The sequence below is a fragment of the Panacagrimonas sp. genome (genome assembly GCF_965216805.1).
Taxonomy (GTDB): Bacteria; Pseudomonadota; Gammaproteobacteria; order Nevskiales; family Nevskiaceae; genus Panacagrimonas.
The window spans coordinates 689071-746741 of sequence record NZ_CBDCGN010000003.1 but is presented as its reverse complement, the minus strand read 5'-3'; the positions used below and the strand labels follow the sequence as shown (position 1 = coordinate 746741).

At 65.3% G+C, this 57671-nt stretch carries 48 protein-coding genes (2 of these 48 only partly in view); 28 read left to right on the top strand and 20 right to left on the bottom strand.

Annotated features, from left to right (window positions below; all coding sequences use genetic code 11):
- The 5 genes in view from ACOOHP_RS16480 to ACOOHP_RS16460 are tightly spaced (at most 30 nt apart) and all read right to left on the bottom strand, a layout consistent with a single transcriptional unit that may run on beyond the window.
- Positions 1-2476, bottom strand: the 5' portion of a protein-coding gene (locus ACOOHP_RS16480; RefSeq protein WP_420467574.1) for a pilus assembly protein. Its footprint begins 857 nt before the window's first position; 2476 of the gene's 3333 nt are visible here — the first part of the coding sequence; it begins with the start codon at positions 2474-2476; the stop codon falls past the left edge of the window.
- A 30-nt stretch (positions 2477-2506) separates the two neighbouring features.
- Positions 2507-3025: a pilus assembly PilX family protein gene (locus ACOOHP_RS16475; protein WP_420467573.1), complete on the bottom strand. Its 519-nt coding sequence runs from the start codon at positions 3023-3025 to the stop codon at positions 2507-2509.
- Entirely contained in the window at positions 3025-4167 is a 1143-nt protein-coding gene (locus tag ACOOHP_RS16470) for a PilW family protein (protein WP_420467572.1), read from the bottom strand. Before ACOOHP_RS16470 ends, ACOOHP_RS16475 begins: the two co-directional genes overlap by 1 nt.
- A 5-nt stretch (positions 4168-4172) precedes the next feature.
- Positions 4173-4781: a type IV pilus modification protein PilV gene (gene pilV, locus ACOOHP_RS16465; protein WP_420467571.1), complete on the bottom strand. Its 609-nt coding sequence runs from the start codon at positions 4779-4781 to the stop codon at positions 4173-4175.
- A 10-nt stretch (positions 4782-4791) separates the two neighbouring features.
- Complete coding sequence (locus tag ACOOHP_RS16460) at positions 4792-5319, bottom strand: GspH/FimT family pseudopilin (protein WP_420467570.1); 528 nt, start codon at positions 5317-5319, stop codon at positions 4792-4794.
- A 324-nt stretch (positions 5320-5643) separates the two neighbouring features.
- Between ACOOHP_RS16460 and ACOOHP_RS16455 the strand changes: the two genes are divergently transcribed.
- Positions 5644-6354, top strand: a complete 711-nt coding sequence (locus ACOOHP_RS16455; RefSeq protein WP_420467569.1) for a glycerophosphodiester phosphodiesterase — start codon at positions 5644-5646, stop codon at positions 6352-6354.
- Positions 6355-6380: 26 nt separating this feature from the next.
- On the opposite strand, the gene ACOOHP_RS16450 is transcribed toward ACOOHP_RS16455, so the two are convergent.
- Entirely contained in the window at positions 6381-6995 is a 615-nt protein-coding gene (locus ACOOHP_RS16450) for a hypothetical protein (protein ID WP_420467568.1), read from the bottom strand.
- Positions 6996-7135: 140 nt separating this feature from the next.
- On the opposite strand from ACOOHP_RS16450, the gene ppk1 reads away from it, so the two are divergent.
- Positions 7136-9202, top strand: coding sequence for a polyphosphate kinase 1 (gene ppk1, locus ACOOHP_RS16445; RefSeq protein ID WP_420467567.1), 2067 nt, complete (start codon positions 7136-7138; stop codon positions 9200-9202).
- Positions 9203-9232: 30 nt separating this feature from the next.
- Here ppk1 and argH read toward each other — a convergent pair whose 3' ends face one another.
- Positions 9233-10624, bottom strand: coding sequence for an argininosuccinate lyase (gene argH, locus ACOOHP_RS16440; RefSeq protein WP_420467566.1), 1392 nt, complete (start codon positions 10622-10624; stop codon positions 9233-9235).
- A gap of 77 nt (positions 10625-10701) precedes the next feature.
- Between argH and ACOOHP_RS16435 the strand changes: the two genes are divergently transcribed.
- The 6 genes from ACOOHP_RS16435 to ACOOHP_RS16410 all read left to right on the top strand — a co-directional run bounded on the left by ACOOHP_RS16435 (position 10702) and on the right by ACOOHP_RS16410 (position 16881).
- Complete coding sequence (locus ACOOHP_RS16435; RefSeq protein WP_420467565.1) at positions 10702-11778, top strand: sensor histidine kinase; 1077 nt, start codon at positions 10702-10704, stop codon at positions 11776-11778.
- Positions 11779-11788: 10 nt separating this feature from the next.
- On the top strand, positions 11789-12535 hold the full coding sequence (locus ACOOHP_RS16430) for a LytR/AlgR family response regulator transcription factor (RefSeq protein WP_420467564.1): 747 nt from the start codon (positions 11789-11791) through the stop codon (positions 12533-12535).
- 161 nt (positions 12536-12696) lie between these two features.
- Complete coding sequence (gene hemC, locus ACOOHP_RS16425; RefSeq protein ID WP_420467563.1) at positions 12697-13632, top strand: hydroxymethylbilane synthase; 936 nt, start codon at positions 12697-12699, stop codon at positions 13630-13632.
- Positions 13625-14413: a uroporphyrinogen-III synthase gene (locus ACOOHP_RS16420; protein ID WP_420467562.1), complete on the top strand. Its 789-nt coding sequence runs from the start codon at positions 13625-13627 to the stop codon at positions 14411-14413. Before hemC ends, ACOOHP_RS16420 begins: the two co-directional genes overlap by 8 nt.
- Positions 14410-15618 carry a uroporphyrinogen-III C-methyltransferase gene (locus ACOOHP_RS16415; protein WP_420467561.1) on the top strand — a complete coding sequence of 403 codons (1209 nt, stop codon included), beginning with the start codon at positions 14410-14412 and terminating at the stop codon, positions 15616-15618. The genes ACOOHP_RS16420 and ACOOHP_RS16415 overlap by 4 nt, the downstream gene beginning before the upstream one ends.
- Before the next feature lie 3 nt (positions 15619-15621).
- Complete coding sequence (locus ACOOHP_RS16410; protein ID WP_420467560.1) at positions 15622-16881, top strand: heme biosynthesis HemY N-terminal domain-containing protein; 1260 nt, start codon at positions 15622-15624, stop codon at positions 16879-16881.
- A gap of 130 nt (positions 16882-17011) precedes the next feature.
- On the opposite strand, the gene ACOOHP_RS16405 is transcribed toward ACOOHP_RS16410, so the two are convergent.
- Positions 17012-17734 (bottom strand): FKBP-type peptidyl-prolyl cis-trans isomerase, encoded by a 723-nt coding sequence (locus tag ACOOHP_RS16405; protein ID WP_420467559.1) that lies wholly within the window; start codon positions 17732-17734, stop codon positions 17012-17014.
- A gap of 54 nt (positions 17735-17788) precedes the next feature.
- Positions 17789-20287, bottom strand: coding sequence for a glycerol-3-phosphate 1-O-acyltransferase PlsB (plsB, locus tag ACOOHP_RS16400; RefSeq protein WP_420467558.1), 2499 nt, complete (start codon positions 20285-20287; stop codon positions 17789-17791).
- 90 nt (positions 20288-20377) lie between these two features.
- Between plsB and ACOOHP_RS16395 the strand changes: the two genes are divergently transcribed.
- Complete coding sequence (locus tag ACOOHP_RS16395) at positions 20378-20857, top strand: DUF4112 domain-containing protein (RefSeq protein ID WP_420467557.1); 480 nt, start codon at positions 20378-20380, stop codon at positions 20855-20857.
- A 257-nt stretch (positions 20858-21114) separates the two neighbouring features.
- Positions 21115-22236 (top strand): DNA methyltransferase, encoded by a 1122-nt coding sequence (locus ACOOHP_RS16390; RefSeq protein ID WP_420467556.1) that lies wholly within the window; start codon positions 21115-21117, stop codon positions 22234-22236.
- Positions 22237-22239: 3 nt separating this feature from the next.
- On the opposite strand, the gene ACOOHP_RS16385 is transcribed toward ACOOHP_RS16390, so the two are convergent.
- From ACOOHP_RS16385 to ACOOHP_RS16375, 3 genes are all read right to left on the bottom strand, one after another.
- Complete coding sequence (locus ACOOHP_RS16385) at positions 22240-22842, bottom strand: hypothetical protein (protein WP_420467555.1); 603 nt, start codon at positions 22840-22842, stop codon at positions 22240-22242.
- A gap of 628 nt (positions 22843-23470) precedes the next feature.
- Positions 23471-23635 (bottom strand): rubredoxin, encoded by a 165-nt coding sequence (locus ACOOHP_RS16380; RefSeq protein WP_420467554.1) that lies wholly within the window; start codon positions 23633-23635, stop codon positions 23471-23473.
- A gap of 21 nt (positions 23636-23656) precedes the next feature.
- Positions 23657-24565 (bottom strand): fatty acid desaturase, encoded by a 909-nt coding sequence (locus ACOOHP_RS16375; RefSeq protein ID WP_420467553.1) that lies wholly within the window; start codon positions 24563-24565, stop codon positions 23657-23659.
- A gap of 436 nt (positions 24566-25001) precedes the next feature.
- Between ACOOHP_RS16375 and ACOOHP_RS16370 the strand changes: the two genes are divergently transcribed.
- A complete protein-coding gene (locus ACOOHP_RS16370) occupies positions 25002-26495 on the top strand; it encodes a peptide MFS transporter (protein ID WP_420467552.1) in 1494 nt (497 codons plus the stop codon).
- Positions 26492-28468: a M2 family metallopeptidase gene (locus tag ACOOHP_RS16365; protein ID WP_420467551.1), complete on the top strand. Its 1977-nt coding sequence runs from the start codon at positions 26492-26494 to the stop codon at positions 28466-28468. Before ACOOHP_RS16370 ends, ACOOHP_RS16365 begins: the two co-directional genes overlap by 4 nt.
- Positions 28469-28482: 14 nt before the next feature.
- Here ACOOHP_RS16365 and ACOOHP_RS16360 read toward each other — a convergent pair whose 3' ends face one another.
- Entirely contained in the window at positions 28483-29400 is a 918-nt protein-coding gene (locus tag ACOOHP_RS16360; protein WP_420467550.1) for a response regulator, read from the bottom strand.
- Positions 29381-32818, bottom strand: a complete 3438-nt coding sequence (locus ACOOHP_RS16355) for an ATP-binding protein (RefSeq protein ID WP_420467549.1) — start codon at positions 32816-32818, stop codon at positions 29381-29383. The genes ACOOHP_RS16360 and ACOOHP_RS16355 overlap by 20 nt, the downstream gene beginning before the upstream one ends.
- Positions 32819-33166: 348 nt before the next feature.
- Between ACOOHP_RS16355 and urtA the strand changes: the two genes are divergently transcribed.
- From urtA to ACOOHP_RS16305, 10 genes are all read left to right on the top strand, one after another.
- Entirely contained in the window at positions 33167-34378 is a 1212-nt protein-coding gene (gene urtA / locus ACOOHP_RS16350; RefSeq protein ID WP_420468732.1) for an urea ABC transporter substrate-binding protein, read from the top strand.
- A gap of 26 nt (positions 34379-34404) precedes the next feature.
- Positions 34405-35328 (top strand): urea ABC transporter permease subunit UrtB, encoded by a 924-nt coding sequence (gene urtB, locus ACOOHP_RS16345; RefSeq protein ID WP_420467548.1) that lies wholly within the window; start codon positions 34405-34407, stop codon positions 35326-35328.
- A 1-nt stretch (position 35329) separates the two neighbouring features.
- Positions 35330-36451 (top strand): urea ABC transporter permease subunit UrtC, encoded by a 1122-nt coding sequence (urtC, locus tag ACOOHP_RS16340; RefSeq protein WP_420467547.1) that lies wholly within the window; start codon positions 35330-35332, stop codon positions 36449-36451.
- 8 nt (positions 36452-36459) lie between these two features.
- A complete protein-coding gene (urtD, locus tag ACOOHP_RS16335; RefSeq protein WP_420467546.1) occupies positions 36460-37206 on the top strand; it encodes an urea ABC transporter ATP-binding protein UrtD in 747 nt (248 codons plus the stop codon).
- A gap of 10 nt (positions 37207-37216) precedes the next feature.
- A complete protein-coding gene (gene urtE / locus ACOOHP_RS16330) occupies positions 37217-37906 on the top strand; it encodes an urea ABC transporter ATP-binding subunit UrtE (protein WP_420468731.1) in 690 nt (229 codons plus the stop codon).
- Positions 37907-37995: 89 nt separating this feature from the next.
- Positions 37996-39228 (top strand): formamidase, encoded by a 1233-nt coding sequence (fmdA, locus tag ACOOHP_RS16325; RefSeq protein ID WP_420467545.1) that lies wholly within the window; start codon positions 37996-37998, stop codon positions 39226-39228.
- An 11-nt stretch (positions 39229-39239) separates the two neighbouring features.
- Positions 39240-39575 carry an FmdB family zinc ribbon protein gene (locus ACOOHP_RS16320; protein WP_420467544.1) on the top strand — a complete coding sequence of 112 codons (336 nt, stop codon included), beginning with the start codon at positions 39240-39242 and terminating at the stop codon, positions 39573-39575.
- A gap of 101 nt (positions 39576-39676) precedes the next feature.
- Positions 39677-40240: a cytochrome b gene (locus ACOOHP_RS16315; protein ID WP_420467543.1), complete on the top strand. Its 564-nt coding sequence runs from the start codon at positions 39677-39679 to the stop codon at positions 40238-40240.
- The gene (locus ACOOHP_RS16310; protein WP_420467542.1) at positions 40237-40782 is read left to right on the top strand and encodes a YceI family protein; all 546 of its coding nucleotides are present in this window, start codon (positions 40237-40239) and stop codon (positions 40780-40782) included. The genes ACOOHP_RS16315 and ACOOHP_RS16310 overlap by 4 nt, the downstream gene beginning before the upstream one ends.
- 80 nt (positions 40783-40862) lie before the next feature.
- Positions 40863-41438, top strand: a complete 576-nt coding sequence (locus ACOOHP_RS16305) for a YceI family protein (protein WP_420467541.1) — start codon at positions 40863-40865, stop codon at positions 41436-41438.
- 188 nt (positions 41439-41626) lie between these two features.
- On the opposite strand, the gene ntrC is transcribed toward ACOOHP_RS16305, so the two are convergent.
- The 4 genes from ntrC to ACOOHP_RS16285 all read right to left on the bottom strand — a co-directional run bounded on the left by ntrC (position 41627) and on the right by ACOOHP_RS16285 (position 46474).
- On the bottom strand, positions 41627-43153 hold the full coding sequence (gene ntrC, locus ACOOHP_RS16300; RefSeq protein WP_420467540.1) for a nitrogen regulation protein NR(I): 1527 nt from the start codon (positions 43151-43153) through the stop codon (positions 41627-41629).
- 20 nt (positions 43154-43173) lie between these two features.
- Complete coding sequence (gene glnL / locus ACOOHP_RS16295; protein WP_420467539.1) at positions 43174-44256, bottom strand: nitrogen regulation protein NR(II); 1083 nt, start codon at positions 44254-44256, stop codon at positions 43174-43176.
- 226 nt (positions 44257-44482) lie between these two features.
- The gene (locus tag ACOOHP_RS16290) at positions 44483-45034 is read right to left on the bottom strand and encodes a DUF4124 domain-containing protein (protein WP_420467538.1); all 552 of its coding nucleotides are present in this window, start codon (positions 45032-45034) and stop codon (positions 44483-44485) included.
- Positions 45035-45121: 87 nt separating this feature from the next.
- Complete coding sequence (locus ACOOHP_RS16285; protein ID WP_420467537.1) at positions 45122-46474, bottom strand: WS/DGAT/MGAT family O-acyltransferase; 1353 nt, start codon at positions 46472-46474, stop codon at positions 45122-45124.
- 137 nt (positions 46475-46611) lie between these two features.
- On the opposite strand from ACOOHP_RS16285, the gene ACOOHP_RS16280 reads away from it, so the two are divergent.
- Positions 46612-47406, top strand: coding sequence for a tyrosine-protein phosphatase (locus tag ACOOHP_RS16280; RefSeq protein ID WP_420467536.1), 795 nt, complete (start codon positions 46612-46614; stop codon positions 47404-47406).
- Positions 47407-47423: 17 nt separating this feature from the next.
- Positions 47424-48113 carry a TetR/AcrR family transcriptional regulator gene (locus ACOOHP_RS16275; protein ID WP_420467535.1) on the top strand — a complete coding sequence of 230 codons (690 nt, stop codon included), beginning with the start codon at positions 47424-47426 and terminating at the stop codon, positions 48111-48113.
- On the opposite strand, the gene ACOOHP_RS16270 is transcribed toward ACOOHP_RS16275, so the two are convergent.
- Positions 48052-49149: an NAD(P)-dependent alcohol dehydrogenase gene (locus tag ACOOHP_RS16270; RefSeq protein WP_420467534.1), complete on the bottom strand. Its 1098-nt coding sequence runs from the start codon at positions 49147-49149 to the stop codon at positions 48052-48054. The two genes, ACOOHP_RS16275 and ACOOHP_RS16270, sit on opposite strands and share 62 nt — an antisense overlap.
- Positions 49150-49303: 154 nt before the next feature.
- Here ACOOHP_RS16270 and ACOOHP_RS16265 point away from each other — a divergent pair, with 154 nt between their 5' ends.
- Genes ACOOHP_RS16265 through ACOOHP_RS16250 form a run of 4 tightly spaced genes read left to right on the top strand, consistent with a single transcriptional unit; the run spans position 49304 to position 54328 of the window.
- A complete protein-coding gene (locus tag ACOOHP_RS16265) occupies positions 49304-50554 on the top strand; it encodes a cytochrome P450 (RefSeq protein ID WP_420467533.1) in 1251 nt (416 codons plus the stop codon).
- 60 nt (positions 50555-50614) lie between these two features.
- A complete protein-coding gene (locus ACOOHP_RS16260; RefSeq protein ID WP_420467532.1) occupies positions 50615-51397 on the top strand; it encodes an SDR family NAD(P)-dependent oxidoreductase in 783 nt (260 codons plus the stop codon).
- Between the two features lie 29 nt (positions 51398-51426).
- On the top strand, positions 51427-52956 hold the full coding sequence (locus ACOOHP_RS16255) for an acyl-CoA synthetase (protein ID WP_420467531.1): 1530 nt from the start codon (positions 51427-51429) through the stop codon (positions 52954-52956).
- 46 nt (positions 52957-53002) lie between these two features.
- Positions 53003-54328: a multiheme c-type cytochrome gene (locus ACOOHP_RS16250; RefSeq protein WP_420467530.1), complete on the top strand. Its 1326-nt coding sequence runs from the start codon at positions 53003-53005 to the stop codon at positions 54326-54328.
- 101 nt (positions 54329-54429) lie between these two features.
- Here ACOOHP_RS16250 and ACOOHP_RS16245 read toward each other — a convergent pair whose 3' ends face one another.
- Positions 54430-57671, bottom strand: partial view of a hypothetical protein gene (locus ACOOHP_RS16245; protein ID WP_420467529.1) — the 3' portion only. The gene runs 505 nt beyond the window's last position; the window shows 3242 of its 3747 coding nt (coding positions 506-3747); its start codon lies beyond the right edge, outside the window — the gene reads right to left on this strand; it ends in the stop codon at positions 54430-54432.

The following is a 57671-nucleotide window of genomic DNA, read 5'->3' as shown; positions in this document are numbered from 1 at the left end:
GAAAAACGCGCGCGTCGCCGCTGGGGCCCGTGCTGCCACCGCCGACCGCCTTCCAGATCAACGCCCCGGTATCGGCGTTGACCACATAGATAGCACGGCCCTCATTGTCGTCGGTACCCACACCGTCACGCCGATCCTTGTTGTCGTCATACCCTCCTGCAAATACAAGGGCCGGCACCCGGTTACCCGACGCAAATACATACCCAGTCTTCGGAGTAGAGAAGCTCAGCCCCAGTTCGGTGAAGTCGGCGTCGGTGTTGTCGATTTTCCATTTGAAAGCGGGACTGTGCGGATTGGTCACGTCCAGCGCGTAGTACGAGAGCCCTCCACGGCGCAGGCCGAAGTAAAGCCAGACCCTGTCCGCGCCAGCGATGGTTCCGTCCACGTTGTTGTCGATCACGAACGACACCGGCGCGCCATCGACCGTATAGGGGTGGCGCGGCGTGCTGCCCGCATTGTTACCGAACAAGAGCTTCTGGTTTGCGAAGTCATTGGGCGCGGCGCGGCGCGAGGCCATGCCTTCCGGCGGCATGAAGGCCCACACCTCGCGACCGCTCTCGGCGCCGCCGGCAGTAGTGTTCTGGATCAGGCGCATATATCCGTCGTTGCTGCCGACCGCGATGTAGATCGCCGGATTGGTGATCGAAAAACTGCCGACGCCGGAGAACGAAGCGGCGCCGTAGTTGATCGGCAGAGGACGTGAGTGCAGGGCGTCGCCCATGATCCAGTTGCGTACGCTGCCGCTCGCCGGGTCGAGTCCGCGCAAAAATTCAAGCAAGTCGAGAGCCTCCGCGCTATCGGCCGCTTTCAGAGCCGTTTGCAAGGCCGTGGCATTCGCCGCGGTGGCGTTCAGCGGGGACAGGGTGCTACCGCTGAGATAGAACAGTTGACGCGCACCGGTATCGGCATTGCTCAATCCCGGGCTGCCCGAGATATAGCCTGGAATCTTGTGCCCGGCACCGCCGCGCGGGACACGTCGGCCGTCCTTGTTGGCCGGCGTGTCGTCGCTGGCATCTTCCGGGGTGTCGTTGTCGTCCGCGGTTGCAAGGCGAGGGTCAGCGGTATCAGTCCAGAATGTCAGCGCATTCGCACGAATACGTCCATCGCTGTCCTGCACGGCACTCGCCCCCGTGGCATCGATGAGGATCGGATTATTGGCGTCGCCTCCGATCTTGAGCTTCTTAACGTTGCCCGGCCAAAAAGGTCGGCCCTCTTCGTCGGCCTGGAACAGAGCTATGTAGACGTTGTCGACCACACCCGCTCGATTGAACACGTTGGCGGGAATTGAGGCGGCCACAAAGGTGGTGCTGACACTGAGGATTTCGTCAAATAGATTGGTAAGGTCCAGTACCAGCGCGCCGGGGTCATCGCTCGCCAGTCTCGGTGTCGTTCCGCCCGCATCCGCTAGCGCGGTCACGCTGTTGGTGCCCTGACCATTGAAGAAGAAATACGAGGTCACGTTCTGATCGCCGGAGACCTCGGCTGCCGTGCCGAACGCGCCATTGCCGAGATCATTTCCGCGCAGGAATTCCACAGTCCGTAGGTAAGCGTCATTGGAGCCGGCGGTTCCCGGTCCCATCCCGCCCGCGCTGCGAGCTGCATTGATCGCAGTGTTGGAGTCCGAATCCTGGTTGGAATTGCCAAAGAAGAAATTCACCGCGAAAACTTGTGTGCACTCCTCTTCCGCCGTCAGCGGAGACACATAGGCGGTCTGCGCCGCATTCTCGATGCGCCCGTCGGGCCAAGTGTGCGGGCTGATCGAAAGCGACGCTGGCTTGTAGGCATTCATGTTGCTGCTGGTATCGACCGAATTGCCCGACTCGAAATCGCGCCAGCCGTTATGTCCGTTGTAGACCCCTTGCCCGGTCAGGTAACGAAAGAGTTCGAAATACATCTCCGCGCCTTGGTAGGCGTGATCAGGTGCGTTGCCACCGTCCTTGAGTTGGCGCAGCCGGGCAAGCGTGGTGTTGAACTCTTCCAACGCATCCTCCTCAGCGAGGATATCGCGGAAGCCGCGCAGGATCGCTCCGCCATTACTGCAGTCCGCGCAGTTCGGGATGTCAGCCGCGCGATTGGGTACGCCGACGTTGTTGTGGCTCATCATCAGGCCGACTCGCAGCCCCGCATCGGGATTTCCAGATTCAAGGAGCTTTTCCCGGGTTTTCTGCAGTGCCAGCTTGAGGGCGAGTCGCAAGGTATCGAAGAAATAGAACTTGCCGCTGCCGATCAGATTGACATCGTCGGCCAGGCCGTTGGCGCGAAAATACTGAGCCTGCACACAGCTTGCGGCGCTGGCATTGGAGCACTGGGTGGAGGTCAGGTTTGATCTGTAGTCCAGGCTGAACATCACCATCGGCGGACTGCTGCCACCAGCGCCCCCGTTGATATAGATGTCGGTATCGTCGGCTTGCAGTGCACAAGGCAAAGCCATTGCGCCCGCACATGCAAAGGTCAGCCATCTGCGTCTTGTCTTCATTGTTTTTTTCTCAATAGTCTAGCGGCAGACCTAGATCACCGGCACCAGGATCAATACACCCTGGTCTACCTCATCACGACCCAAGCCGAGGTCTGCGCCGTCGTAAATGCCTTCCACCTTGAAACGGGCTGCCTTGAACTTGCTCAGACTGGACCCGGTCGCCCGTGGTGGCAGGCCCAGGTCAGGGGCCAGGCGCTCGACCTCGACCTTGACCCGCTCGGCGGCGATTTCGCCAGCGAACAGGTTATCGGCAAGCGAAAGCGTGTAGGAGGTGTTGCAATCGGCGATGCCTGCCGTACAGAAGCGCTCCCCGGCGCCGCCGACCACTCGTATGTTGTTGGGGTTGGCCAGCGTGGCGTCCACCACCGACTGCGCGTTCTGGAACGCTTCCACCGCGAGCTCCTCGTTGGCGCTCATCTTGACCCCTAGCGAGGAAAATCGGACGGCGGTGAGCGTCGCGACAGACATCATCAACAGCACCAGCATGGCGATGAGCAGCGCGGCGCCGCGTTGCCGCGACGCCTTGCCTTTTGAAGAGGGAGACTTCATCAGTAGGTCCGGAGAGCGGCAGGGTTGCGCAGCAGTACGGTGGTGGTCAGCGTGCGGCGATAAAAACGATCATTCGGGGTCACCGTTTTTTCCGACGTCAGTGCATACGTTTTTCGGTTGGTGTAGCCCTCGCCGCGGCGTTCAGACCGAGCGAGCAAGGTGACCCGCACCGCGACAGCTAGACGCAGGTCATCGGGCGTCGGGTCGGGATCGTAGAATTCGGGTGCCGCATCACCGTTACGGTCAATACCAAACTCGAGTTGCAGGTCCTCAATGCCGGTGGCCAGACATTGGGTGCTGCCTGCCCCGACGAGCGCCGGTACCTCGCCTCCCCCTTCTCCCTCCTCGCTCTCGGACTCCTCACCGGTGGGCGCAGCACCGAGCGAGAGAATCTTCCGGCAGAGCGAAGGAACCCCGTCCCCGGCCTGATCGGTGAAACTGCGGATGTAATAGATCGTCGGCCGGTAACGCCAATATTCATAGGGCGGAACCGGCGACCCCGATGGAATCCCGCCACCAAGAGCGAACATAAGGCCTTTGGAGTTGTTGCTTTGAACGTACACCTGCCCCGGCATCATTTCGTCAGGCGCGGAGTTGTTCGACAGGCCATCTATTTCGCTTTCTGCAACCTGGTAACTCAGCTCCGAAGCCAGGCGCTTGACGGCGATCACGTCCGGATTGCCAGCGCCGACCTCCCCTTCATCAAGACAGGGGAATACACTTGCCGACTCGGACGGCGAGGCATCGTTGACAAAGGCGATGGCTTCGAGGTTGCCGTAAATCCAGGTTCTACGCGGGCTGTCCGCTGGCTCGCTTTCTTCCAAAGCCGGCAGAAGCGGAGTTTCGGGCCCACAGTCGCTGGCGACGCTCAAGTCCGCGTCTAGTGTGACCTCGGCCGGGTCCAGCAAGCTCGCCCAAAACCCCGCCATCTCCAGATCACGTGTGATCTGCGCCATCGCAAATCGCAGTTCGTCCTGCATCTTGGCGACCTGATCGTCTTCTCGATAACTACGATTTCCATAGATGAAGATGGCCAGTATCCCGATCACAAGCAGCGAGCCGATCACCAGCGCCACCATCAGCTCGATTAAGGTAAAGCCCGCCTCTCGGTGCTGGCGCGTAATTTCGCTGTTGGCGCGCATGACGCTCACCGGATCGCGATGAAAGCGGGTATGGAAATCGTGCGTCGGTATTCGCCGCTGTCGCCATACAAAGCCTGGCCGCCCGCATCCACCGCGTCGGCACCGCATTCCACACCATCGTCCTCGGGCAGGGCGGCACCACCACGCCAGGCAATGCTGACGGTGTAGGTGCCGCTGCCACCTGCCGGCCCGTCAACACAGGCAGTTGGATTGAGCAGACCACCGGTGTTGTCGCCACCCAGTTTCTCGTCGGCGCCGGCCAAGGATCGCTCCCAGACCGCGAGGTCGTAGACGGCCAACTCCAGGGGGTCACAGACACCGCCAGCGGTGCCGCAGTCCGGCTCCGGCGCTGGAGGGTTAGCGCGAATCTCGACTGGCGCGTTGGTCACGTACGCAGCCAGCGCATCGGAACTGCTGTTCGCCCGCATGCGCTCCACCATCTCGAGCGCCAGGCTGGCGGCCACAGCCTGTTGCGCAGCGTCGACGTTATTACGCTTGGAAACAAGTTGCAGCGCGGTCACACCGAGAATCCCGATGGACAGCACGACCATCGCGATCAGGATCTCGATCAGGGTGAATCCGCCGGTTTTTTGTCGTGGCTTCATCTCGTGCATATCGGCAGGTTCAGGCGCAGGTGCCCGGTGCAAAATCCGCGCCTTGCGGGCATAGGGTTCGTGGCCGGCCGCTAGGCAGCACATCGACAAAGCGCGCGTGTTTGCCGCCGCGGTCGTCCATGACCGTCCACAGCGCCAGATTAGGCGGCTCAGAAGTACCCAATCGGTCAGTCGGCGGCGGGTAGATGAAGCGCGCCTGGTCCGAGCTGATCATGACCAGCGGCGTGGCGGGGAATACCTTAATCAGTTCGGGCCCGCCTGCGGTGATGGCGTAGACGATCCAGCCTCCTGACCAGTCTGTATCGTCCGCGCAGGCGGTCTGAGCGTCGTTCGAAGGGCAGACCACCACCCGCTGCCCTCTACGCGTCGCCTCGCTGCGCGCGATCTGCACCGACACGATCAGATCGTTGACCACGCTGGTACGCCGGTTGTCCTTGACGAACTTGGCAAAACTGGGCGCCGCCAGCGCCAGCAGAATCGCCAGGATGGCCACCGTGATCAGCGCCTCGATTACAGTGAATCCTAGGCTTGCACGCATGCGATGGACGAAGAATCCGGCCACATGGCTAGTCGGACTGCGGATCATTCGGAGCACGCCCCCTGGTTCGCTGCGCTCCCCGGAATGCCGCCGGGCGGGAGGCGCGGTGGCATTCCGGGAAAATTTCCCGGTGCCACTGTAGCCGACGGAGCCTGCCTGACAAAAGAATCGGGTCCGGCGTGTGTTCGCCGAACGGGTGTGGCGACGCGACCGGCGGAGGGTGGCGCAGCTTCTCGGCCGCCCTCCGCAGCCGCAGCGCAGCAAACCTCGACTCCGTAGCGCGCTAGGCGCATGCTGCCGCCATCGCTAATCAGGACCCTGCCCATGGACCCGTCAAAGGACTTCCTCTGCATCGGTCACCGCGGCGCGCGCGGACACGCGCCGGAGAACACGCTGCTGTCGATCGACACCGGCATCCGCATGGGTGCGGACATGATCGAGTTCGACGTGCAACGCTGCGTGGACGAGCTGGTGGTGATTCACGATCCGCGCCTGGAGCGCACCACCAACGGCCGCGGCCGCGTGCGCGATGCGCGCTTCGACGACTTGCGGCGGCTGGACGCCGGCCAGGGCCAGCCGATTCCCAGCCTGCGCGAGGTGCTGGAACTGGCCGAAGCCCAGGTCGCGCTGAACATCGAACTCAAGAGCGCCGACGGTACTGCCGCCTTGGTGGCGCAAGCTCTGCGCGCCGCGATCAACGATGGCTGGGGCATATCGCAGTTCCTGGTGTCGTCTTTTCACCTGCCGGAGCTGTACGAGTTCAAGCAGATGCTGCCGGAGGTGCCGGTGGCGGCGCTGGTCTGCGGGGTGCCGCTGGACTGGGCGGCCTGTGCCACCGAGCTTGGTGCACAGGCGCTCAACATTTCTGCGGAATTCGCCGACCCGCGTCTGATTGCCGACGCCCACGGACGCGGTTTGAAGATATACGCCTACACGGTGAATCACCCGGAGGAGATCGCGGCGCTGCGCGATCTGGGCATCGACGGCGTGTTCAGCGACTACCCGGACCGCGTTGTGTCGATGCTGGCCGGCTAACCCCTGCGCCGCCGCATCACCGGCGCCTATTCCGGCAAGTCGGCCCACCGGCGGTGACGCGCGAGCACTGCACGCGGCGTCGATACCGAGGCCGCCGCGCAACCCTGCACCAGCCTCACCGGCCGCGAGGAAGTGCCGCCGGTCGCAGCCGAAGTTACACAGGTGGCGTAGCCGCGCAACTGGAATTCGCGCAGCAGCGAGCCGCGGGTAAAAATCCAGACCGCGTCGCGGCGATGGATCTCGCCATGGAATCCGGCCTCGATCCCCATCAGTTCACCGCCGAACAGCCGCTGCGCCGCGCCGCTGCCCTCGCCCTGGCCCGCCTCGGCGGCAGTGAGCTGGAAGATCAGCGTTTCGCCGTGGGGCCCGGCGCCGACTTGCGTGAGCACTTGAGATATCTCCCCGGTCCGTCGCCAAGACTGGTAAGCATCGGCCTGGCTGAACACGAGGATGCGTCCGTCGCGATGTATCTCGAAATAGGTGGCGGGTGCTTGCGCCCGGGCCGGCGACTGCGCAGCGGCGACTTCGTAAGCCCTTTCGCTGTCCACACCGCGCCATCCCTCCGCGGTGGCGCAGGCGCTGACCAGCGCAGCGGGCAGCAGGGCAAGGGCGAATCGCAGCAGCCGTCCGGGCAGGGTCATCAGCCCACCCTGCCGCCGGCGTCTTGCGATCTGATGACATTTTCGTGACAGCGGGGTCCTACAGAGACGATCGACACGACAACGCCGCGAGGGTGCAAACTTGCAGCCCCGCGCCGCCGATAGAGGCCCGACCAAGCCGCATGGACGCACCCGCAAAGCTCGAGTTCCAGCCCTCCGATCTATTCGTCAATCGGGAGCTGTCGCTGCTCGAGTTCAATCGCCGCGTACTCGACCAGGCCAAGGACGAGAGCGTACCCCTGCTGGAACGCCTGAAATTCCTGTGCATCTGCAGCGCCAACCTCGACGAGTTCTTCGAGATTCGCGTGGCCGGCCTGATGCAGATGGCCGAATCTCCGCTGCCGCAGCGCGCCGCCGACGGCATGTCGCCGCAGGAGATCCTGGCCGCAATCAGCCCGCGCGCGCATGCGCTGGTGGACGAGCAGTACCGGGTGTTCAACGAGGTGCTGGTGCCGGCGCTGGACGCCGAGCGCATCCGGTTCCTGCGGCGCGCGGAGTGGACCCCGGAGCAGGACGCCTGGCTACGTCAGCATTTCTTCAGCGAACTGCTGCCGGTGCTGTCGCCGATCGGCCTGGACCCGGCGCACCCGTTTCCGCGCATTCTCAACAAGTCGCTCAACTTCATCGTGTCGCTGTCGGGCAAGGACGCCTTCGGCCGCAACACCGGTCTGGCGGTGGTGCAGGCGCCGCGCGCACTGCCGCGCCTGATCCAGCTTCCCGCGCAGGTACCCGGCACCGGGCCGACCGACTTCGTGTTCCTGTCCTCGGTCATCCACGCCTACGTCGACGAGCTGTTTCCCGGCATGGAAGCCAGCGGCTGTTATCAGTTCCGGGTGACGCGCAACTCCGATCTGTTCGTCGACGAAGAGGAGGCCGAAGACCTCGCCCAGGCGCTGGAGGACGGGCTGTCGCAACGGCAGTGGGGCGACACCGTGCGTCTGGAAGTGGCGCACAACTGCCCGGAAGTCATGTGGCAGCACCTGATGCACGAAATGCAGTTGACCACTGACGACGTCTACCAGGTCAACGGCCCGGTCAACCTGATGCGGCTGATCGCCATGCCCGACCTCGTGGATCGGCCGGATCTGAAATACGCGCCGTTCACCCAGAAAGTGCCGAAGGCGCTGACTGGCGACCTGTTCGCCGCCATCGCCGAGCGCGATCACCTGCTGCACCATCCCTACGAATCGTTTCTGCCGGTGCTGGAGTTTCTGCGTCAGTCCGCACGCGACCCCAGGGTGCTGGCGATCAAGCAGACGCTGTACCGCACCGGCGCCAAGTCCCCGGTGGTGGACGCACTGGTGGAGGCCGCCAAGAACGGCAAGGAAGTCACGGTCGTGGTGGAATTGCGTGCGCGTTTCGACGAGGCCGACAACATCGACCTGGCGGAAAAACTGCAGGACGTCGGCGCTCACGTGACCTACGGAGTGGTCGGCTACAAGACCCACGCCAAGATGTGCCTGGTGATCCGCCGCGAAGACGCCGGACTCAAGGGCTACGCACATCTGGGCACCGGCAACTACCATCCGCGCACCGCACGCCAGTACACCGACTACGGCCTGTTCACCGCCGATCCGGAAATCTGCAAAGACATGCACGCGGTGTTTCTGCAGCTCACCTCGCTGGGCAAGGTAAGCAAGCTGAGCCGGCTGCTGCAATCGCCGTTCACCCTGGTCAAGGGCATGCACGAGCGTATCGATCGCGAGATCGAGTCCGCCAGAAAGGGCCGGCCGGCGCGCATCATCGCCAAGATGAATGCGTTGGTGGAGCCCGACATCATCAATCGCCTCTACGCGGCCTCGCAGGCCGGCGTGCAGATCGACCTGATCGTGCGCGGCATGTGCTCGGTACGTCCCGGCGTACCGGGCCTGTCCGACAACATCCGCGTGCGTTCCATCATCGGCCGCTTCCTGGAGCACCACCGCGTGTTCTGCTTCCACCACGACGGCAAGCAGGAAGTGTGGCTGTCGAGCGCCGACTGGATGGAGCGCAATCTGTTTCGCCGCGTGGAAGTGGCGTTTCCGCTCAAGGACGCGGCGCTGCGTGCGCGGGTGATCGATCATCTGCAGGCCTATCTGACCGACACCGCGCAAAGCTGGATGCTGCAATCCGACGGCAGCTACGCGCGCGTGCCGACCGCTCCCGGCAAGGACATCAAGTCGGTGCAGCAGATGCTGATGGAGGAGTAGCGGCGCAGCCTGCCGGCGGTCACGGCCGCCCTACGGACTCGATTGCGCGCGCGCCTGCGCAATGGCCGCACGCACCTGATCCGGGGCGGTGGCACCGACGTGGTTGCGCGCCGCCAGCGAACCTTCGAGCGTGATCGCCCCAAACACGTCCGCCTCGATCAGCGCCGAAAAGCCCTGCAACTCCTGCAGACTCAGTTCGGACAGATCGCAGGCCTTGCTCACCGCGTACGCCACGGCGGCACCCACCGCGTGATGTGCATCGCGGAAAGCCAGACCCTTGCGCACCAGATAATCGGCGAGATCGGTTGCAGTGGAGTAACCCGCCGCAGCGGCGGCGCGGCAGCGCGGCCGATTGACGGTGACGCTGGGGATCAACTCGGCGTAGATGCGCAGACAGGCCGAGACGGTATCGAGCGCATCGAACAGCGGCTCCTTGTCTTCCTGGTTGTCGCGGTTGTAGGCCAGCGGCTGGCCTTTCATCAACACCAGCAGGGCCTGCAGATCGCCGATGACGCGCCCGGTCTTGCCGCGGACCAGCTCGGGCACGTCAGGGTTCTTTTTCTGCGGCATGATCGAGCTGCCGGTGCAGTACCGATCCGGCAGATCGACAAATCCGAACATGGGCGTGGACCACAGGATCAACTCTTCGCTCCAGCGCGACAGGTGCACCATGATCAGGCTGGCCGCCGCACAGAATTCGATGGCGAAGTCGCGATCGCTCACGGCGTCCAGCGAATTGCGCGTCACCGCATCGAAGCCCAGCTGTTCGGCAACGTACGCGCGGTCGATGGGATACACCGTGCCGGCCAGCGCCGCCGAGCCCAGCGGCAGCACGTTGACGCGCTTGCGCGCGTCGAGCAGGCGCGCATGGTCGCGCAGGACCTGCTCGCGCCAGGCCAGCATGTGATGGCCGAAGGTCACCGGCTGCGCCACCTGCAGGTGGGTGAACCCCGGCATCACCGTGTCGGCCTCGCGTTCGGCCAGGTCCAGCAGGCCCAGCGCCAAGCGCTCGATCACCTCCAGCAAGGCATCGATGGCCTCGCGCAGGTACAGGCGCACATCGGTGGCGACCTGATCGTTGCGCGAACGGCCGGTGTGCAGGCGCTTGCCGGCCTCGCCGATCCGCTGCGTCAGCGCCGACTCGATGTTCATGTGCACGTCTTCGAGTTCGGTCTTCCACTCGAAACGACCGGCGTCGATCTCGGCGCGGATCGCGTCCAGGCCGTCGACGATCGCCTGGGTGTCGGCGGCGCCGAGCACGCCCACCTTGTGCAGCATGCGCGCGTGCGCCTGGCTGCCGGCGATGTCCTGCCGATACAGGCGACGGTCGAAGCTGACGGATTCGCTGAAGGCTTCCATCAGGTCGGAGGTGGATTCGCTGAACCGCCCGCCCCACAGCTTGGAATTGCTGCCGCTGGTCATGACGCGCAAGAAACCCGAGGTGAAAAGGCCGACATTCTATCCGCTTCGGCTGCCGGCCCCTCGCCTAGAATCCGTCCATGAAGCGCATCGAGCCCACCATCATCCAGTCGCCCAGCCTGATTCCGGACTTCTGTTCCGGCCCGGCGCTGCTGTTCATGGCGGTGGTGATGGAACTGGTGGCGATCTGCTTCACCCTGGCCAGCGGCGAGCCCGGCGCCGAACTGCTGCGACGACTGGCCCTGCTGTCGCTCTACATGCAATGGATCGGCCTGTGCGGCGGCGCGGCGCTGTGCGGCCTGCGCCGTCTGTTCCTGGTGGCGCGACCGGGCCTGGTGTTCGGCGCGTGCTGGACCACGTTGATCCTGATCGTGATGGTGCTTTCCAACATCGCCTGGTACCTCGGCACCAGCCCCAGCTTCGGCGTGCTGGACCCGACCGAACCGCGGGTGCAGTTCATCCTGCGGCACTCCTCCATCGCCGCAGTGGTCTCGCTGATGCTGCTGCGCTATTTCTGGACCCGCCACCAGTGGCAGGAGCAGGTCCGCGCCGAAGGCGAATCGCGCTATCAGGCGCTCAACGCGCGTATCCGTCCGCATTTCTTCTTCAATGCGCTGAACAGCCTGGCGGCGCTGATCAGCATCCGTCCGCAGCAGGCCGAAGCGATGGTGGAGGACCTTGCCGACGTGTTCCGGGCCAGCATGGAAAAGCGCGGACGCATGGCGCCGCTGGTCGACGAGATCGGCGTGTGCAACGCTTACCTGCGTATCGAAAAAGCACGTCTGGGCGACAAGCTGGACGTGCGCTGGGACGTATCCGAACATCTGCTCAACTGGCCGGTGCCCATGCTGATCATCCAGCCACTCGTGGAAAACGCCGTGTATCACGGGGTTTCCAAGCTCAAGGATCGCGGCACCATCCGCATCCACATCTATGCCGCGCAGAAGGTTTTGATCATCGAGGTCGAGAATCCGCTGCCGCCGGTGGACGATCCGGGCAGCCGCGGCAACGAGATCGCCATCGACAACATTGCGAGCCGCCTCAAGCTCATTTACGGTGAACGTGGTCGCCTGGACATGGGGCCCGACAACGGCATGTGGCGCGCGCGCTTGTCGATACCCGAGAAGTCACTGCTGTTGGGAGGAGAGTCCGAATGAGGTCCCTGTCATGAGAGTGGTGATCGTCGACGATGAAGCCCTGGCACGCGAACGACTCAAGCGCCTGCTGCAGGAATTTCCCGGTTACGAGATCGTCGGCGAAGCCGCCGACGGCGAATCGGCGCTGGACCTGATCGACAACGAAGAGCCGGATCTGGTCCTGCTCGACATCCGCATGGGCGGCGTCGACGGCCTGCACGTCGCGCGCAGCCTGGCCGAATACGATCCACCGCCGGCGGTGATCTTCACCACCGCATATTCGGAGCACGCGCTATCGGCCTTCGACGCCAAGGCCTCGGGCTATCTGCTCAAGCCGATCCGCCTGGAGAAACTCAAGGAAGCACTGCAGAACGCCCGGCGACCCACGCGGGCGCAGAAGTCCAAGGGCGCCGGCCAGTCCGGCGACGCGCGGCCCAAGCGCGAGTTCGTCACCGCCACCACGCGCGAGGGTCTGATCCGCGTGCCGGCAGAAGAGATCGTGTATTTCCTGGCCGACCAGAAGTACACCACCGTGTGCCACCTGCACGGCGAGGTGTTGATCGAAGAGTCGCTCAAGACGCTGGAAGACGACTTCGCGCCGTGGTTCCTGCGCGTACACCGCAAGGCGCTGGTCGCCACCCGCTTCATCGCCGGCCTGGAACGCGATCGCGGCGGCGAGCAACTGCACTGGCTGACCATGAAGCACGCCAGCAGTCCGCTGCCGGTGTCGCGTCGGCGTCTGGCCGAAGTACGGCGATTCCTGACCGAACAATCTTGAAACGCTCGTGCGTTTAGGCGTTAGGGCCGGGGCGGCGCATGCTTACGCAAGTGCCTTGACTTGGCACTCGCGTGTGCCGGCCCGGCGGGCGGTAGCCCTGGTTAGGCGTTAGGCGCTCAGAATCAGGCCATTTCTTTTTTCTTGCTGACGGCTAACCGCTAATGGCCAACCGCTCGTTGCTACGCATCGCCACTCGCGAATCGCCGCTGGCGCTGTGGCAGGCGGAGCACGTGCGTAGCCTGCTGCAGCAGACGCACCCCGGCCTGCTGGTGGAGCTGGTCCCGATGACCACGCGCGGCGACCAGTTGCTGTCCACCGCGCTGTCGCAGGCCGGCGGCAAGGGGCTGTTCGTCAAGGAACTGGAGCAGGCGCTGCTGGAGGATCGCGCCGACCTTGCGGTGCATTCGATGAAGGATGTGCCGGCGCAGCAGCCCGAGGGCCTGGCGCTGACCACTTTTCTGCATCCGGAAGATCCGCGCGACGCGTTCGTCTCCAATCGTCACGGCACGCTGGCGGCGCTGCCGCAGGGCGCTCGAGTGGGCACCTCCAGCCTGCGCCGCCAGTCCCTGCTGGCCGCCTTGCGGCCCGACCTCAAGATCGCGCTGCTGCGGGGCAACGTTGGCACGCGCCTGCGCAAGCTCGACGAAGACGAGTTCGACGCCATCCTGCTCGCCTGCGCCGGCCTGCGCCGGCTCGGCATGGCCGACCGCATCCGTGAGGCGCTGGACGTTGCGCGCTTCATCCCCGCCATCGGCCAGGGCATCGTCGGTATCGAAGCACGCGCCGACGATGCCCACACCCGCGAACTGCTGGCGCCGCTCGACCATGCGGGTGCGCGCACGCGCCTGGCCGCCGAGCGTGCACTCAACGCACGGCTGGGCGGCGCCTGCAGCGTGCCGGTCGCCGGGCATGCGGTACTGCAGGGCGCGCAGTTGCAACTGGATGCCATGGTCGGCTCGCCGGACGGCCGCCATGTGGTGCGCGCGAAATTGCAGGGCGCGCCGGCAGCCGCGGCCGAACTCGGCGTGACCCTGGCCGAGCAGTTGCTGGCCCAGGGCGCACGCCGGATTCTGTCGGACCTGGGCATCCGTGCCTGAGCCCGCAACGCTGCGCGGTCGCCACGTGCTGATAACGCGGCCGCAGGGTCGGGGCGTGGCGCTTGCCTCGTTACTGCGCGCGCGTGGCGCCGAGGTGACCGAACTCCCCATGCTGGCGATCGAACCGGCCGGCGATCCCGATGAGCATCGCCGGGTGCTGCAAACCGCTCGCAACGCCTACGGCTGGATCTTCACCAGCACCAATGCCGTGACTGTGGCGGCAGACCTCGACTCCGGCCCCTGGCCGACGCTGTTTGCGATCGGTCCCGCCACCGCGGCCGCGCTGGCCAGGCTCGACCGCGCACCCGTGCAGACCGCGACGCAAGGCCATACCAGTGAAGCCCTGCTGCGCCATCCGCACTTCGCGCAGGTCGGCGGCAAGGACGTGCTGCTGTGCAGCGGCGCCGGCGGGCGCACTCATCTGCAGGAGGCGCTGCGCGCGCGGGGTGCGCAGGTGCAGAAACTGGAGCTGTACTGTCGCCGCGCGATCCGCTATCCGGCCCCGCAGATCGAAGCCGCGCTAGCCCATGTCGATACCATCGTCTGCACCAGCGCCGAGGGTCTGCACAGTCTGTTCGAGCAGACGCCCGCGGATGCCCGTGCGGCCATGCTGCTGCCTCGCTTGCTGGTGGTTCCGAGCGTGCGTGTGTTAGAACTCGCACAGCGTCTGGGCTTCGCCGAAGTCTGCGTGCCTAGACTGCTCGACGACGCGACCTGGGCCGACTGCCTGGCCCGGACGCAGCAAGGGTCGCCCAGAAACCCGTTCGAATCGCAGCCATGACCGATCAGCCCGCACCCCCGCAACCCGACCCCGCGGCGGCGCCGACCCCCACCGCCGCGCAGGCGGTCGATGCGACGGCCGAGTCTGCGCCGGCAAAGCCGGGCCCTGCGCCCGACACGGCCGGCGCGTCGCCTGCCGCCGCAGCAGTGCCGGCCGCACACTCCGAACACAAGCGCGCCGATCGCAAGCACGGCGTGCTGGCGTGGATTCTCGTATTCCTGTTGCTCGTCCTGGTCGGTCTGACCGGATACGGCGGCTGGTTGGGCTGGCAGCGCTATGCCGGCATCGAGGCCGAACGCAGCGCCCAGCTGCAGCAATTGCAGCGGCTGCAGGGTGAGGTGAGCGCGCTGTCGGCCCAGGTCGAATCCTTGAGCACGCGCCAGTCGGACCTGTCGCGCCTGGGCGATCGCCAGGGCACCGAGCTGGCGGCGCAACAGGCGCGCATCGACGACGGCCTGCAACTGATGAGCCGCATCAGCGCAGACTTGTCCGGCGGCCGTACCCGCTTTCAGCTCAGTTCGGCGGAGCAACTGCTGCTGCTGGCCAACGATCGCTTGCTGCTGCACCGCGACGCGCGCAGCGCGCTGGCCGCGCTGGACAGCGCCGACCAACGCCTGGCAGCGCTGTCCGACCCGCAACTATTTCCGGTCCGCGAGGTCCTGGCCGCAGAGCGCAACGCCCTGCGCGCGGTGCCGCAACCGGACCTGGCGTCGGCGACGCTGAGCCTGTCCAGCCTGATCGAACGCGTACCCCGGCTGCCCCTGGCCTCGCACGCGCCCATGGAATTCACCGCACCGGCCGCCCGCGCCGACCTTGGCGGCACCACCGAGCAGTCGCCGGGCTGGCAGCGGCTGTGGCTGGCGGTGCAGGGCGCCGCACGCAGCCTGTTCACCGTGCGCCGCGACGATGACGCCCGCGCCCTGCGTCAACTGCCGCCGGAGCAGGAGGCACTGGTCTACCACGTGCTCACCCTCAAGCTCGAAGGCGCACGCGCCGCGCTGCTCGGCGGCCGCAGCGTGCCGATGCGCGAGGCGCTGGTGTCGGCATCGGCCTGGCTGGAAGCGGAGTTCAAGGCCGACGATGCCGGCGTGCTCGCCGCGCAGGCCGAGCTGCAACGCCTGCAGGCGCTGGAGCTGAGCCCTTCGCTGCCCGACATCAGCGGCAGCCTGGAGGCGCTGCGCGCGCATCTGGGCGATGCGGAATAAGCCGTGATCCGCACCTGGCTCGCCATCGTCATCGCCCTGGCTGCCGGCGCCGCCGTGGCGTATTTCCTGCGCGCCGACACCGGCTACGTGATGATCCATCTGCGCGGCTGGACGGTGGAGACCTCGGTGCTGGCGCTGACGGCCGCGGTGGTGTTCGGCGCACCGCTGACCCTTTACACGCTGCGTGCCCTGCTGGGTCTGCTGCGCCTGCCCGCGACCTTGATGCGCTTCAATGTGCGCCGCCGCGCGGACCGCGCGCGCGACGCCTTCGAAGCCGGCCTGCTCGAACTGCAGGAGGGCCGTTGGCGGCGTGCCGAGGTGGACCTGGTGCGGCGCGCCGCCGACCATCGCGCGCCGCATCTGAACTATCTGGCCGCCGCGCGCGCCGCCCAGCACCTGGGTGCGGACGAACGTCGCGAGCGCTATCTGGCGCTGGCCGCACAGCAGTCGCCCGCTCACACGCTGGCGGCCGGCATCGCCAGCGCCGAACTGCAACGCGACCGCGGCGATTTTGCGCAAGCCAAACAGACCGCACTGAGCCTGCGCGAACAGGCGCCGGACAATGCCTACGTGGTGGAACTGCTGGCCGAGTGTCACGCCGCGCTGAGCGAATGGGCCGAGCTGCACGGACTGCTGCAGCGCACCGACAAGCTCGGCCCCGCCAATGCGGAGCGGCGGCGCGCGCTGCTGCATCAGGCCCTGCTCGGGCGTCTGCGCTCGGCGGCGAACGAGGCTCGCCTGGACGCGCTCAAGGCGCTGTGGCAGCAGACCCCGGCCGAGCTGCGCGACAACCCCGAGCTGCGTGCGACCTACGTCAGCGGGCTGTTGCGGCTCAATGCCCACGCCGAGGCGGCGGCACTGATTGCCTCCACGCTGGGCCGGCAGTGGGATGCCGAGCTGGTGCGTCTATACGGCGACTTGCAGACTGAGGACCCGCTCGGGCGCCTGGCCACCATCGAGCAATGGCTGAACCAGTACGGCGAGAAGCCGGAGCTGTTGATCACCGCCGGCCGCGCCTGTCGCGCCAACAAGCTGTGGGGCAAGGCACGCAGTTATCTGGAAGCGGTGATCCGCCAGCAGCCGAGCGCGGAGGCCTACCTGGAACTGGCGCATCTGGCCGAGCAGACGCAGAACCCGGACGAGGCTGCCAAGTGGTTCCGGCAGGGCCTGGAGCGCACAGCGCGCAATGCGGACCGTGGCACGGAGATCGCTGCAATCGAGGTTGCGGCGCCGCCGCGCGCGGCTATCCGCGCACACTCCTAGCCTGCAACGGGTCCGCGACGTGCATGGCATGGCGGTCGCCGGCCGCTCTATACCTGTCCCGTGGGTCGGGCCGTGCCCGCCGCCGAGCCCGTCGGTCGCGCGATCGGCGACCGCGGGCGGCCGTTCCGGCTTACTCCGCGGCGGGCTGGTTTACGCCCAGCAACTCCACTTCGAAGATCAGCGTCTGGTTGGGGCCGATCTTGACGCCCGCGCCGCGCTCGCCGTAGCCAAGCTTGGCGGGAATGAAGAACTGATACTTGCTGCCGGTCTTCATCAACTGCAGGCCCTCGGTCCAGCCCTCGATCACGTTGCCCAGCGGGAACGTCACCGGCTGGCCGCGGGCGATGGAACTGTCGAACTCCTCGCCGTTGATCAGGGTGCCCACGTAGTGCACGGTGACTTCGTCGGTGGCGCCGGGTGCAGGGCCGTCGCCCTCGGTGATGACCTTGTACTGGAGCCCGCTTTCGGTGGTCTTGACGCCTTCCTTGGTGGCGTTCTCGGCCAGGAACTTCTCGCCCTCGGCGGCGCCCTTGGCGGCGGCTTCGTCGCGTTGCTTGATCTGTTCTTCCTGCATCTTCTGCGACACGGAGTTCTTGACCTCCTCGCGTGCCGCTTCGTCCAGCTTGAGTTCGCCGCCGCCGTTGACATCGTCCAGCCCTTGCTTGAGCGCGGCGATGTCGACGTGCGCGACCACCGGCTTGAGCGAGTTGCCGAGATCGACCCCGATGGCGTAGCCGAACTTTTGCGCGTCCGTGGTCAGTTCGACGGGCTTGGCGGCTTCCTCCGGCTTGGCGCAGGCAAACAACAGGCTGGCGCAGGCACAGACGGCCAGCACACGAAATTTCTGGGACATGAATGCTTCCTGGTGGGAGGCCGGGCGTGCCGGCATGAGGAAATAGCGCGCCGATTATACCGAAGCGGCTTTTTCGGTCGGCGCCGGCGTCACCACTGCGCCGGGGCGTCGCGAGATCAACTGCAGCAGGGTCTGGCGCGACTCGTCCGACAGCAGCTCCAGCGAGCGCTCGGCGATCTGCCCGAGTCGGGGGTCGACCAGCAACCCCTGTCCCTCGCCCACCTGCACCAGACCGGCGTCGATCAAGGTGTCGAGATAACCCTTGAACAGCGCCTTGTCGAAAAATTCGGGCGAGTCGCGCCCGGTCAGCACGGCCATGCGCTCGGCCAGCAAGCGGCAGTCCTCCTCGAAACGGCCCCGGGCTACGCGCCCTTCCTCGCGATGTTCGAACGCCAGCAACCAGGTGGTCATGCAATAGCGTTCCAGCGTCTCGCCCATGATGCGCGCCAGCATGGACAGCGAAGAAAACGCCGGCGAGGTCACGTCCGGCCGCAGCAGCACGTCGTCGTTGCGAGTCAGCAAGCCCAGCCGGCACATCACGTCCAGCGTCTGCCGCGCCACGTCCTCGGCCTCGGCCGGTTCCCAGCGCACGAAGAATTCAGCACGCAAGAACGGATAAAGCCAGCGACAGCCGTCCAGCACTGCGCTTTCGGCCAGCATCGAACGGGTGCGAAAGAAATTGGCGATCAGGCTGGGCAGGGCGAACAAGTGCTGCAGGTTGTTGCGCGCATAGGTCAGCAGCACCGCATCGCGGTCTGCCAGTGCCAGCAGATCGCCCCAGGGATGCGGCACCCGCGCGATGCGCGCGATCGGCAGTGCCCACTCCACCACCGCTCGCGGCGAGGTCTGCGAGATCACGAAAGTGTCGCTGTACGGCCGCCCCTTGAGCAGCCAGATCAGGTGCCCGACCTGCTCGATCAGCTCGGCTTCCGACACCGCACGTTGCGGGCTGGCCAGCAGGGCCACCGCGGTGATGCCGACCGGGTTGGCCACCGCAGCGGCATTGATGCGCCGGTGATTGGCCAGGGCCAGCCGCTGCACGAAGGGTTTGATCTGCGACGGCGCGCGGTCCGGCGAACCACGCAGGGTTTCGCGCCAGCCCGGCTGATGCTTGTCGGCATATTCCTGCAGGTGCAGGGGTTCGCCGAAGCTGATGTGAACCTTGCCGAAACTCTTGGTCAGCAGCTTGCCGGCCTTGAGCAGCTCGGCCGCCGATTCCTTCTGCTTCTTGGCGCCGCGCAGCTCCTTGAAGTAACTGCCCAGCTCCCAGACCTTGTCGTAGCCGATATAGACCGGCACCAGGGCCACCTTGCGGGTGCTCTGGCGCAGCGCGCTCTCGGTCACCATGCCGAGCATGCCGGTCTTGGGCGCCAGCAGACGACCGGTGCGGCTGCGGCCGCCCTCCGGATAGAAGCTGATGGGATAGCCGCGCGCGATCAGGCCGTCCACATAGCCGCGAAACACCGCCGCATAGAGCCGGTCGCCCGAAAAACTGCGGCGGATGTAGAACGCGCCGGCCCGCCGCAGCAGCGCGCCCACCGGCCAGAAGTTGAGATTCACGCCAGCGGCGATATGCGGCGGCGCCAACCCGGCCTGATACAGCACGAAGCTCACCAGCAGATAGTCGGCATGCGAGCGATGCGACGGCAGGTAGACCATTTCGTGGCCCTGCGCCCAGTTGCGCACGCGATCGATGCCGTGCACCTCCACACCGCGGAACATGCGGTTCCACACGTACGCAAAGATCTGTTCCAGGATGCGTACCGTCACCGAGGAGTAATTGGCGGCAATCTCGTTGGCGCACTTGCGCGCACGGCGGGTGGCTTCGTCCAGGGTGATTTTTGATTCACGCGCTTCGGCCTCGATGGCCGCCTTGACCCCGCGCGAGGCCAGCAGCTGCTGGATCACCACACCGCGGGTCTGCAGTCGCGGGCCGAGTGCCGCAGTGCGCGAACGCAGGAAGTACAGGTGCAGCAGGCGGCTGAGTTTGCGCACCGCCACGTCCGGCGCCGGCTCCTTGGCCACAAACTCGCGAAAGCTCATGGGCGCCGCGAAACTGGCGTACACGAAGCGCGCGTTGACCATCATGATGAACAGCTTGCGCACCATGCCGGCCTGCACGCTGTCGGCGAACAGCAGTTTCCACAACGAGGTTTCCTGCCCCGGATTGCGTCCCCAGAACACCGACACCGGAACCACCTGGGCATCGAAGTTCGGATCGGCAGCCGCACGCTCCACCACGCCGCTCAACTCGGTGGGTCGCAGACGCGTTTCCAGCAAAGCCGGCAGGTACAACACCGCGGGTCTTTCCGGGGTGGGAACGCTGGCGCCGGTACGGCGCGGTCGCGGCAGGCCAAGGTCGCGACAGATCCGGTCCAGCACGAACAGATCGCCCCAGGAGCGTGTAGGCAGCAGGTAGACCACCGGGCGGGTCGGGTCCAGCGCAAGCTGTTCGCCCAGCGGCTGCGGGGTGAGGCGATACTTGATCAAGCCGTTGAGCGGCCGGAACAGCCACCACGCAATCCAATAGAAAGCGGCATACAGCGCGCGCATCGGTCGGCTACTCTCCGCGAAATTTATCGTTGTCCGCGCCTGATGGCGGCGCGTCAGCGACAGTCTAGAAGAAATCACCAGGCGCCTTTCATGAGCCACGACCCCGAACAAGCGCTGCGTACGCAGGCCGCCCGCCAGCGCATGGAAAAGCTGGCCTGGCTGCTCGACGGCGTCATCCGCGTGCCCGGCACCCGTTTTCGCTTCGGGCTGGACTCGCTGATCGGCCTGCTGCCCGGTGTCGGCGACATCGCCGGCATGCTGCTGGGCGCCGGCATCCTTTATCAGGGCGTGCGCGTCGGCGCGCCACGCAACGTGATCGTCAAGATGCTGCGCAATCTGGCGATGGACGCCGCCGGCGGACTGATTCCCGTGGTCGGTGATCTGTTCGACTTCGCCTACAAGGCACACCGGCGCAACGCCGATTTGCTGATCGAACATCTGGACCGGGTGCAGGCGCAGAACAAACCGCACAAGCGCGGCTCCACCATCCTGGCGCTGCTGCTGGCCGGCGCATTCGTGGCGCTGTCTGCGGCGTTGCTGTGGGCGTTGTGGAGCTGGCTGCTGGGGTGAGGCGGGGCGCTTCGAGCACACCGAGGGCGGCAAGCTGTTCTTGCAAGAGAACGAAACCTTGAGCAACTCCGCCCGGGGGAAATCACTGCGCGATCGCGCAGAGGGAGTAGCCCGGATGAAATCCGGGGTTTTTTGATTGAAGTGCGAACTACTTAAGGACAAGCCACCCCGGATTACACCCAAGGTCACGCCTGATCTTCGGAAGATCCTTTCCGATTGACGTCCAGACGTCTACAATCTCGAAAAGGAGAAATTCGATGCGCAGGGCACCTGGGCAGGTTCGTGACGCGATCGTGGAATCGCTCGACGGTCGTCGCGCCGGCGCAACGATCCAGCAGATTACCGAAGATGTTTCCCGACTGATCGGTGACGTTCCGCCGTCGTCGATTCGTTCCTACCTTCGACTCAATACGCCCGCTCTATTCGTTCGCACAGACAGAGCGCAGTACGCCCTGACCGGTATGGAACCTCTGGTACCCGTTGTGCCGGCATCGACTCGCCGCGAGCCCAAGACCGTCAATCATGGACAAGCGAGTTTGATACTTGACGACTGCAACCGCTGGCTGCACGCGCAGCCGGACAACAGCATCCACGCCGTAGTCACCGATCCGCCTTACGGTCTGGTGGAGTACACCGAAGTGGAGCAGACCAAACTGCGAAACGGACATGGTGGCGTCTGGCGAATCCCGCCGAGTTTCGACGGCTCGAAGCGGTCTCCACTCCCAAGATTCACGGTGTTGCGATCGACGGATCTCGACGCACTCGAACAATTCTTTCTCGCCTGGGCGCGCAGCCTCATTCGTGTGCTCGTGCCAGGCGCAAATGTGGTGGTCGCGAGCAATCCGCTGCTGTCCTACCTGGTGTCCGGTGCCCTTGCTCGTGCCGGACTCGAACGCAGGGGCGAAATCGTTCGGCTGGTGATGACCATGCGAGGCGGAGATCGTCCAAAAGCGGCGCACATGGAATTCCCGGACGTGAGCGTGATGCCGCGCTCCATGTGGGAACCTTGGCTGGTCTTTCGCAAGCCGCTTGACGGTCGCGTACAGGACAATCTGCGCCGTTGGGGAACCGGAGGTTTTCGACGCGTTTCTGCCGAGAGACCATTCGGTGACGTGATCGCGTCGGCGCCGACACGCGCGGCGGAGCGCAAGCTTGCGCCTCACCCAAGCCTCAAACCGCAGGCTTTCCTGCGCAAGATCGTCCGCGCGGTGTTGCCGCTGGGGACAGGCGTCGTACTTGATCCGTTCGCTGGCGCTGCATCGACTCTGGCGGCAGCGGAGTCTGTTGGATACCGAAGTATCGGAGTCGAGCGCGACGAACATTTCTTCTCGATAGCCGCCAAGGCACTACCGCGTCTTGCCGCGTTGCCCGACGAGTAAGCGCTACTCGCGATAAACCCAGTTCTTGCGGAGCTTCGCAATTCCCTGCGCGTGCAGGGTCGCAGTCCGCGTTCCCAACTCTCCGCGCGCGTTCTTGCGGAAGTCGTCGACGGCCACCTGACCCAGATATATCTCGGTGAATCGCATCGCATGGCGCTCGATCGCGGGCTCGCTCTGGTTGTCGACCGCGTACACGAATACGCACATCCACTGCGCTCGGGCGCCATGCGTATCGACTGCGCCGCCGGCCTTGCGGGTCGTCTTGATTTCGACACCGTGCTCGCCTGCCTTCACGGCGTTGCTCGGATATTTCCCCCGCACCACCAGGTCAGGGTGCCCGTTGAAGTAAGTGTTCACAATCAGCGTCCGCGAGTGCTTCGCGAGGCTCGCGGTAAGCATGTCCGACAAGACTCCGGACATGATCGCAGGCCGCAGCAATTCGTCGAGGCGGTCCAGACCCTTGTGGACAAGACTCGTATTCACATCGAAGAAGAAGTCGTAGACATCCTGGATTGCCAACCGAAAATCTTCGAGACGCAATTCGTATGGCAACGACGCTGCGCTATTCAACTTCGCTGGATCGAGCGAATTGCGTTTTACCGTCATGGTTTCATATTGCGATCAGTCCTTAGATCGGGATATTCGCCTTTCTCCGCATGACAGGCAAAGAACAGCCAGCGTAGCCCGCATGAAATCCAGGGCTGTTGTCCTTGCGAGCAACGACCCATCCGAGCGCCAAATCCCCGAGTTATCGGGGCCAGATTTATAGGGCCAGAGGTGATTTCCCGCCACCAGCCATTCGACGCCCGCACCACACGCACCAGGTTGTTAGCGACCGCGCGAAGCAAGGCCTTGCCGGCCCGGTCGGTGAACGACGCCCCTGCTCCCAGGTCAGCAGAGTGCGTTTGCTCACTTGCAGCACGCCCGCGAATTCGGCTTGCGATTGCCGGCGCGCACTTCCTTCATCTCCTTGAGGCTGGCGACCAGATCCGCGAACAGGTTCTTATCCATTGCAGATGGGTTTTACCCGATGATGGTCTCCGGCACGTTTCGCAGCGCCTGCTGGTTCGGCGTCGTGAGCTTGCCGAGCGCTTTGCGGATCAGCGATTTCTCAGCGGTGAAAATCACCGACTTGAGCGAGCGTAGGTCGGATTAGCGGCTTCACCGCGTAACCCGACTTCCGCGATTGGCGGGTTACGGCACGAACAACCGTGCCTAACCCGCCCTACGATGGTCAGCCCTCGATCAGATCGTAATCCGACTTGGCAGCCCCGCACTCCGGACACTGCCAGTCGTCCGGAATGTCCTCGAAGCGCGTGCCCGGCGCGATGCCGCTGTCCGGATCGCCGAGGCGCTCGTCGTAGATGTGCGAGCAGTAGCGGCATTGATAACGACGCATGGTCGAGTCTCCCTGCAGAGCTTACGCCGCGCCTTCGCGGGCCGCGTAGATCACCGGGTTGATTGCAAAGCCGTGCTGGATCGCGAGGTCGCGCGCGCGCAGTTCGGGTTCGATCAGCTTCCAGACCTTGGCGTTGTTGTAGAACGGCGTGCCTGGATACAGGTGATGGATCAGGTGCACGTGGTGGTTCTGCAGCAGCGGCGCCATCAGCCATTCCATGCCCGGCCGCACGGTGGTGGCCTTGGTGAAATTCTCTTCCTGCGTGGTGTCGTGCGGAACGTGCGGCAGCCAGAAGAAACTGAAACCCAGCGCCAGGAAGATCAGCCGCGACGGAATGAACCACAGCATCAGCACTTCCCAGCCATAGCCCATCCAGGTCAGCACGCCGGCCACGCTGAAGGTGAGCACCGCCATCGCCATTGAACTCTTCAGGTACTTGGCTGAAATCTTGTCGCCCTGGCGCAGCGCGTGGACCAGGTACAGCGCGTCGATGGCCATCCAGCGGAAGGGCAAGGTCCACCAGGCGCCGTGCAGGATGTAGTCCGGGTCCTTGGTGCCGCTGGTGAAGCGGTGGTGCAGCACGTGGCCCCAGCGGAACAGGCGCAGGTCCACGTACGGCGTGATCATGAGCACGGCGCTCTGGCCGATGACGTCGTTGAGCCGGGTGTTGGTGCTGATGCTTCGATGCAGCGCGTCGTGAACGACGGTGAAGGTGAGGTAGCCGATGGCACCGTTGACGAGCATGCCGACCCACAGCGGGATGTGTCCCTGCACCGCCAGCACGATCGACGCGATGTAGATCGCGGTCATGAGGGCCGAGGTGAGCACCGTCGGCCACGCCACCGGCGGTGCGGAGGTGAGGGACTTGAGCTGCGCGCCGCGTTGCGGGTCCAGGCTCGCGGCGATTTGGGCGGGTACATAAACGGCCATCGGATTCTCCTCGTGTGTCGTGACCGCATGGATCGCCCCGCTGCGGGCGCTTTGATGCCAGACGGGTGTGCGTGGGTTGCAGAGCGCTGGGTCTGTCGCAATCCATCCTCACTGCACGCGACTGTAGTTGATCTCAAGACCAGTGCTTTTGCCCCAACCTTTGGGCTAGCGGTGAACGACACGCTCCGGCCCCAGAACCCGTAGCCCGGACACCATCCGGGGTCGGCAGGGTAAGGAGCTTCCTTCGACGTCGACGAATGAACTTTGGATTCGTCCGCGCAGCCTTGAAACGACAGCCGACGCGCTACAGCCCAACGATCACGTAGCCGGCCAATCGCCGGACGTGTTGCGCCAACGCTGCGACACCGGATTGACGTAGGCCCCCGCGCTCGCGCACCTTCGGGTCTCGATTGGCTGCCTATCCAAGCATCTCCACATGACCGAGCCGACCTGGGCAGGACATCCGCGCGGCCTGGCGACCCTGTTCTTCACCGAGATGTGGGAGCGCTTTTCCTACTACGGCATGCGCGCCATTCTGGTGCTGGCCATGGTGGCGGCAGTGGACGGCAGCAACCCGGGCCTGGGCCTGTCCGCCGAGGTGGCCGGCGCCATCTACGGGCTCTATACCGCCTCGGTGTACCTGGCCTCCCTGCCCGGCGGGTGGATCGCGGATCGCCTGATCGGCCAGCAACGCGCGGTGTTCTGGGGTGGCTGCATCATCGCCGCCGGGCATTTCTGCATGGCGCTGAACACCACCGCCAGTTTCTTCATCGGCCTGATCCTGATTGCGCTTGGTACCGGGCTGCTCAAACCCAACATCAGCGCGCTGGTGGGGCAGTTGTATCGCGACGACAAGGGCGCACGGCGCGACGCGGGTTTCTCGCTGTTCTACATGGGCATCAATGTCGGCGCGTTCTTCGGCCAGTTGCTGTGCGGGTACCTGGGCGAAAAGATCGGCTGGCACTGGGGCTTTGGTGCCGCCGGTGTGTTCATGGTGCTGGGCGTGATCCAGTACCGCGTGTACGGCGCCCACCTGGGCGATGCCGGCCTGCTGCCGGCGCGCAGTGGCGACGTGCAGCGTGACGCGGCGCTGCACCGCAAGGGCTGGCTGGGAGTGGCGCTGTTTCTGCTGGCATTGACCGCCATCACCGCCCTTGCGCTCAACGGCGTCATGACGATCAACGCGGTGCGGCTGGCACAGGGCACCGGCGTGGGCATCGTGATGATCGCCACCGCCTACTTCGCTTACGTGATGTTCTTCGGGGGCCTGAGCGTCGACGAGCGCCGCAAGGTCGGCGTGATCGCGGTGTTCTTCGTTGCCGCCGCCATGTTCTGGAGCGGCTTCGACCAGGCGGGCTCGAGCCTGAACCTGTTTGCGCAGAATCACACCCACCGCACGTTCTTCGGCTGGGAGATGCCGGCGTCGTGGCTGCAGGCGGTGAACCCGCTGTTCATCATCATCCTGTCGCCGTTCTTCGCCGCGCTGTGGATCAACCTGGGACGGCGCAACCTGGATCCGTCGCTGCCGGTGAAGATGTCGCTGGGCCTGGTGCAGATGGGTATCGGCTTCCTGGTTCTGTATGTGGCTGCGGGCTTCGTGGTGCAGGGCGAGAAAGTGGCCCCGACCTGGCTGATCCTGACCTACCTGCTGCACACCACCGGCGAGCTGTGCCTTTCGCCGGTGGGTTTGTCGGCGGTGACCAAGCTGGCGCCGCCGCGTTATGTTGGGCAGATGCTGGGAACCTGGTTCACTGCATCGGCCCTGGGTAACCTGATCGCCGGACTGGCGGCAGGGCACCTGGCCGACGAAAGCAACGTGGCAGCGATGCCCTCGCGCTTTCTGCTGGTATTCATGACCACCGCCGGTACTGGCCTGGTGCTGTGGCTGGTGTCGGGACATATCAAACGCATGATGGGAAACGTCCGATGAATCGCAACGCACTGCACCGCCTGATGATCGTCCTGCCGCTGTGTTGCGGCCTGTGGCTGCTCAACGCGTGCAGCCGCCAACAGGACGATCAGGCGCCGGCCGTCGCAGCCTCCGGCGAAGCCGCGCCCACGGTAGAAGACGCTGATCGCTTCGTGGCCGAGGTCAATCAGTTCCGCAAGGACAATTCCGCGCGCCTGGCCGCGGCGTATTGGGTGTCGCAGACCTATATCAGCGAAGACGGCCAGTTGCTGGCGGCCGCGGCCACTGAGGAGCAACTGGCATTCGAGTCGGCCAAGGCCGAGGAGGCCAAGCGCTTCAACGACGTCCAGGGTCTGTCGCCGGAAACCGCGCGTGCGATTCGGCTCATCAAGCTGGGGCCGACCATGCCGGCGCCGTCGGACCCTGCCAAGCGCGCGGAGCTGGCCAAGCTGGCGGCCAAGATGGAGGCCCATTACGGCGCCGGTCAGTGGTGCCGGCCCAACGCCGATGGGCAGGAGGAATGTCTGAAGCTGCAGGCGATCGAAAAGATCATCGACAACGTCGGGCAGGACAATCGCGTCGAGGAGATCGAAGCGGCCTGGAACGCCTGGCACCGCACCTCGCCGCCGATCCGCAAGGATTACCAGCGCTTCGCCGAGTTGATGAACGAGGGCGCCCAGGAGCTTGGCTACGCCGACACCGGCGAACTCTGGCGCGGCGGCTACGACATGAGCCCGACCGAGTTCGACACCGAGGTCGAGCGCCTGTGGAGCCAGGTGGAGCCGCTGTACGAACAACTGCACTGCCTGGTGCGCGATAAGCTCAACACCAAGTACGGCGACGACGTGGTACCCGCCGACGGCCTGATTCCCGCCCACCTGCTCGGCAACATGTGGGCGCAGCAGTGGGGCAATCTGTATCCGCTGCTGGAGCCCTATCCGGGGCTGAGCAATCTGGACGTGTCGAGTGCGCTGCGTGCGCAGCGCGACGCCGAATACCGCAAGCGCCTGGCCGAGTTCAAGGGCAGCCCCACACCGCGCGATCTGGCCGAAATGGAACACCAGGCCGATGCCGCCCAGGCCGTGGCGATGACGCGCGTGGCCGAAGATTTCTACGTGTCGCTGGGCTTTCCCAAGCTGCCCGATTCGTTCTGGAACAAGTCGCTGCTGGTGCAGCCGCGCGACCGCGACGTGGTCTGTCACGCCAGCGCCTGGGACATGAACCTGCAAGGCGACGTACGCATCAAGCAGTGCATCGAACCCAGCGAGGAGCAGCTCACCACCATTCACCACGAACTGGGCCACATCTATTACTACCTGGCCTACAACCATCTGCCGCCCTTGTTCCAGACCGGCGCCCACGACGGCTTTCACGAGGCCATCGGCGACACCATCACGCTCAGCCTGACGCCAGCGCATCTTGAGAAGATCGGCCTGGTGGACCAGGTGACCGTCAGCGAGCAGGCCACCATCAATTCACAGATGAAGCAGGCGCTGGACAAGATCGTGTTCCTGCCCTGGGGCAAGCTGGTCGACCAGTGGCGCTGGAAAGTGTTTTCCGGCGAGATCGGGCCCGAGCAATACAACGCCGGCTGGTGGCAGCTGCGCCAGCAATACCAGGGCGTGGGGCCGCCGAACCCGCGTTCGGAGGACGACTTCGACCCCGGCGCCAAATACCACATTCCCGGCAACACGCCGTATACGCGTTACTTCCTGGCCTTCATCCTGCAGTTCCAGTTCCAGAAGGCGCTGTGCGACGCCGCCGGCTTCGAGGGCCCGCTGCACGAGTGCGACACCTACGGCAACGCCGAGGCCGGCAAACGCTTTCTGGAGATGCTGGCCCAGGGCGCCTCGCAGCCCTGGCCCGACACCCTGGAAAAACTGACCGGCACGCGCAGCATGGACGCCTCGGCCATCCTCGACTACTTCGCCCCGCTGCAGGCTTACCTGGAGGAACAGAACCAGGGCAAGACTTGCGGGTGGTCGGCGCCTTAGCCCCCGCCCTGCGGTCAGGCCACCAGCCGGGTCTTGCTCAAGGCCAGCGTGGCGGCCGCGGTGCGTGTCTCCACGCCGAGCTTCATGTAGATGTGCTCCAGGTGCTTGTTGACCGTGCGTGGACTGCTGTCGAGGATTTCCGCGATGTCCGGCGTGGTTTTCCCCAAGGCCACCCAGTACAGCACCTCACCTTCGCGCGCAGTCAGGCGCAGCGCACGGCTCAAGACCGCCGGCTCCGGCACCGGTGTGTTGCGGCGGATCAGCAATAACTGCGTATCCGCACAGGTGCTCTGCAAACGGCTGAACACCAGTCGCTCACCGGCTGAGATCAGGCTCACGCTGGCTTCGGCCATCGCCCCCGGCGCATCGATCCAGCGGCGCACCGGCGCCGGCAGCTGTCCGTCCAGCTCCAGCAGCGGAGTCAGCCAGCGCCGCGCCAGCGGCGTGGCCCATTGCACGGTGTAGCCCGCACCGATGGCGATGATGGCGTCGCCGGCCGCGTCGGAGGCTCTGTGTGCTGCCACCAGGCGGTTGCGGTTGCGCAGATGCGCGCCGATGCGCGCCAGCAGCTCCGGAGCGCGCACCGGCTTGGTCACGTAATCGACGCCACCGGCGCGAAAACCGCGCAAGACGTCGTCGGTCTGCGACAAGCCGGTCATGAACACCACCGGAATCTCGCGAGTGATCAGGTCTTCCTTGAGCCGACGACAGGTTTCGAAGCCGTCCAAGCCGGGCATCATGGCATCGAGCAGGATCAGGTCCGGCGGCGACAGTCTGGCGCTGTCCAGCGCCATGCTGCCGCTGGTGGCGACGCGCACGCCGTAGCCCTCCTGGCGCAGGGCACCATGCAGCAGCGCCAGATTATCCGGCGCGTCATCCACGATCAGCACAACCGGCGTCGCGGGACTCTCTTCAGACCGGGGTTCCAGCATGGTCAACGACCTCTTCGAGTGCGCGCAGGAATTCGGCGGGACGAAACGCCTCGACATGCCGGCGCAGCAGGTGGGTGAATGCGATAAAGCGACCATCCTCGCGTTCGATGCGATCCAGACGCCGCAGGATGTCGTCGACGCATCCCAGGCGGCCCAGCTCGCGCAAACGTTCCAGTTCGGCGGCCGGCGGCAGCGTCATCGCCGCCACCGCAATGGACGCTTGCGACTCGGTCGCCGCATCGCTGGCATTCGAGCACGTGTCGCTACCGGTCCAGCGCAGATCCAGGGTCTGGCCGATGCAAGCCAGCAACGCGCCGACGTCGACCGGTTTGACCATGAAGGGCACGGGCCCGAGATCACCACCGCCGTCCCGTCCGCCAGCGTCGGCCGAGATCACGATCACCGGGGCCTGCGAGACGCCATTGCGGCGCAGCAGGCGCGCGGTTTCCCAGCCGTCGATGCCGGGCATGTTGAGGTCCAGCAGGATCAGGTGCGGCGCGAACAGGGCCGCGATCCGGATGGCATCCACGCCCGACGCCGCTTCGGCCAGTTCGAAACCCAGCGGCGACAGCAGACTCATCAGGAACTGGCGGTCGGTGCGCTCGTTGTCCACGATCAGGACGCGCCGGGGCGGCCCGGCGAAGCCGCCGACATCCAGGCGCGGCTCGCGCACGCGCGGCTTTGGGCTGCGCACTTCAGGCAGGAACAAGCGGACGCGGAACACGCTGCCGCGGCCGGCTTCGCTGCTGGCGGTGAGTTCGCCCCCCATCAGCTCGGTCATCAGCTTGGCGATGGTCAGGCCCAGCCCGGTGCCGCCGGCACCGCAGACATTGGTGCCGCGCTCGAACGGCTGGAACACGCGCTGCAGATCTTCGGCCGACAATCCGATGCCGGAATCGCGAACTTCGAACGTGGCGATCTCGCGCCGGTAGTCCAGGCGCAGCATCACCTCCCCTTGATCGGTGAACTTGACCGCGTTGCCCAGAAGATTGATCAGAATCTGACCCAGCCGTTGCTGGTCGGCACGCACGACCGCCGGGGCTTTGGAGATGGATTCGAACACCAGCCGTATTTTCTTGTCGCGCGCCTGCGGCTGGAACATTTCCACCAGGTTGGCCAGAAACTCCGGCAGATGCACCTCCGACACGTCCAGCTTCAGCTTGCCGGACTCGATGCTGGCGATGTCCAGCAATCCATCCACCAGCGATACCAGGTGCTCGCCGCTGAGGCGGATGACGGACAGCGCCTGGCGCCGCTGCGCCCAGGGAATCGACTCGCCGCGCTCCAGCACCTGGGCATAGCCGAGCATGCTGTTGAGCGGCGTGCGCAGTTCGTGGCTGACCCCGGTGATGTAGCGGCTCTTGGCCTGGTTGGCGCGCTCGGCGACACGCTTGGCGTCCTGCAAGGCCTGATCGGTCTGACGATGCGCCTCGATCTCTTTCATCAGCAGACGCGTCTGCCGGTTGGATTCTTCCTGCGCCACGCGGCGGCTTTCTGCTGTCAGCACCAACCACCAGCAGACGATGCCGCCGGCCACCAGCACCGCCACGAAGGTCTTGATCGACATGTCCAGCAGCGAACTGCGGATCGCCGGGTCGGCGCCGGGCAGACCGGACAGCTCCTGCCCGTACATCAGCGCGAAAATGGTGGCCAGCGTGCCGCCGACGCACAGCAGCAGCAGCGTGTAATGCCCCAGACGCGTATTCATGTGCGCCGACAGCGGCCGCGGCAACAACCAGCGCAGCGCGCTCTCGGTCTGGTGCGCCAGCGTCGCATGCGGCTTGCACAGATCGTTGCAGCGAGCATCCAGGGTGCAGCACAGCGAACAGATCGGCCCGCGATACGCCGGACACATCGCCATGTCCTCGCTCTCGTAGGTCTTCTCGCAGATGCAGCAGCGACGCGTGCGCTCGCGGGTCGGCACCGGCTGACGCGCGATGTAAAAGCGACCGCCTGTGGCCCAGGCGATCAGCGGCGCGCACAGTAGTGCGGTGACCAGCGCGATGAAGGCGGAGAAGGCCTGCGCCAGTTCCCCGAACGCGCCGCTGAACGCCATGATGGACAGCACCGATGCGATCAGCATCGCGCCCACACCGACGGGGTTGACGTCGTACAGGTGCGCACGCTTGAACTCGATGCCTTTGGGCGACAAGCCCAGCGGCTTGTTGATGACCAGATCCGCGACCAGCGCACCGACCCAGGAGATCGCAACGTTGGAATACAGCCCGAGCACGTCTTCCAGCAGATAAAACACGTCTAGCGCCACCAGCGCCAAAGCGATCAGCACGTTGAACACCAGCCACACCACGCGGCCCGGATGACTGTGGGTTAGACGTGCGAAAAAATTGGACCAGGCCAGTGAGCCGGCGTAGGCGTTGGTGACGTTGATCTTGAGCTGCGAGAGCACCACGAATACCGCGGTCACCACCAGTACCATCGGTGCCGAATCGAACACGTAGCTGAAGCCGACGCGGTACATCTCGGTCGGCTCCAGCGCCTTCTCCGGGGCAATCTGATGCTGGATGGCGACGAACGCCAACAGCGCGCCGCCGAGCATCTTGAGTGCGCCCAGGCCAATCCAGCCGGGCCCGGCCATGAGCAAGCCGGTCACCCAGCGGACACGGTTGGCGCGCTTGGCTTCCGGCATGAAACGCAGGAAATCGATCTGCTCGCCGATCTGCGCCACCATCGCCAGCAGCACGCTGCAGACGGTGCCGAACATCAGCAGGTTGAATGTGCCCCCTTCGCCGCTGAAGCCGGCAAAGCTCGGCAGCTGCGACACCATCTCAGGTTCCATCGCGAAGATGAAACCGAACGGCAGGAACATCAGCGTCAACCAGATCGGCTGGGTCCAGGCCTGGAACCGGCTGATGAAGGTGATGCCGTGAGTGACCATGGGGATGATCACCAGCGCACTGATCAGGTGCCCCCACAACAACGGCAGGCCGAAACAGAACTTCAGCGCCTGCGCCATGATGGTGACTTCCAGCGCGAAGAAGATGAAGGTGAAGGTGGCGTAGATCAGCGAGGTGATGGTGGAGCCGATGTAACCGAAGCCGGCGCCGCGCGTGAGCAGGTCCATGTCGACGCCGTACTTGGCGGCGTACCAGCTGATCGGCAGACCGGTCAGAAAGATCACGATGCTGACGGCAACGATGGCCCAGAAGGCGTTGGTGAATCCGTAGCTCACCATCACCGCGGCGCCCAGCGCTTCGAGCGCCAGAAAGGAGATGGCGCCGAACGCCGTGTTGGCGACGCGGAACTCCGACCACTTGCGCGACGAACGCGCGGTGAAACGCAGCGCGTAGTCCTCCATGGTCTCGTCCGCGACCCAGGTGTTGTAGTCGCGGCGCACTTTCATGATCCGCTGCAGCGGCTGCTCGGAGAACGGCAGTGGGTCTCCCGACGGTGCGTTCATGCGGCTGCGATATCCGGTGGGCGCATGCGCCCGGAATGCGGGCTGCGGCGAGTCGATTGCTGCAAGAAACGCGCCGTTGCATGCCCAATTGACGCTCCGGGATATACGCATAACTGCGTATGGACGAGCGCCAACGACCGAGCGGGATCACGGCCGCGCTCGCGCCGTGGTCGGCACGCTCGCCTAGGCAACAAGACGTAGGCAGCCCAGCGTATATCGGCGCGCCCGGCGTCTCCGTAGCCTGAATCCATCGACCCGCGAAACACCCGGCATCCACGGTCGATTCACTTTTCAGGAGACGTCATGAGCATCTACAACATCAATGTCACCCGCCGTCAGCTCCTCCAGATGCTCGGACAGACCGCCGCGGCAGGCGCCGTCATGGGCTCACCGCTGTCCGCACTGGCGGCGGCGCCGGCCACTGCATCGGTCAACACCACCGGTCTGGCGATCACCGATTCCACGGTGAAGGTCGGCATCCTGCACTCCATCACCGGCACCATGTCGATCTCCGAGACCGGCTCGGTGGAAGCCGAGAAGCTGGCGATCTCGCAGATCAACGACATGGGTGGCGTGCTCGGACGCAAGATCGAGTTCATTCAGGAGGACGGCGCCAGCGACTGGCCGACCTTTGCCGAAAAGGCGCGCAAGCTGCTGGTGCGCGACAAGGTGGCCTCGGTATTCGGATGCTGGACTTCGGCCTCGCGCAAGGCGGTGCTGCCGGTGTTCGAGCAGTACAACGGCATGCTGTACTACCCCACCTTCTATGAAGGTCTGGAGCAGTCCAAGAACGTCATCTACACCGGCCAGGAAGCTACGCAGCAGATCATCGCCGGCATCGACTGGGTGATCAAAGAGAAGGGCGCCAAAAGCTTCTACCTGCTGGGCTCGGACTACATCTGGCCGCGCACCTCGAACAAGATCGCGCGCAAGCACATCGTCGACATCAAGGGCTTGAAGGTGCTGGGCGAGGAGTACTTCCCGCTGGGCAGCACGCAGTTCAACTCGGTGATCAACAAGATGAAGCTGCGCAAGCCCGACGTGATCTACGCCATCATCGTCGGCGGCAGCAACGTGGCCTTCTACAAGCAGCTCAAGGCCGCGGGTGTGGATCTCACCAAGCAGACGCTGATGACCATCTCGGTCACCGAGGACGAGATCCTGGGCATCGGCGGCGAGAACATCGCCGGCGCCTACGCCTGCATGAAGTACTTCCAGTCGCTGGACAACCCCAACAACAAGGCCTTCGTCGACGCCTTCAAGAAAATGTGGGGCGCCGATTCGGTCATCGGCGACGTGACGCAAGCTGCCTATCTCGGGCCGTGGCTGTGGAAGGCCACGGTGGAGAAGGCCGGCAGCTTCGACATCGACAAGGTCGCCGCGGCATCACCAGGCGTGGAATTCAAGGAAGCGCCGGAAGGCTACGTGCGCATCCACGAGAACCATCACTTGTGGAGCAAGACCCGCGTGGGTCTGGCCAAGGCCGACGGCCAGTACGACGTGATCTACGAGACCGCCGAGCTGGTCGAGCCGGATCCGTTCCCCAAGGGCTATCAGTAAGGCCGGCAGCGACACGGAGCACGACCATGGCCGGCTATACGATCGCGGAGCTGGGTTCGATCTTCACCATGCAGGCGTTCGCCGGCCTGATCCTGTTCTCGGTGTTCGTGCTGATGGCGCTTGGGCTGGCGATCATCTTCGGGCAGATGGGCGTCATCAACATGGCGCACGGCGAATTCATGATCATCGGCGCCTACGTCACCTACCTGACGGCGCAGCTATTCGGCGCCTGGCTGCCGTGGGCGCAACCGGGGTATTTCTTCTTCGCGATGGCGCTGGCGTTCGTAGTGTCGGGGGCGCTGGGACTGTTGGTCGAATGGACGGTCGTGCGGCACCTGTATCACCGCCCGCTCGACACCCTGCTCGCGACCTGGGGCTTGAGCCTGATCCTGCAGCAGGCCCTGCGTTCGATCTTCGGCGCACGCGAAGTGGGCGTGGAGCTTCCCGACTGGATGATGGGCTCGCTGTCGATCAGCGAGACCATCCAGGTCCAGATCAACGGCCTGTTCGTGGTGGCGCTGACCATCGCCATCAGCGTCGCGGTCTTCGTGCTGATGTTCCGCTCGCGCTGGGGCTTGCAGGTGCGCGCCATAACCGCCAACCGCAGCATGAGCGGCGCCGTGGGCATCAACACGCGGCGCGTCGATGCGCTGACTTTCGGCCTCGGCTGCGGCATCGCGGGCATCGCCGGCAGCGCCTTCACCATGATCGGCTCTACCGGACCGACCGCCGGTCAGCTCTACATCGTCGACACCTTCCTGGTGGTGGTATTCGGCGGTGCGCAGAGCCTGATCGGCACCATCGCTTCGGCCTTCACCATCTCGCAGGCGCAATCGACACTGGAGTTCTTCCTGAGTGGATCGATGGCCAAGGTGATCACGCTGCTGGTGGTGATCGGCCTGCTGATGCTGCGCCCGCAAGGCCTGTTCGTCATGAAAGTGAGGAAGTGACATGCCCGCCGTCGTCGCCAGCTTCCGTCGCGACATCCTCGCCTATGCGCTGCTGGCGCTGTTGCTGGCGGTGATTTTTCCGCTGCTGCTGGGCACCTTCCGTCTCAATCTGGTCGGCAAGTACCTGTGCTTCGGCTTCGTTGCTCTGGGCCTGGTGCTGTGCTGGGGCTACTGCGGCGTGCTGAGCCTGGGCCAGGGATTGTTCTTCGGGATCGGCGGCTACTGCATGGCCATGTTCCTCAAGCTGGAGGCGTCCGATCCAGAGAGCACCAAGATCCAGTCCACGCCCGGCATCCCGGATTTCATGGACTGGAATCAGATCACCGAACTGCCATGGATGTGGGAACCCTTCCACTCCCTGAGCCTGACCCTGCTGGCCATCGTGCTGGTGCCGACCGTGTTCGGTCTGGTGGTGGGCGCGGCGATGTTCAAACGTCGCGTCGGCGGCGTGTACTTCGCGATCATCACCCAGGCGCTGTGCGCGGTGGCCACCATCCTCATCATCGGCCAGCAGGGCTACACCGGCGGCATCAACGGCATCACCGACCTGCGCACGCTCAAGGGCTGGGACATCCGCCCCGACGAGTCCAAGACCATCCTGTACTTCGTCTGCGTGGCACTACTGATCGGCTGTATCGCGCTGTCGCAACTGGTCCTGCGCAGCAAGCTCGGCCGCATCCTGGTGGCGATTCGCGACAAGGAAGAGCGTGTGCGCTTCTCCGGGTACGACGTCGCCAACTTCAAGATTTTCGTGTTCTGTTTCGCCGGTGTGTTGTCGGCCATCGGCGGGGCAATGTTCACGCTGCAGGTGGGCTTCATGTCGCCATCGATCATCGGCATCGTGCCCTCCATCGAGATGGTGATCTTCTGCGCCCTGGGGGGACGCCTGTCGCTGTTCGGCGCAGTGCTGGGAGCGCTGGTGGTCAACGCCGCGCGCACCGCGTTCTCCGAAGCCTTTCCGCAACTGTGGCTGTTCGCGATGGGTGGACTGTTCATCATGGTGGTGCTGTTTTTCCCGCGCGGCCTGGCCGGTCTGATCGCCGACCACCTGACACCGCGGATCGCGCAGTGGCGCGAGCGGCGCTCGGCGCCGGCCCTGTCTGCGGAAGTCACTTCTCGATAACGCCGGCCATGAGCAGCAATACCGACTTTCTGTTGGCTCTGGAAAACGTCAGCGTCTCGTTTGACGGCTTCAAGGCGGTCAACGATCTGACCTTGTACGTCAACAAGAACGAGATCCGCGTGATCATCGGTCCCAACGGGGCTGGCAAGACCACGGTGCTGGATCTGATCTGCGGGCGCACCCGCGTCTCCGAAGGTTCGATCAGGTTCAACAATCAGGAACTTACCGAACTGGCCGAACATGAAATCGTGCGCCGCGGTATCGGCCGCAAGTTCCAGACGCCATCCATCTACGAGGACCTGACCGTCTTCGAGAATCTGGAGATCTCATTCCCGCAAGGACGCACGGTATGGGGCGCCCTGACATTCCGTCGCACCGACACGGTGCGAAAGCGCATTCACGACGTCGCCGAATCGATCTTCCTGGACGGTCATCTGCATCGCCGCGCCGAGATGCTCAGTCACGGCCAGAAGCAGTGGCTGGAGATCGGCATGCTGCTGATTCAGGACCCCGAGCTGTTGATGCTCGACGAGCCCGTCGCCGGCATGAGCGTGGCCGAACGCGCCAAGACAGCGGAACTGCTCAACCGCATCACGCAGAACCGCGCCGTTCTGGTCATCGAGCACGACATGAAGTTCGTGGAAAGCATTGCCCACAAGGTCACCGTACTGAACCAGGGCAGGATTCTGGCCGAGGGCAGTATGGCTGCGGTGCAGGATCACCCGCGGGTGAAGGAGGTCTACCTTGGCCACTGAGTCCGCCCACTTGCTGGAACTGTCGCATTTGCACGTCTGCTACGGACAAAGCGAGGTGCTCCACGGTATCGACCTGTCGGTGAAAGCCGGTGAAATCGTCGCCGTGGTGGGCCGCAACGGCATGGGCAAGTCCACCCTGATGAAGTCGCTGATCGGGATACTGCCGACGGCCAGCGGCAGCATCAGAGTCAACGACACCGACATCACCTCAGCTCCCGGTCACGCACGCGTGCGCCAGGGCATCGGCTACGTGCCGCAGGGTCGCGGCATCTTCGGCACCATGACGGTCCGCGAGAATCTGCAGACCGGGCTGGTCTCCACGGGTCGCAAAACCGTTCCCGAAGAACTGTACGAAATCTTTCCCATCCTTCGGGAGTTCGACAGGCGCCGCGGCGGCAACTTGTCCGGCGGGCAACAGCAGCAGCTCGCGATCGCCCGTGCGCTGGCGAGCGACCCAACCGTGCTGCTGCTGGACGAGCCGACCGAGGGCATCCAGCCATCCATCATCAAGGACATTGCGCGCACGCTGAAACAGATCCGCGATGCACGCAATCTCTGCATCGTGGTGTGCGAGCAGGTACTGAGCTTCGTCCTGGACGTCGCCGACCGGATCCTGGTGATCGAGAACGGCCGCATCGTCTCGGACTGCGCACGCGCCGACGTCGATGAGGCGGCAGTCGCCCGCTTCCTCGCGGTATGAAGCCGAAACCCCCATGTGCCGCCATTCCCGTGCTGACGGGCGTGACGGCTTTCTGCTGAAAGGATTTACCCGACTTTAAGGAGCGCGCCATGCCCGTGAAAAAGCTGATCGAGGTCGACCTCGGCACCTCGCCCTACGACAACGACATGATCCACAACCGCTGGCACCCCGACGTGCCCATCGTGGCCTGGGTCAAGCCGGGCGACGACTTCATCGTCGAGACCTACGACTGGACCGGCGGTCAAATCAACAACGACGACAACGCGGCCGACATCCGCGACGTCGATCTCACTCAGGTGCATTTCCTCAGCGGCCCCATCGGCGTCGAGGGTGCAGAGCCCGGCGATCTGCTGGTGGTGGACCTGCTCGACGTGGGCGCCAAGCCCGACAGCCTTTGGGGCTTCAACGCCTTCTTCTCCAAGCAGAACGGCGGGGGATTCCTGACCGATCATTTTCCGCTGGCACAGAAATCGATCTGGGATATTTCGGGCATGTTCACCCATTCACGCCATATCCCCGGCGTGAATTTCGCCGGCCTGATCCATCCGGGTCTGATCGGCTGCCTGCCGGACCAGTCGTCGCTGGATACCTGGAACAAGCGCGAGGGCGAGTTGATCGCCACGGATCCCGATCGCGTGCCGGCGCTGGGCACCTTGCCGCAGGCGGACACCGCTCACATGGGCCGGCTCAAGGGCGCGGCGCGCGACAAGGCCGCGGCCGAAGGCGCACGCACGGTGCCGCCACGCGAGCACGGCGGCAACTGCGACATCAAGGATCTGTCGCGCGGCTCCAAGATCTACTTCCCGGTCTACGTCAAGGGCGGCGGTCTTTCGATGGGCGACCTGCACTTCTCGCAGGGCGATGGCGAGATCACCTTTTGCGGGGCCATCGAGATGGCCGGATGGCTGCATATCAAGGTGGGGCTGATCAAGGACGGCGTGAGCAAGTACGGCATCAAGAACCCGATCTTCCGGCCCAGTCCGATCACGCCGAACTACAAGGACTACCTGATCTTCGAAGGCATCTCGGTGGATGACGCCGGCAAGCAGCACTACCTGGACGTGCACGTGGCCTATCAGCAGGCCTGCCTCAACGCGATCAACTACCTCAAGAAATTCGGCTACTCCGGTGCGCAGGCCTACTCGATCCTGGGCACCGCCCCCGTACAAGGCCACATCAGCGGCATCGTGGATATTCCCAACGCCTGCGCCACGCTGTACCTGCCCACGGAGATCTTCGAGTTCGACATCATGCCGGGCGCCGACGGACCGACCAGGTTCATCGACGGCAGCATCGATATCCCGCTGGCTCAGGATAAGTAAGGGCACCTGCCATGCCGCTCTATCACTTCCAGTGCGGAGAAGCCTCCTGCTCGGAATCGTTTACCGAGATGCGCGGCATCTCGGTACGCGATGATCCGACGCGCTGTCCGCAGTGCGGCGGCGCCGCCCGGCGGCAGTTGGTGCCGCCGCAGTTGGCGTTAGTGTCGACGGCGATGCGCAACGCGCATGACACCAACGAACGCAGCTCGCATCAGCCATCAAGTACCCGGCGTGGCGGGCATGCGCCGGGCTGCGGCTGTTGCAGCGGCGCCGGGGCCACGCCTTCGGGGCCACCGGGCCGACCGAAGGGATTCCCGGGCAAGCGGCCCTGGATGATTTCGCATTGAGTTTCGGGTGGCACTGAGCAGGGACTGACCCGCCCCCTTGGACGGCCAGGGTCTTCGCGCCTAAAGTCGGGTTTCCGACCTGACCGATCCCGGCCGCGTGCATGCGTGAACACCTGACCCTGCGTTACGGCGGCGTGGCGATCGCGCTGCACTGGCTGATCGCGCTGTTGATTTTTTCGGGCCTGACCCTGGGCAGCTACATGGTCGACCTGAAGATGTCGCCGGACAAGCTCAAGTTCTATTCCTGGCACAAGTGGATCGGCGTGACGGTCTTGCTGCTGGCCTGCCTGCGCGTGGCCTGGCGGGTGACGCATGCGCCGCCGCCGCCCAATCCGGATCATCCGCTGTGGCAGCGGCGACTGGCGGCGTCCGCCCACCTTTCGCTGTACCTGCTGATGTTCGTGCTGCCGCTGAGCGGCTGGCTGTTCAGTTCGGCCAGCGGCTTTCCGGTGAAGTATTTCGGCGTGGTGCCATTGCCGGATCTGGTCGACAAGAACAAGGAACTGGCCGACCTGTTCAAGTCCGTTCATGAACTCCTGGGCTGGGCGCTGGTCTTGATTCTGGGCGCGCACATCGCGGGCGCGCTCAAACACCAGTTCATCGACAAGGACCGCACCCTGGGCCGCATGTGGTTCGGGGCGCGGAAGGGAAGCAAGCAGACATGAAACGACTTCTGGCTGGGGCCTGCATGGCCGCCGCGACTGCAGTGTGGGCGACCGCCTCGGTACCGGTGGACGCCGGCAAGAGCAAGATCGTCGCCACGTTCACCCAGATGGGCGTGGATGTGGACGCCGACTTCCTGGAATTTTCCGGCGAACTCCGCTACGACCCGGCAGCACCGAAGAAGGGTTCGGCCAAGCTGCAGATCGACACCGCCAGCTTCGACATCGGCGACCCCGATTACAACTCGGAAGTGCGCAAGGCCGAGTGGCTGGACAGCAAGAACCACCCGCAGGCCACGTTCGAGTCCACCGCCATCGAACCCTTGGGCTCCAACCGCTTCAAGGCAACCGGCACACTGTCGCTCAAGGGTAAGACGCAGACGGTAACATCCGAGATCGCGGTGAAGACCCAGGGGGCCCTGCGTCACTTCAGCGGCAGCCTGCCGATTTCGCGCAAGACCTTTGCCATCGGCGATGCCGAATGGGACGAGGTGCTGGACGACCAGGTGACCGTCAAGTTCGACATCGTCGCGCCGGCCTCTTGAATTCTCCGCGGCACCCCTATTGCACCCTGGTCGCACCCGAACCAATCCACTTCACACCGATTTCACGGGAGATTGCATCCATGCGCCGCACCCTTCTCGCTACTGCCCTGCTGGCCGCCGGAATGTCCGGCGCTGCGCTCGCCGCTCCGGTCACTTACACCGTTGAGCCCGGTCACACCTATCCCAGCTTCAAGGCCCAGCACATGGGCATCTCGTTCTGGCGCGGCAAGTTCAATAAATCCAGCGGCACGGTGGTGCTGGACCGCGAGGCGGGCACCGGCACGGTGGACATCACCATCGACGCCGCTAGCGTCGACTTCGGCCACGACAAGATGAACGAGCACGCGCTTAAGGATGATTTTTTCCACGTCGAGAAATATCCCGAGATTACCTACAAGGGCACCATCAAGTTCGATGACGGCGAGCCCGACGAAGTGGACGGCGAACTGACCATGCTCGGGGTCACTCAGCCGGTGAAGCTGGACATCGAAAGCTTCAAGTGCATCCAGCATCCCATGCTCAAGGTGGAAGTCTGCGGCGCCGATGCCGAGGGTGAATTCAATCGCTGGGACTTCGGCATGAAGTACGGCGCACCCACCGAGGAACTGGGCAAAGCCGAGATCGAGATCCAGATCGAAGCACTGCGCAAGGAGTGACCGTTGCCCGCTTCGCCAAGCGATTGCGGCGAAGCGGGGCATTTCCTCATCGCTGACCCGGCTCGCCTTCGGCGAACCGGGCTACGCAAGCTTTGCTGTCACCGTGTCGCGGCGCCGCCCGACACGGTGACTTCGCGAAGCGAAGTGGGTGCGGGCGGGGTGGCGTGGGGGCCGCCCCGCCACAACGATCAGAGATCGTCCATCCCCAGTTCCTGAATCTTGCGGGTCAGCGTGTTGCGGCCCCACCCCAACCGACGCGCAGCCTCCTGGCGCTGGCCCTTGGTGGCGTGTAGCGCGGCCAGGATCAGGGTGCGCTCGAAGCGCGGCATCGCCTCGTCCAGCAGGCCGCTGCGGCCCCCGGCGAACTCGGTGTCGGCCCAGGTGCGCAGCGCTTCCGGCCAATTGCTGGCCGGCGCAGGTGCCGGCGCAACGACGCTGGACGAAAATGCGGTAACCGGCGCGGGCGGCGCCTCCTGCGGGACTTCGGGCACGCTGTCCGCCGCGGCTGGCGACGGCTCCGGCACCGGCGTCATCACCGGCGGTAACGGAGTGCCGGGATCGATCTCGCGCAGCTCCGGCGGCAGATCGACCAGATGCACGTCCTGCCCGGGCGCCATCACGGTGAGCCAGCGACACACGTTCTCCAGCTGCCTGACGTTGCCGGGCCAGGCAAAGCGCTTGAGGCGTTCCATCACCTCGGGCTGCACACGCTTGACCTCCGACTGCAGTTCGTGGGCGGCCTGTAGAAGGAAATGACGCATCAGCAGGGGAATGTCCTCGGCGCGTTCGGCCAGGCTGGGGATGCGCACGCGGATGACGTTAAGGCGGTGATACAAGTCCTCGCGAAATCCGCCGAGCCGGACCAGTTGCTCGAGGTCCTGGTGGGTGGCGGCGATCACGCGCACATCGACCTTGACCGGCGACACGCCGCCGACCCTGTAGAACTCGCCGTTCTGCAGTACGCGCAGCAGGCGCGTCTGCAGGTCGGCGGGCATGTCGCCGATCTCGTCGAGGAACAGGGTGCCGCCGTCAGCCTGCTCGAAGCGGCCCTTGCGCTGGGTCTGCGCGCCGGTGAACGCGCCGCGTTCGTGGCCGAAGAACTCGGACTCCATCAGGTCCTTGGGAATCGCGGCGGTGTTGACCGCGATGAACGGCCGCGGCGCGCGCGGCGAGTTGACGTGCAGAGCGCGCGCCACCAGTTCCTTGCCGGTACCCGACTCGCCGGTGATCATCACCGTGATCTGCGACTGCGACAGCCGCCCGATGGCGCGGAACACGTCCTGCATCGCCGGGGCTTCGCCGATGATGGCGGTGGACCCCAGCTCCGGCAGCGGCTCCACCACCTCGCGCCGGGACGCAGCCCGGCGCACCAGCTCGGTCACCGCGTTGACGTCGAACGGCTTGGGCAGGTATTCGAAGGCGCCGCCCTTGTAGCTGGCCACCGCGGCTTCCAGGTCCGAATGCGCGGTCATCACGATCACCGGCAGGCCGGGGCGGTCGCGACGCACGCGTTCCATCAGCTCCAGACCGGTGACGCCCGGCATGCGGATGTCGGTGATCAGCACGTCGGGGGTGTCTTCGACCAGCGCGTCGAACAGTTCTGCCGCGCCCTCGAAGGTCTGCACTTTCATGCCCGCGCGCATCAGGGACTTCTGCATCACCCAGCGGATCGACTCGTCGTCGTCCACCACCCAGATTTCGAGCGCCTTGGTCATGTGTTGTCGATCTTGGTGGCTCAGCCGGCTTCGCCGTTGAGCGGCAGGTACAGGGAGAAGACCGTGCAGCCCGGACGCGAGCGGCATTCCACCAGCCCTCCGTGCGCATGGATGAGGTACTGCGCCATCGGCAGGCCCAGCCCGGTGCCGTCGGCGCGGGTGGTGACCATGGGATAGAAAATGCGATCGATCAGCGAGGGCGGCACCCCGGGACCGCTGTCCTCGACGTCGATCTGGATCACCAGCTTGAAGCGCGTGCCGCCGATGGTAAACTGGCGCCGGGTGCGGCTGCGCAGGGTGACCACGCCGTCCTGCCCGGTGCCGTTGATGGCCTGCATGGCGTTGCGCACCAGATTGAGCACCGCCTGGATCAGCTGTTCGCGATCCGCGGTAATTTCCGGAATCGACGGGTCGTAGTCGCGCAGGAACAGCACGTCGGCGCCGCCTTCGGCTTCGCAGAGCTGGCGCACGTGTTCCAGCACTTCGTGGATGTTCACCGAGGACATCCGCGGCAGCCGGTTGGGGCCGAGCATGCGGTTGACCAGATTCTGCAGGCGATCGGCCTCGCGGATGATCACGCCGGTGTACTCGCGGTGCTGGCTGTCCGGGAAATCCTGCTCCAGCAACTGCGCCGCGCCGCGAATGCCGCCAAGCGGATTCTTGATCTCGTGCGCCAAGCCGCGGATCAGCTCGCGAGAGGCTTGGTGCTGAGCCAGCATCAGTTCGTCGCGCGAGATGCGCAGGTGCCGGTCCAGTGCCAGGCACTCCATGACCAGGCCGGTGGCCTTGCCCAGCAGGATCGGCGTCACCGTGCAATCGAGGGTGATGGGTTGTTCGCCCGGCCGCCGCAGGGACATTTCGCGCTCGATGAAGCCGGCGCCCGATTCCAGTGCGTGGCGCAGCCGCTCCAGACAGGGCGCGAACGCGGTGATCGCCTGCCCCAGCGGCTCGCCCACGGCATGGCGGCGGCTGACCTCGAACAGGCTCTCCCCGGCGGAGTTGATGGACGCAATTGCCAGCTTCGCGTCCAGGCAGACGACGGCCGTGGAGAGGCCATCGAGCACCACGTCGGGAGCCACGCGGGAACGAGGCACGAATTTCATGCGGGGGCCATCGCAAAAGCTGCGCCACGGAAAGTGGCATGCAGGCTAGCCGATGGGGCGCGGCAATGCACTATTTTGGTGCAATCAACTCATCTTGCACCGGAACAGCGCGATTCTGAACCGGGGAAGTGCCCACCCGCCGCCCCGGGGCTGGCGAGGCCGTCCCTGTCACCCTTTCTACAGGCTGCGCTGCGTGCCAGCCCGGTCAGCTCAGACCGGGCCGCGATCAGCGATCCCGGGTCAACTGCACGGTCGGCGGCTTCATGTGCACGATCACCGGCGCCGAACGCGCCACCTCGCGGCCACGGTTGTCCACGGCCGCGACGCTGACCAGATGCTCGCCGCGCTCCACGCCTTCCAGGACGTAGTCGAGTGCGCGCGTGGCGGTGCGGTTCTGCGGGCTGCCGTCGAGCATGTAGAGCAGTCCGTAGCCTTCGGGCAGCGGGCGGTTGGTCTGCACGCGCACCGAAAGGCGGCGATCATCGCCGCGAAAAGTCTGTTCCGGCACCGGTGAGGCGATGCTCAGCTCCACCAGCGGCGGGTCGAGCTCCGGCAGCGCATTCACCGTCCCCGAGGGCGTCGGCCGCGGAGTCGGACCCACCACCTGGATCGGCGGCAGTTCGACCGGCTTGGCGCCCTGGGTCGGCGGCTTGTCGGTGTAATGCACCACGCCGTTGGGGCCGACGTATCGGTAGACCTCGGCCGCGCCGACGGTGGTGGCCGCCAGCAATCCAGACAGCAAGTAACCCACGCAGAGGTTCACGAACAATGCCTTCATGGGATCGGCTGGCGGTTCAGACGAGGATACGTTACGCCAGGTTCCGGTGGCCGTCACCCGGAACCCTGCCCTCGGCACCGTGCGGTCTCACGCGACCGCCGCTTCGAGCTCCTCCAGCGCTTCCTGCAGATGATCCAGCAATCGCTGTACCGATGGCAGCGTGCGGCGGCAGGCGATCAGTCCGAAGTCCACGCGGTCGTGCCGGCTGACCAGGGTGATGTTGAGCGCCAGGCCGTCCAGCAACAGCGATACCGGGTACAGGCCATCGAGCTGACAGCCCTGCCAGTACATCGGCTGGCGCGGACCGGGCACGTGCGAGATCACCACGTTGACCGGCATGTTCTCCCAGCCGCCGGCCAGCTTCGCCACACCGGGGGCAAGCATGGCCACCGAATAGGCCAGCAGCTCGGACTGGCTCATGCAGGCGAAGCGTGCCTTGCTGTAGTCCACCGACGCCTTGATGGCGTGGAAACGCTGCAGCGGATCCTCCAGGTGGGTGGCCAGATTGACCAGCATGAAGGCGATCTCGTTGCCGGGCTGTGCCTGCTCGCGATCGCGGTGCAGCGACACCGGCACGCCCGCGATCAACGGCTTGTCGGGTAAGGCACGCAGATCGGACAGGTAACGGCGCAGCGCGCCGGCGCACATTGCCAGCACGACATCGTTGGTGGTGGCATCCAGGGCCTTGCCCACCGCCTTGATGCGCTCGGTGGAATAGGACTGCGCGGCGAAGCGCCGCGAGGCGGTGATGCGTTGGTTGAGAATGCTGCGCGGCGCGCGCAGGGAGGTGACCACGTCCGGGCGACGCGCGCGTGCGTCGCGCAGGGTTTCTCGCAGCTGCTGCATCACCGACGGAATCGACGCGGCATTGGCCTTGAGCTTCTCCAGTCCGGTGAGCGCCTTGGCCAGCACCGGCGTGGGCCGCTGGCCACTGCCGACCTCCCAGGTCGGCGGCATGGCGGCCGACGCAGCGGCGTCGTCGGCCATCGACTTCATCAACAGGCGGATGCCGGATACGCCGTCCACCACCGAGTGATGGATCTTCATGTAGGTGGCGATGCGACCGTCTTCCAGCCCTTCGATCAGGTACACCCGCCACAGCGGGTACGCGCGGTCCAGGTGGGCGCTGTGCACGCGCGACACCATCGCCAGCAGTTCGCGGATGCGGCCCGGTTTGGGCAGGGCCATGTGCACGAAGTGATGGGCCAGATCGAAGTGCGGATCGTCCTCCCAATACAGCATGCCCAGACGCGACAGCGGCCGGCGGTCGAACGGCGGCCGTGCGATCTGCGACTGGTTGAGGCGTTCCGCCAGCTGCGCAGCAAAATCCGGCGGCGATCCGGGTGGCGGCGTGAACAGCGCCAGCGCGCCCACATGCAGCGGCTGGTGGCGGCGCTCCAGACGCAGGAAGGCCACATCGATAGGCGACAAGCGACGCATGGTTCTCCTCCCCCGGCAGCGCCGGGAACATTCGGCGCATGGGCTGCGCTCTTGCATGCAAGTCTATCCGCACCTTGCGCGACCGATGTGCGGCCGGCCGTTTATCCTTGAGGCCTGTCCGCCTTTTGCCGCGCACGATGTCTTCCACCACCTACCTGCTGCAGAGCTCTCCCAACTTTCGCGATTTCGGCGGCTACCCGACGGCCGATGGCCGCCGCGTCCGCGCCCGTCGCCTGTTCCGCTCCGAGCTGCTGCTGGAACTGACGCCCGCCGACCTTGAGCAATTGGCGAGCCTGCAGATCGGCCTGGTCTGCGACCTGCGCAGCCCGGCCGAGCGCGCGCGCATCGGCAACCAATGGCCCGCAGGCTGCACCTACGAACACCTGGCGCTGGACCTGGGCACCGAGCTATCCGCGGTGCAGCCTGATCGCTGGAGTCGCAAGCTTGCCGATCCCGACTTCGACGCCGAACAGGCGCAGGCCGCGCTGCGGGACAACTACCGCCGCATGCCCGCGCCCTTTGCACGCGACCTGCGCGAACTGTTCGTGCGGCTGGCCCGCCCCGATGCGCCCGCCCTGCTGGTGCACTGCGCGGCCGGCAAGGACCGCACCGGTTTCGTCGTGGCCATGCTGCTGCGTGCGCTGGGCGTGTCGGACGACGTCGTGATGGCCGATTACCTGGAAACCCGCCGGCGCTACACCCTGGACCGGCTGATCGCCTCGCGCCTGCACCTGACCATCGACCCGGCCAGGATGGGTCCGCGCGGGCGCGAAGCACTGGCGGTGCTGGCCTCGGTGCGAGCCGACTTTCTGCAGGCCGCGCTGGACACGGTGGAGCGCGATTTCGGCGGCAGCGTGCAGTACCTGCAGCAAGCCTGCGGACTGACCGCGCAGATGCAGGTATCGCTGCGCGATGCCTTGCTCGAAACCTGAGTGTCGGCCGCTTCCCGATGCAGCGACCCGCCAAGCGCGCACCGGTCGAACAGCGTCTGCTGCAAGCCACCGAACGCCTGCTGGAGCAGGGCCACAGTTTTGGCAGCCTGACCGTGGAACAGCTCGCCGCCGAAGCGGGCATGGCGCGCGCCACGTTCTACCTGCACTTTCGCGACAAGGGCGAGTTGGTGCTGCGCCTGATGGGCCAGCTCACCGAAGATATCGTGCGCAGTGCTGGCCTGTGGTTCGAAAACGCCGGCCACGCGGACCGCGACGACATCGAACGCGCGCTGGTCGGAATTGTGGGGGCCTTCCGCAATCATCGCGCGCTGGTGGCCGCCATCAACGACACCGCGCCTTACGACCCCGATGTGGCGGCTTTGTATCGCCACATGATGGATCGTTTGTGCGCCGAGAGTCGGCGTGCGATCGCCGCGGTGCGGCGCCAGGGCAAGGCCCATCCGCAGGCCAGCGCCGAGGTCGCCGATATCCTGACCTGGGCGGTCGACCTGTACTGCGCGCGCTTCATCGGAAATTACGACGGCGCCGCGCTGAACCGGCTGGCGAAGTCGCTGGCGCACATCTGCGCGAGCGCCATTTTTTTGCCCGCACCGCCGACGCCGGCAACCGCGCCCCACAGAAACCTCAAGGCAACAACACCGCCTTCACGCAGTCGCCGTGGTGCTGCGCCGAAATCGCCTGATTGATCTGCGCCAGCGGGTAGGTCGCGATCAGCTTGTCGATGGGGAAGCGGCCGGCCAGGAACAGGCTCACCAGCTCCGGGATGAGCGTCTGCGGGTCGCTGTCGCCTTCGACGATGCCCTGGATGCGATGGCCCGCCAGCACCAGCGCGGTCAGGTTCACCGACACCGCCGCGTCGGGCGTGGCGGCCGCCACCACGCCGCAGCAGCCGTGCGGAGCCAGCGCGGCCAGCGCCGTTTCCACCACCGCCGGAATGCCGGTGTTGTCGAACGCATAGTCCACACCCTCGGGCACGCGAGCACGGATTTGCGCGGCCACCTCACCGGCGGCGGGATCGAGCACGCAGGTCGCGCCCAGTTCGAGCGCCAGCGCGCGACGCACGGCGTGCGGCTCGACCAGCACGATCTCCCGGCATCCCCGCACCACCGCGCCCATCACCGCGGCCAGGCCGACCGCACCGCCGCCGAAGATGGCGATGGTGGAGCCGGCCTCGGCCGCCAGCGCGTGCATCACGCCACCGGCACCGGTCTGGAAGCCGCAGCCCAGCGGTCCCAGCAGTTCCAGCGGCGCACGCGTATCGACCTTGACCACGTTGCGCCGACCGGCCAGCGCGTGGGTGGCAAAGGAGGACTGGCCGAAGAAATGGCTGGAGACACGCTGGCCCGCCTGCATCAGTCCGGCACTGCCATCCGGCCGCGCACCGCCGAAGTTGAGCGGCACAAAATGCTGGCAGTAGCAGGGCAGGTGCTGGCTACAGCGCAGACAATCGCCGCACGAGGAAAAGCTCAGCACCACATGGTCGCCCACCTGCAGGTCCTGCACCTGTTCGCCTAACGCCTCCACCACGCCGCTGCCCTCGTGACCGAACACCGCCGGCAGCGGCACGGGAATCGCCTGGTCGCGCGCGATCAGGTCGGTGTGGCACAGGCCGGCGCCGACGATGCGGACGCGCACCTCATCGGCGCGGGGCGCGTCGAGCTGCAGGGTCTCGATGGAGAAGGCAGCGCCCGCTTCGCGTACCACGGCGGCGGTGATGTCCATGCGGTGGGTCTCCTTGAATCCTGAAGGGTACGGGCAAAGCGGACCCGCAATAATAGACACTGTGTCTATTTCTGGAATAGCGTAGCGCACTGGCTCCTGCCGAGCAGACCCTGCACTGGGTTTCCCGGGGGAGCCTCCATCCGGGAGGAGTTTCATGACACTAGAGAATGGCAAGCCGCTGGCGCCGGTCCTGCTCGGCGACGCCGCGCACTACGAGACCGGCTTTCCGCACGAGTTGTTTACCGACCTGAGGCAGCGCATGCCGGTGTGCTGGAGCCGCGAGGCCGACGGCCCCGGCTTCTGGTCGCTGCTCAAGTACGACGACCTGGCGGCGGCGGCCAAGAATCCGGCGGTGTTCTCGTCGGCCACCGAAAACGGCGGCCACCGGCTGTTCGACGAACAGACCGCTGGCGTCGCCGGCTCCGGTGCCGAGAGCCCCATCGGCATTCCCTTCATCTCGCGCGATCCCCCCAAGCAGGCGCAACAGCGGTTGTCGGTGCTGGCGGCGGTGGCGCCTTCACGCCTGGGCGATATGGAAACCCGTATCCGTGCACGCGTGGTGACGTTGTTCGAGCAGGTGCAAGGAGACACCGTGTTCGATGTGGTGCCGGCTCTGTCCGCGCCGATCCCGATCAAGACCCTGGCCGAACTGCTGGAAGCGCCGCCCGAATACGAGCCCAAGCTGTTCGAATGGACCAACGCGCTGATCGGCGAGGACGACCCCGAATTCCGCCGCTCGCCCGAATACATGGCGCAGATCATCGGCGAGCTGATGCAGTTCGGTAGCCACCTGCGCGCCAGTCGTCTGGGTGGCAGCGGCACCGACATCATCACCCTGATCAGCCGCGACAAGGACGGCGCCGAGGTGCCCCTGCGCGACTTCTACGCCAACCTGATTCTGGTGCTGGTGGGCGGCAACGAGACCACCCGCAATTCCATCTCCGGCGGACTGCTGGCCCTGGCGCAGCATCCCGAACAATGGCAGCGGCTGGTGGACGATCCTGCGCTGATTCCCGGTGCGGTGAGCGAGATCGTGCGCTGGGTATCGCCGGTGATGCACATGCGCCGCACCGCAATGCAGGACATCGAGGTTCGCGGCCAGCACATCGCCAAGGGCGACAAGGTCCTGCTGTGGTATCCGTCCGCCAATCGCGACGAAGACATCTGGGAGCAGCCGTTTACCTTCGACATCGGGCGCGGCTTCAAGCAACGTCATCTGGCCTTCGGTATCGGCCAGCACACCTGTCTGGGCAGCCGCGTGGCGGAATTGCAGTTGCGCGTGTTTCTGGAAGAACTGCTGCGGCGCTACCGCCACATCGAGCTGTGCGGACCGGTGCCGCGCATCCGCTCCAACTTCATTCACGGCATCAAGTCGCTGCCGATGAAGTTCAAGGCTTCCGCCTGACGTGATCTACTTGCGCCTCCAAAATCGAATTTCCAAACGCATCATTCAAGGGAGCATGCAATGAAGCTGGATTCCTCCATCAGCGCCGTCATCACCGGTGGCGCCTCCGGCCTGGGCGAGGCAGCGGCGCGACGCCTGGCCGCGCAGGGCGTGCGGGTGGCCTTGTTCGACCTCAATGCCGAACGCGGCGAGGCGCTGGCCGCCGAACTCGGCGGCGTGTTCTGCAAGGTCAATGTCACCGACGACGCCAGCGTCGCCGAGGGTTTTGCCCGCAGCCGCGCCACCATCGGCCAGGAACGCATCCTGGTCAACTGTGCCGGCACCGGCAACGCCATCAAGACCGCCAGCCGCGACAAGACCACCGGCGCGATCAAGCATTTCCCGCTGGAGAATTTCGACAAGATCATCCAGATCAACCTGGTCGGCAGCTTCCGCTGCATTGCCCACTCGGCGGCCGGCATGATGAGCCTGGAGCCGCTGCCCGACGGTGACCGCGGCGCCATCGTCAACACTGCCTCGGTAGCTGCGCAGGACGGCCAGATCGGTCAGGCCGCGTACTCTGCATCCAAGGCCGGCGTGGTCGGCATGACCCTGCCGATCGCACGCGACCTGATGTCCGAGAACATCCGCATCAACACCATCCTGCCCGGCATCTTCAACACGCCGCTGATGAACGCCGCACCGGACAACGTCAAGACCGCGCTGGCCGCCAGCGTGCCGTTTCCGAAGCGCCTCGGCGACCCGGCGGAGTTCGCATCGCTGGTCGAGCAGCTCGTCACCAACGGTTACTTCAACGGCGAGTCGATACGACTGGATGGTGCCATCCGCATGGCACCGCGCTGAACGTCCAATACGACAGGGGAGGAGAGGCCATGCACATCGCGCATCACGCTGCGCAGCGCCCGCACGATCCGGCCATCGTCATGAGCGATGGCGCCAGCCTGAGCTTCCGCCAGCTCGATCAGGGCTCCGCCGCACTGGCCAACCGCTTTCATGCGCTGGGGCTGCGCAAGGGCGGCGTGATCGCGGTCTTCATGGAAAATCGCCTGGAGTACCTGCTGACGACCTGGGCGGCGCAGCGCATGGGCCTGTACTACACGCCGATCAACTGGCACCTCAAGCCGGACGAGGTGGCCTACATCGTCGATGACTCTGAATCCACGGTGATGGTCACCTCGGCTCAGCACCGCGAAACCGCGGCGCGCGCCAAGGTCGGTAGCCGCTGCACGCAGACGCTCAACGTCGACGACGCCGACTGGGACGCGGTACGCAGCGCGATGAACGCAAATACACCCCCACCGGTGGAGCACGAGCCGGCCGAAGGCCAGGTGATGTTCTATTCGTCCGGCACCACCGGCAAACCCAAGGGCATCAAGCGCCCGCTCGACGGCCGCGAGTTCGGCACGCCCAGCTCGGTCGACAAGTTCCTGTCCGGCTACTACGGCGCCAGTGCCGCGGCGGTTTATCTGTCGCCCGCACCGATGTATCACGCCGCGCCGCTGAACTGGTGCATGGCCTTTCTGCGTGCCGGTGCGCGCATCGTGTGCATGCGCCAGTTCGACCCCGCGGAGACGTTGCACCTGATCGCGCAGCACCGGGTCACTCACGCGCAGTTCGTGCCGACCATGTTCGTGCGCATGCTCAAACTGACGGACGCCGAGCGCACCGCGCACGACGTGTCGAGTCTGAAGATGGCGGTCCACGCCGCGGCGCCCTGCCCGCCCGACGTCAAGCGCGCGATGTTCGACTGGTGGGGCCCGGTGATCCACGAGTACTACGGCGGCAGCGAGGCCAACGGCATCTGCGCAGTGGCGCCGCAGGATTGGCTGAGCCACCCGGGCTCGGTGGGCAAGGCGGTGCTGGGTGTGGCGCACGTCTGCGATGAAGACGGCAATGCATTGCCGGTCGGCGAGACCGGCCATATCTATTTTTCCGGCATGCCGCCATTCGAATACTTCAAGGACCCGGACAAGACCCGCGGCGCCTACAACGCGCAGGGCTGGAGCACCTTGGGCGACATCGGTCACATGGACACCGAAGGCTACCTGTACCTGACCGACCGCAAGGCGTTCATGATCATTTCCGGCGGCGTCAACATCTATCCGCAGGAAGTCGAGAACGCGCTCATCGGCCACCCCGCGGTGATGGACGTCGCCGTGATTGGCGTGCCGCATCCCGAACTGGGCGAAGAAGTGTTGGCCGCGGTGCAGTTGCGCGACACGGCACAGGCCAGCGATGCGCTCAAGGCCGAGCTGATCACGTTCTGCCGCGAGCGCATCGCCCACTACAAATGCCCGCGCCGGGTGGAGTTCGACGCCAACCTGCCGCGCCTGCCCAACGGCAAGCTGCTCAAGCGGCTGATCAAGACGCGCTACGCCGTCGCCGGGGGTGCGCCGGGCTGAAATTCGAGTAGCCTTGCAAGCACCGGCAGCACCAGGGAGCAGGCACATGCTGGGAAGCACGTTGCGGTGTGTGATGGGATTCCTGGCATTGGCCTATGCCGCATCGACGGCGGCCGGGCACCCGCAGATGCCGTTCGAGTCGCCGTGGCAGCATCTGGGTGTGGCCACCTGCGCCGGCAGCAACTGCCATGGTTCGCAGCGGCCTTTCGATGACTCCCCGGTGCTGCAGAACGAATACTTCACCTGGGAGCGCAAGGACGCTCACTCCAACGCCTTCAAGCTGCTGCAGGGCGCAGACGGCAAGCGCATCGCTGACAACCTCGGCATCGAGGACGCGACAAAAGCCGAGGAATGTCTGGTTTGCCACACCGACTACGTCGCGCCTGGGCAGCGCGGCCGCCGCTACGCGATGTCCGAAGGCGTGGCCTGCGAGGCCTGCCACGGCGGCGCACAGGACTGGCTGGGTCCGCACGTGTCGGGCAACTCGCATCAGCAGAACCTCGATGCCGGCCTATATCCGCTGGAAGACCCGGTCGCTCGTACCCGGCTGTGCCTGCAGTGTCATCTGGGCACCGGCGACAAGCCGATCGATCACCGCATCATGGGCGCCGGTCACCCGCCGCTGGAATTCGAGGTCGGCGCGTTCACCCTCTACCAGCCGGAACATTTCCGCATCGATACCGACTATCTCAAGCGCAAGCCGGCCCACGTCTCCGGCGCAAGGCTGTGGGCCATCGGCCAGATCGTGGCGGCGCAGTTGTACCTTGAGCAATTGCGCAGCCCGCGCTTCAAGGACCATGGCCTGTTTCCCGAGCTGGTGTTCTTCGACTGCAACGCCTGCCATCACCCGATGCGGCCGCCGCGCTGGTCGACCGGCACCGGCGGCGCGCTGGGCGCCGGCGAACCGCGCCTGATGGACGCCTACTTGTTGATGAGCGGCGCGGTGTTGAACGTGCTGACCCCTGATGCCAGCGGTCGGTGGCAGGACGGCTTGCGCGGATTGCAGCAGGCCTCGCGCGAATCGGTCGGCAAGGTCCAGGAACAGGCGGCGACGCTGTCCGCCCTTGCCGACCAAGCCTTGCAGCAGGTCGGCGCACAGGCGATCACCAAGGCACAGACCATCACGTTGATGCAGCAGGTGGCCAAGCTCGGCACCGGGCCGCGCGCCGCCGACTACAGCAGCGCCAAGCAGGTCTACTACGCCATCGACGCCTTGCTGGCCGATCTCAAGCGCCAGCATGGCATTGGCAAGGACGCATTGAACGCGGACATGGACCAACTGTTCACCGCGTTCGATCCGTCCCGACCCTTTGATCCCGAAGCATTGCGCAAGACGCTGCAGCAGATCAGCCAGCGGGTGACGACGCTCTGAGTTCGAGGATTCCGTCTTTTCGGGATGCCGGAGGCGAATCCGGAATCCCGCAAGCAAGGCCGCGCCGCGAGCCCGCACATCGGTTGACGCCTTCCAGGCTGCTACCGCGCGGATGCCTGCGGCTGGTTGGTCACGAACCACGGCTCGCCATCGACGTCGAGGAACAACTCCTGCTGTTCCTTCAACGTGAACGGCCGCGAACCGATGCGCCCGAACACCGCGATCTGGCCGCCGGTTTCGTCAACGGCCCGATCACGATGCAGGCCTTCAGACAAGGCCAGCGCCGGGCTCGCGGTCTGGCGCGTGGCCACCAGTTGCGGCTTGGGATCGGGCGAAAAGCCGTAGAAGCCCGGCTGCGTTTCCGGACTCATGAGCTGGATCACCTTGAGGCCGGCGTCGCCGTCAGCCACATAGGCGAATAGCGAGGCGTTGGTGGCGCCGACCTTGACGTCCCAGGCATCGGTGATCCGGCCGTCGGCGGTGTATTGCTGATACAGCGCCGGCTGTTCGGGGTTGGTGATGTCGACGATCCCCAGTCCTTCAGCGCCGGCGGCGACATAGGCATAGGTGCGCACCAGATACACCCGGCGCGCGTCCTGGAACGCCACCGTGGCCCCATCGACCACCCGCGGCTTGGCCGGATGGGTGACATCCACCACCTGCAAACCTTCGTCGGTGGTGACGAACAGGTAACGGAACTGCAGCGCGCTACCGCGAACGTTTTTCAGCGGTAGCGTGGCAGCGACCTTAGGCGCCAACGGCTGCGACAGGTCCAGGACCACCAGGCCGGCATCGGCCGCCACGTAGACCCAGCTTCCAGCCACGGTCAGATGCCGCGCCCCGTCCAGCACGCCACCCTCGTTCCAGGTCAGGGCGCGTTCGAAGAAGTTGTTGCGCAACTCGCCATCCGACAGGGTGTTGATGTCGACCAGGATCAGGCCCTCTTCGCTGTCGGTGATCAGCGCGTAGTTGTAGATCGGGTGGAAGGGCTGCTCCAGGTTGACCAGACGCATCAGATCGCCCTGATTGCGATCCGGATGGATCGGCTGGTTGGTCGGCAGGGCCACGCAGGTGGCGTTGCGGGTGGCCACCCGGGTGTTGTGGCCCAGAGCGGAGACCGGTGCGCTGATGATGCGCTGGCTGAAGCCCTTGTTGGCCACCGAGGCGACATCGTAGGCCTCAAAGCCGCGGCTGCCCTGCGCCACGTACAGATACTCGCCGCGCAACTGCAGACAGCCGACGCGATCGCCGGTGCCGTGCGAGTACTCTTCGGCCAGCTCGCGGCCGCGGGCTTCGTGCGCCTGATGGCGTGCCGGGTAGGCATAGCGATGCAGATAGCTGCCGATGACCGCCTGTGGTTCATCCCACTCGGTAACCGTGACCGCGGAAACCGCATCGTCACCGCCGACCCAGGCGTTGTAGCCGATGAAGTTCATGAAGTTGGTGCCGTGCAGCAGCAGCTGCGCCATGATCGCGTTGTTGTCGTTGGCGGCGGACAAATGACAGTCCTCGCAAGCCTTGGTCTCGGTCTTGCGCTCGGTATGCGGGTAGTGCGGCGCGAACGCCTGCGAGGAAAATCCGCTGGCTGCCACCGGCGGCTGCTGGATGTAGATCTTCTCGCGGTTGGCGTTGGTGGACGACAGCACCAGCGCGCTCGACGAGCGCACCGGCGCGATGCGATTGCCCTTGGCCGGGCCATGCTTGCCGAGCTGGAACACGTCGTCACGCGCCACCTGCGGGTTGTAGGTGGCGAAGTTGCGCGCCTCTTCCCCCTCGTAGTGCAGGCCGTCGGATTTCCAGTTGGCCTGGATCGGCAGGTGGCAGCCGCCGCAGCTGGTGGTCCACGAGGTATGGCAGGTGGCGCACATCATCTCTTCATCCTGATGCGCGCGATCCTGCGGCGCCACGCCCGTGCCCCAGTCCTGCTTCGCCACGTCGGCCGACACCAGCTTGGCGCGCGCGGCCTTCTCGTTGTAGTGCGCGTTGCCCTGGGTGACGCTGTCCTTGACCAGACTCATCTCCCACTGCAGGCCCTCGGTGACGCTGGAGCGCTGGATCAGCTTGCCGCCGATCCACTCGAAGCGACGCTCGCCGAACGGCGTGCGCGCGACCGACAGATCGTTGCCGCCATCCGGCGCCGCCGGGCCGCTGGTGAGCAGGCTGGGATAGGTATCGGCAGTGCCGTGGCAGTCCACGCATTCGATCTCGATGGCTTGCGCAACCTCCCCGTAGATGTGGCCGTCGCCATGCATGTCCTGCGAGAAGTGACAATCCACGCAATGCATGCCGACATCGACGTGCACCGAGGACATGTGCACCGCCTTGTCGAACTTGTCCGGATCGTCGTCCGCGACGATGTTGCCGTCGGCGTCCAGCAGGCGCCCCTTGCGATCGCGCTTGAACACGGCACGGAAATTCCAGCCGTGGCCGTGGTAGTCGGCGAACTGGGTGTCCTTGAGCTTGGGGTTGAGCTCGCTGACCTTCTCGAGGAAATCCGGATCGCCCCAGTTGCCGCGGATGGCGGCCTCTTCGGGATTGCGCCGATTGATCTCGCGGATCTCGGCGTCCGTCGGCGTTTTTTCCTCCTTGGGCCACATGTGCGGCGCATCGGACTCGTAGTCCCACATGGTGTAGCCAAGGAAGCTGTTCACGAACACGTTGGGCTGGTGCATGTGGCAAACCATGCACTGGCTGGTGGGGATGGCGGAGGTGAACGCGTGTTGCAGCGGATGCCCCGACTCGCCGCGCGCGATGGTGGGGTCGGCGGTGTCGGTTTCGCCGGTGTGTCCGAGCTTGGCGTAGGGGCCGCTATGGCGCGGGTCGCGATCGTTGGCGTAGACCACGTGACAGGCCGAGCACCCCGAACTGCGGTAGTCGCCGGGCTGGTCGTTGGTGCCCATGAACCAGGTGTGCGGATCGTTCAGGCGCGTCTTGTGGATGTTGAGGACCGGCACCGCGATACGGTTGCCGGTGCCGGGGCCGCGATTGGACTGCTTGAGGTCGGGACGGCCGGGCTCTTCCAGCCGCTGGATATTGCCGGCCACGTTGGGCAGGCCGGTTTCGGGGAACAGCGAAAGAACGTTGCGTCCGCCGCGCTCGAACACGCGGAACACATCGGCCGGCGGCGTGGTTTCCCACGACGGCAGCGGGTAGAGCGTTTCGATCACGCCCTTGTCGGTCATGTTGGCGTCGGGTTTGACCGGGCCGTGCAGGGCAGCGGCCTCGCCTGCCGTCGTGTAGGACTCGCCCAGCAGGTAGCGCTTGAACGGCAGGATGCCGTTGTTGTAGCTGGCGCCGCCCCACAGCATGGCGCTGGTCGCCATCAGGCTGCGCTCGGCGGCTT

What these genes read in the sequence shown, in the direction of transcription:
- ACOOHP_RS16475 (WP_420467573.1), bottom strand. Translation starts at nt 3,025, where the DNA reads ATGAAGTCTCCCTCTTCAAAAGGCAAGGCGTCGCGGCAACGCGGCGCC.
- ACOOHP_RS16470 (WP_420467572.1), bottom strand. Translation starts at nt 4,167, where the DNA reads ATGCGCGCCAACAGCGAAATTACGCGCCAGCACCGAGAGGCGGGCTTT.
- pilV (WP_420467571.1), bottom strand. Translation starts at nt 4,781, where the DNA reads ATGCACGAGATGAAGCCACGACAAAAAACCGGCGGATTCACCCTGATC.
- ACOOHP_RS16460 (WP_420467570.1), bottom strand. Translation starts at nt 5,319, where the DNA reads ATGCGTGCAAGCCTAGGATTCACTGTAATCGAGGCGCTGATCACGGTG.
- ACOOHP_RS16455 (WP_420467569.1), top strand. Translation starts at nt 5,644, where the DNA reads ATGGACCCGTCAAAGGACTTCCTCTGCATCGGTCACCGCGGCGCGCGC.
- ACOOHP_RS16450 (WP_420467568.1), bottom strand. Translation starts at nt 6,995, where the DNA reads ATGACCCTGCCCGGACGGCTGCTGCGATTCGCCCTTGCCCTGCTGCCC.
- ppk1 (WP_420467567.1), top strand. Translation starts at nt 7,136, where the DNA reads ATGGACGCACCCGCAAAGCTCGAGTTCCAGCCCTCCGATCTATTCGTC.
- argH (WP_420467566.1), bottom strand. Translation starts at nt 10,624, where the DNA reads ATGACCAGCGGCAGCAATTCCAAGCTGTGGGGCGGGCGGTTCAGCGAA.
- ACOOHP_RS16435 (WP_420467565.1), top strand. Translation starts at nt 10,702, where the DNA reads ATGAAGCGCATCGAGCCCACCATCATCCAGTCGCCCAGCCTGATTCCG.
- ACOOHP_RS16430 (WP_420467564.1), top strand. Translation starts at nt 11,789, where the DNA reads ATGAGAGTGGTGATCGTCGACGATGAAGCCCTGGCACGCGAACGACTC.
- hemC (WP_420467563.1), top strand. Translation starts at nt 12,697, where the DNA reads ATGGCCAACCGCTCGTTGCTACGCATCGCCACTCGCGAATCGCCGCTG.
- ACOOHP_RS16415 (WP_420467561.1), top strand. Translation starts at nt 14,410, where the DNA reads ATGACCGATCAGCCCGCACCCCCGCAACCCGACCCCGCGGCGGCGCCG.
- ACOOHP_RS16405 (WP_420467559.1), bottom strand. Translation starts at nt 17,734, where the DNA reads ATGTCCCAGAAATTTCGTGTGCTGGCCGTCTGTGCCTGCGCCAGCCTG.
- plsB (WP_420467558.1), bottom strand. Translation starts at nt 20,287, where the DNA reads ATGCGCGCGCTGTATGCCGCTTTCTATTGGATTGCGTGGTGGCTGTTC.
- ACOOHP_RS16395 (WP_420467557.1), top strand. Translation starts at nt 20,378, where the DNA reads ATGAGCCACGACCCCGAACAAGCGCTGCGTACGCAGGCCGCCCGCCAG.
- ACOOHP_RS16390 (WP_420467556.1), top strand. Translation starts at nt 21,115, where the DNA reads ATGCGCAGGGCACCTGGGCAGGTTCGTGACGCGATCGTGGAATCGCTC.
- ACOOHP_RS16385 (WP_420467555.1), bottom strand. Translation starts at nt 22,842, where the DNA reads ATGACGGTAAAACGCAATTCGCTCGATCCAGCGAAGTTGAATAGCGCA.
- ACOOHP_RS16380 (WP_420467554.1), bottom strand. Translation starts at nt 23,635, where the DNA reads ATGCGTCGTTATCAATGCCGCTACTGCTCGCACATCTACGACGAGCGC.
- ACOOHP_RS16375 (WP_420467553.1), bottom strand. Translation starts at nt 24,565, where the DNA reads ATGGCCGTTTATGTACCCGCCCAAATCGCCGCGAGCCTGGACCCGCAA.
- ACOOHP_RS16370 (WP_420467552.1), top strand. Translation starts at nt 25,002, where the DNA reads ATGACCGAGCCGACCTGGGCAGGACATCCGCGCGGCCTGGCGACCCTG.
- ACOOHP_RS16365 (WP_420467551.1), top strand. Translation starts at nt 26,492, where the DNA reads ATGAATCGCAACGCACTGCACCGCCTGATGATCGTCCTGCCGCTGTGT.
- ACOOHP_RS16360 (WP_420467550.1), bottom strand. Translation starts at nt 29,400, where the DNA reads ATGCTGGAACCCCGGTCTGAAGAGAGTCCCGCGACGCCGGTTGTGCTG.
- ACOOHP_RS16355 (WP_420467549.1), bottom strand. Translation starts at nt 32,818, where the DNA reads ATGAACGCACCGTCGGGAGACCCACTGCCGTTCTCCGAGCAGCCGCTG.
- urtA (WP_420468732.1), top strand. Translation starts at nt 33,167, where the DNA reads ATGCTCGGACAGACCGCCGCGGCAGGCGCCGTCATGGGCTCACCGCTG.
- urtB (WP_420467548.1), top strand. Translation starts at nt 34,405, where the DNA reads ATGGCCGGCTATACGATCGCGGAGCTGGGTTCGATCTTCACCATGCAG.
- urtC (WP_420467547.1), top strand. Translation starts at nt 35,330, where the DNA reads ATGCCCGCCGTCGTCGCCAGCTTCCGTCGCGACATCCTCGCCTATGCG.
- urtD (WP_420467546.1), top strand. Translation starts at nt 36,460, where the DNA reads ATGAGCAGCAATACCGACTTTCTGTTGGCTCTGGAAAACGTCAGCGTC.
- fmdA (WP_420467545.1), top strand. Translation starts at nt 37,996, where the DNA reads ATGCCCGTGAAAAAGCTGATCGAGGTCGACCTCGGCACCTCGCCCTAC.
- ACOOHP_RS16320 (WP_420467544.1), top strand. Translation starts at nt 39,240, where the DNA reads ATGCCGCTCTATCACTTCCAGTGCGGAGAAGCCTCCTGCTCGGAATCG.
- ACOOHP_RS16315 (WP_420467543.1), top strand. Translation starts at nt 39,677, where the DNA reads ATGCGTGAACACCTGACCCTGCGTTACGGCGGCGTGGCGATCGCGCTG.
- ACOOHP_RS16310 (WP_420467542.1), top strand. Translation starts at nt 40,237, where the DNA reads ATGAAACGACTTCTGGCTGGGGCCTGCATGGCCGCCGCGACTGCAGTG.
- ACOOHP_RS16305 (WP_420467541.1), top strand. Translation starts at nt 40,863, where the DNA reads ATGCGCCGCACCCTTCTCGCTACTGCCCTGCTGGCCGCCGGAATGTCC.
- ntrC (WP_420467540.1), bottom strand. Translation starts at nt 43,153, where the DNA reads ATGACCAAGGCGCTCGAAATCTGGGTGGTGGACGACGACGAGTCGATC.
- glnL (WP_420467539.1), bottom strand. Translation starts at nt 44,256, where the DNA reads ATGAAATTCGTGCCTCGTTCCCGCGTGGCTCCCGACGTGGTGCTCGAT.
- ACOOHP_RS16290 (WP_420467538.1), bottom strand. Translation starts at nt 45,034, where the DNA reads ATGAAGGCATTGTTCGTGAACCTCTGCGTGGGTTACTTGCTGTCTGGA.
- ACOOHP_RS16285 (WP_420467537.1), bottom strand. Translation starts at nt 46,474, where the DNA reads ATGCGTCGCTTGTCGCCTATCGATGTGGCCTTCCTGCGTCTGGAGCGC.
- ACOOHP_RS16280 (WP_420467536.1), top strand. Translation starts at nt 46,612, where the DNA reads ATGTCTTCCACCACCTACCTGCTGCAGAGCTCTCCCAACTTTCGCGAT.
- ACOOHP_RS16275 (WP_420467535.1), top strand. Translation starts at nt 47,424, where the DNA reads ATGCAGCGACCCGCCAAGCGCGCACCGGTCGAACAGCGTCTGCTGCAA.
- ACOOHP_RS16270 (WP_420467534.1), bottom strand. Translation starts at nt 49,149, where the DNA reads ATGGACATCACCGCCGCCGTGGTACGCGAAGCGGGCGCTGCCTTCTCC.
- ACOOHP_RS16265 (WP_420467533.1), top strand. Translation starts at nt 49,304, where the DNA reads ATGACACTAGAGAATGGCAAGCCGCTGGCGCCGGTCCTGCTCGGCGAC.
- ACOOHP_RS16260 (WP_420467532.1), top strand. Translation starts at nt 50,615, where the DNA reads ATGAAGCTGGATTCCTCCATCAGCGCCGTCATCACCGGTGGCGCCTCC.
- ACOOHP_RS16255 (WP_420467531.1), top strand. Translation starts at nt 51,427, where the DNA reads ATGCACATCGCGCATCACGCTGCGCAGCGCCCGCACGATCCGGCCATC.
- ACOOHP_RS16250 (WP_420467530.1), top strand. Translation starts at nt 53,003, where the DNA reads ATGCTGGGAAGCACGTTGCGGTGTGTGATGGGATTCCTGGCATTGGCC.